The following is a 57,671-nucleotide window of genomic DNA, read 5'->3' on the forward strand; positions in this document are numbered from 1 at the left end:
TTGTGATGGATGTGGATTTCTGCGGCGCCGGCCTCGGCCTGAAGCTCGCCGCCGAAGCCCAGGAAGGCCTGGAGCAAAAGCTGCCACTGCTGTTTTTCAGCCTGCACGAAACCGACACCCCCACCCGCCTGGCCGCCGTGCGCGCCGGCGGCCAGGAGTTCCTCACCGGCACCCTGGAGGCGTCGAGCCTGCTGGAAAAAATCGAAGTGCTGACCTGCGTCGCCCAGTACGAACCTTATAAAGTGCTGATCATCGACGACTCGCGGGCCCAGGCCATGCACACCGAGCGCCTGCTCAACAGTGCCGGTATCGTTACCCGCACCCTGATCGAACCGATCCAGGCCATGGCCGAGCTGGCGGACTTCCAGCCCGACCTGATCATCCTCGACATGTATATGCCGGCCTGCACCGGTACCGAGCTGGCCAAGGTGATCCGTCACAATGACCGCTACGTCAGCGTGCCGATCATCTACCTCTCGGCCGAAGACGACCTGGACAAGCAACTGGACGCCATGAGCGAAGGCGGCGACGACTTCCTCACCAAGCCGATCAAGCCCCGGCACCTGATCACCACCGTACGCAACCGCGCCGCGCGGGCACGCAACCTCAAGGCGCGGATGGTGCGCGACAGCCTCACCGGGCTGTACAACCACACCCACATCCTGCAACTGCTCGAAGACTGCAGCTTCCGCGCGCGCCGCGAGGGCAAGCCGTTGAGTTTTGCGATGCTCGACATCGACCACTTCAAGCGGGTCAACGACAGCCACGGCCACCCCATGGGCGACCGGGTGATCAAGAGCCTCGCGCTGTTTCTCAAGCAGCGCCTGCGCAAGACCGACTATATAGGCCGTTACGGCGGCGAAGAATTTGCCATCGTGATGCCCGACACCGACCTCGACAGGGCTTGCCAAGTACTTGACGAGATTCGCGGGCGCTTCGCCGAGATTCACTATCCCGCCCAGCCCCAGGATTTGTGGTGCACGTTCAGTGCCGGCGTGGTGGAGCTCTGCGACGGCTCCGACAGCCTGATGATGGCGGCCCAGGCCGACGAGGCCCTGTACCGCGCCAAGGATGCCGGGCGTAACCGGGTGATGTCGGCGCGTGCATCAAAGCAAAGTGCCACCTTTTCACCGGAATCCACCGAATCCGTCATAACTCTGTAATGGAAACGCAATAACTTCAGGCACTTACTTCTGCTGTCGGTTGAAACCACGCATGCGCCTGAAGCTGCTGACGAATCTGAACACCCTCCTTCTGGTCGCCGTTTGCCTGGCCCTGGGCGCTACGCTCTGGTGGTCGCAACGTGCCCTGGAACGGCCTTACCTGCTGATGGAGCGCTACCTTGGCCTGTCGCAGACGTTCCAGAACCAGGCCGCGCGCAATATCGACGATTACCTCGCCAGCGGCGACGCCCTGCGCCTGAGCAGCGCCAGCCAGAGCCTGGAAAACCTGTTGCAGCAGCTGGATGAGTTACCCGCAGAGCTGGCGCAAAACCTGCGTCCCAGCCTTGCCGACCTGGACACCTTCGGCAAGACCGACCTGCTGGCCGCCGGTAAGCTGGCCGGCGACCCGCAAGCCCTGTTGCTGCAAGCCGAACGCGAACTCGGTGCCAACCTGGAGCAACTGAACCAGTACGCCAGCGGCGTCAGTACGCCCGAGGCGGCGCGCTATCTGCCGCCGTTGCTCGCTGCGTCCCAGCACCTGGCGAAACTCTCCCTCGCCCGGGACAAGCTGGTGAGCAGCGGGCGCAGCGAACTGGCCGACGATGTGGAGCGCGAAGTCAGTAATATCCGCAGCCAGGCTGACGTGCTGGGGCAGCTGCCATTACTGGGGGTGACCGCCAGCAGCGAGTCCAGTACCGACGATTTCTCGGCCATGATGGGCCTGGAAAACACTGAAAAAACCGTGGCCCAGGACACCGGCGTCGACCTCAAGCGCGAACTCAACAGCCTGCTGACCCGCTACCCCGCCGAGCTGAAACGCACCCGCGAACAAATCCAGCAACGCACCGAACTGGCCACCGCCACCCACTTGAAAATCAACGCCGTGCAGCAAGCCATCGCCGGGCTGGAGCCTGTGGTGCGCGCCCAGCACGCGCAGATCCAGGGCGAAGTGCGGCTGATGCAAGGCGTGATGATCGGCCTGATTCTGCTGATCGCCCTCTTGATCGACACCTTGCAGCGGCGCCTGGCGCGGGTGCTGACCAACCTGGCGCCGGCCTTGTCCACCTGGGCCGAAGGTGACTTCAGCCAACACATTGCCCTGGGCAAGACCAACCGCGAACTGCACGATATCGAAGAGTCCCTGAACCGCCTGCGCGCCTACCTGGTGGACCTGGTGGGCACCATCAGAGGCAACGCCGAGCAAGTGGCCGGCAGCAGCAGCGCCCTCGCCGAATTGAGCAGCGGCATGCACGACGGTGCCGAGCGCCAGGCCGGTGACACCGCGCAGATTCGCGATTCCCTGGGCGAACTGGAAGCGACTATCCAGCAGGTTGCCGGCGACGCCAGCCAGGCTGCCGAGGCCAGCCGCAGCGCGGGCCAGGCCGTCGAGCAGGGCCAACGGGTGATCGGCCTGAGCCTGACCGGGTTGCACGCATTGGTCGGCGAAGTGCAGATAAATGCGCAGATGATCGAGAAACTCGCCGAAGAGTCCGCGACCATCGGCGGCGTTCTCACGGTGATTCGCTCGATTGCCGACCAGACCAACCTGCTGGCGCTGAACGCCGCCATCGAAGCCGCCCGGGCCGGTGAAGCCGGGCGCGGGTTCGCCGTGGTGGCCGATGAGGTGCGCTCCCTGGCCCAGCGCACCGCCGGCGCCACCGCCGAAATCCAGCACCTGATCGCCGGCCTGCAAACCGCCGCCCGGCAATCGGTGGAAGGCATGCGTGCCCAGGTCGAACACGCCGAGGCCACTGCCGAACAAGCCCAGGCGGCTGACGGCGCGCTGGATGAAATCGTCGGGGCGATCCAGACCATTTCCGACACCGCCGTGCGGATCGCCGATGTGACGGCCCAGCAAAGTGGCGCCGTGAGTGAAATCCGCGATAACAGCGAGCGGATTCACCAGCTGGGCGAGGACAACTTGCTGCGAATTGGCCAGGGACGCCGCCAGGGCGAGCACTTATTGGTACTTGGCGGGCAACTCAACACCGCCGTGCAGGCATTCCGCGTCTGACCGGCTCTCCCGTCTTGTGAAGATCAAAATGTGGGAGCGGGCTTGCTCGCGAAGGCGGCGCACCCGTCAACGCATGTGGCGGCTGAACCACCGCCATCGCAGGCAAGCCAGCTCCCACACTGACCGGATTCAGCCTTGCGGTCACATATTTTGCGCAATCCTCGCTAATCGTGCTGCCTACTGCATAGAACTGGACAGTCACAAAGCCTTTGCGGCATAGTCGCCGGGTTCTACCGTGCCCACATCAATAACAAGGAACAGCCGATGGCGACCTTACTGGTTCTTCACGGACCCAACCTGAACCTGCTCGGCACCCGCGAACCGGGCGTCTACGGGGCAGTGACCCTCGAACAGATCAACCTCGATCTGGAACGACGGGCACGTGATGCCGGCCACCATCTGCTCTACCTGCAAAGCAATGCCGAGTACGAACTGATTGATCGCATCCATGCCGCGCGCAGCGAAGGCGTGGACTTTATCCTGATCAATCCCGCCGCTTTTACGCACACAAGCGTTGCATTACGTGACGCGCTGCTGGCGGTGAGCATCCCATTCATCGAAGTGCATTTATCGAACGTGCACAAACGCGAACCTTTCCGCCATCACTCTTACTTCTCCGACGTTGCGGTAGGAGTGATCTGCGGCCTTGGCGCCAGCGGTTACCGACTGGCCCTGGAGGCCGCCCTGGAACAGCTTGAAGACACGGCCAAGCGCCCCTGACCGACCCTTTGGGAGTTGATGATTCATGGATATCCGTAAAGTTAAGAAACTGATCGAACTGCTGGAAGAATCCGGTATCGACGAGCTGGAGATCAAGGAAGGCGAGGAATCCGTACGGATCAGCCGTCACAGCAAGACCCCGGCCCAACAGTTCTACGCACCACAGATGCAAGCGCCGGCTCCGGCCGCTGCACCCGTGGCTGCTGCTCCGGTCGCGGCGGCTGCCGAAGCCCCTGCGGCTCCAAAACTGAACGGTTTCGTGGTCAAGTCGCCAATGGTCGGTACCTTCTACCGCACCCCGGCACCGACCTCGCCAGCCTTCGTTGAAGTCGGCGCAACCGTGAAAGTGGGCGACACCATCTGCATCGTTGAAGCGATGAAGATGATGAACCACATCACGGCGGAAAAAGCCGGCGTCATCGAATCCATCCTGGTAGAAAACGGTCAGCCGGTTGAGTACGACCAGCCGCTGTTCACCATCGTTTGAACCGCGGAGCGCCTTCGATGTTGAAACCTGCGAAGAAACTGCAAAAAGTCCTGATCGCCAACCGCGGCGAGATCGCGCTGCGTATCCTGCGCGCCTGTAAGGAAGAGGGCATCAAGACCGTCGCTGTTTACTCGACGGCCGATACCGAATTGATGCACGTGAAACTGGCGGACGAAAGCATCTGCATCGGCCCGCCACTGGCCACGAACTCGTACCTGAAAGTCTCGAACATCATCGCCGCCGCTGAAGTGACCGGCGCTGATGGCATCCACCCCGGCTACGGCTTCCTCGCGGAAAACGCCGATTTCGCCGAACAGGTGGAGAAATCCGGGTTTGCCTTCATCGGCCCGAAAGCCGAAACCATTCGCCTGATGGGCGACAAGGTATCGGCCAAGGACGCCATGATCGCGGCCGGCGTACCTACCGTTCCAGGTTCCGACGGCCCGCTGCCTGAAGACGAGGCAACCGCCCTGCGCATTGGTCGCGAAGTCGGTTACCCGGTGATCATCAAGGCCGCCGGTGGCGGTGGTGGTCGCGGCATGCGCGTGGTGCACAAGGAAGAAGAACTGATCGAAGCCGCCAAGCAGACTCGCTCGGAAGCTGCCGCCTGGTTCGGCAACCCGATGGTCTACCTGGAAAAGTACCTGACCAACCCACGTCACGTGGAAGTGCAGGTACTGTCCGACGGCCAGGGCCACGCCATCCACCTGGGCGACCGCGATTGCTCGCTGCAACGTCGTCACCAGAAGGTGCTGGAAGAAGCGCCGGCACCGGGCCTGGACGAAACAGCTCGCCAGGAAGTACTGGCTCGCTGCGTCAAGGCGTGCATCGACATCAACTACCGTGGCGCGGGCACTTTCGAGTTCCTGTACGAGAACGGCCGTTTCTACTTCATCGAGATGAACACTCGTGTGCAGGTAGAGCATCCGGTTTCGGAGATGGTCACCGGTATCGACATCGTCAAGGAGATGCTGAGCATCGCCGCTGGCAACAAGCTGTCGTTTACCCAGGATGATGTGAAGATCCACGGCCACTCCCTGGAGTGCCGGATCAACGCCGAAGACCCGAAAACCTTTATCCCAAGCCCTGGCCTGGTCAAGCATTTCCACGCGCCCGGCGGCAACGGCGTACGTGTGGATTCGCACCTGTACAGCGGCTACAAGGTTCCGTCCAACTACGACTCGCTGATCGGCAAGCTGATCACCTGGGGCGCCACCCGCGACGAGGCCATGGCCCGTATGCGTAATGCCCTGGACGAAATCGTGGTAGACGGCATCAAGACCAACATCCCGCTGCATCGGGACCTGGTTCGCGATGAAGGCTTCTGCGAAGGTGGTGTGAACATTCACTACCTGGAACACAAGCTGGCTAATCAGTAAGCGAAGTGCTCCACCCAACAAAGCCGCCTTCGGGCGGTTTTGTTGTTTCTGCCCACCCGATTTTTCTGGATGGATACATTCCCCTTGTGGGAGCGGGCTTGCTCGCGAATGCGGTGTGCCAGTCAACACATCCATTACTGACACACCGCATTCGCGAGCAAGCCCGCTCCCACATTTTGTTCTGTGTACACCAGCAGTACAGTCGTCTTCTGCTGTTCGCTCGCGTAAACTTGCGCGTCTTTCGCAGCCCTACCCCGCTGCACACTCATTTTTTCAAAGGTGCCCGCCATGCCTTGGCTGCAAGTCCGTCTCGCCATCAGCCCAGAACAAGCCGAAACCTACGAAGACGCGTTCCTCGAAGTGGGCGCCGTGTCGGTGACCTTCATGGACGCCGAAGACCAGCCGATCTTCGAACCCGAGCTCAACACCACCCCGCTGTGGTCCCACACCCATCTGCTGGCCCTGTTCGAAGACGGCACCGATGCCACCAGCGTCCTGGCCCATATGGAACTGCTCACCGGCGGCCCGCTGCCGGAACACCACAGCGAAATCATCGAAGACCAGGACTGGGAACGCAGCTGGATGGACAACTTCCAGCCAATGCGTTTTGGCCAGCGCCTGTGGATCGTGCCGAGCTGGCACGCCGCCCCCGAGCCTGACGCCGTGAACCTGCTGCTGGACCCGGGCCTGGCGTTCGGCACCGGCACCCACCCCACCACCGCGCTGTGCCTGGAATGGCTCGATGGCCAGGACCTGAAAGACTGCAACGTGCTGGACTTCGGCTGTGGCTCGGGGATCCTGGCGATCGCTGCCCTGCTGCTGGGCGCCAAGGAAGCGGTCGGTACCGATATCGACGTGCAAGCCCTGGAAGCCTCCCGCGATAACGCCGGGCGCAATAACATCGCTGAAGAGAAATTCCCGCTGTACCTGCCGGAGCAATTGCCCCAGGTGCAAGCCGACGTGCTGGTGGCCAATATCCTTGCCGGGCCGCTGGTTTCCCTGGCGCCGCAGCTGTCGAGCCTGGTCAAGCCGGGCGGCCGCCTGGCGCTGTCGGGCATCCTCGCCGAACAGGGCGAAGACGTTGCCGCCGCCTACGCCCAGGATTTTGAGCTGGATCCGATCGCCAACCGCGATGGCTGGGTACGCATCAGTGGTCGTCGGCGCTAGAATGAGCGCCTGCATGAATCGGATGGCCGCATGACCGACAGTTTCGTCACCCAGTGCCCACACTGCCAAGCACGCTTTCGCGTCAACCACGCTCAATTGAGCGTGGCCCGTGGCGTGGTGCGCTGTGGGTCGTGCCTGCAGGTGTTCAATGCCGCTCGCCAACTGCTGGAGCAGCGCGCCAACGCGCCCGCGCCCCAGGCACCACCTGCGGCAGAGCCGCCGGCAGCCGTAGAACCGCCACCCCAAGCGCCGCGAGCCATCAGCCAGAAGCAATGGACCGCCGAAGAGCTGGACCTGGATAACCTGGACCTCGACGTAGAACTGGCCAAGCTGGAGCGTCGCGAGATCCAGCACACCCAACCCGTGGGTGCCGACCGTCGCCAGCCCGGCGCCGATCGTCGGCAAAAGGAAGATGCCCTCAGCGCCAGCCGTGACACGGCCAAGGCCGAGGAAGAGCGATGGGCCTCCAGCCTGTTCAGCGAACCCCGGGATGAACGGGCCCAAGCCCCGCAAACGGCCGACGACGAACCGCAACCGGCCAAGGCAAGCCCAGGCAAACCCAAGCGCACCGAACCGTCGATGTCGTTTGAAGCGGTCGAGCCGGACGACGAACCACCGCTGCACACAAGCACCACCGATGACGAACTCGACCCACCGGTAACCGCCGTAGCGGACGAGCCGGAACCCGAACAACCGGAACGCCCGCAGCCCAAACGCAAGCGCCCTCGCCCCGAGGCCGGCGCCCACGACGACCTGCTTTCGGACCTGGAAGACGACCCGCTGCACCTGTATTCCCGGAAGCGCTCCTCCGGCTGGGGCCGCCGTTTGTTCTGGGGCTTGCTGGTGCTGCTGGCCGCCGCCGGCCTGGCGGGACAATACGTCGCCTACCAATTCGACGACCTGGCACGCCAGGACGCCTACCGCCCATGGTTCCAGGAACTGTGCCCGAAACTGGGCTGCACCGTGCCATCCCGGGTCGATATCGCCCACATCAAGAGCAGCAACCTGGTGGTGCGCAGCCACCCGGAGTTTGCCGGTGCCCTGGTGGTGGACGCGATCATCTATAACCGCGCGACATTCTCCCAACCGTTCCCGCTGCTGGAGCTACGCTTTGCCGACATGAACGGGAATATGATCGCCAGTCGTCGCTTCAAACCCGCCGAATACCTCAGCGGCGAGTTGGCAGGCGTGACCGAGATGCCCTCCCAGACGCCGATCCACATTGCCCTGGACATCCTCGACCCGGGCAACAAAGCGGTGAATTACAGCCTGAGCTTCCACTCCCCCGAGTGAAACGGCTGCCTGGCCGGTGCTTGACGGCAGATTATTGACTGCATCGCCTTTGACCAAACCTGCGGCGATAAGAAAATAACTGCTCAGATTTTATCCAATTCAGCCTTTATCCAGTCATCGAGAGCGGGTATCATGCCAACCCTTTTTCGAACTCTAATGATCCGGCCCCACAACAGGGAAGTCCTATGTCGGCGGTACGCATCGGCCCATACACATTGCACAACGGCTTGATCCTCGCCCCGATGGCGGGCGTCACCGACCAGCCCTTTCGTCAGCTTTGCAAGCGTTTGGGCGCAGGGCTTGTAGTCTCGGAAATGGTCACCAGCGACATGAGCCTGTGGAACACCCGCAAATCGCGGATGCGCATGATCCACGAAGGTGATCCCGAGCCCCGCTCGGTACAGATCGCCGGCGGTGATGCGCAGATGCTGGCGGATGCGGCCCGGGCCAACGTGGAGTTGGGGGCGCAGATTATTGATATCAACATGGGTTGCCCGGCCAAGAAGGTCTGCAACAAGGCCGCAGGTTCTGCCCTGTTGAAGGATGAGCAGTTGGTGAGCGAGATCCTGCATGCCGTTGTCGCTGCAGTGGATGTGCCGGTCACCCTGAAGATCCGCACCGGTTGGGACCGGGACAACAAGAATGGCCTGACGGTGGCGAAGATCGCCGAGCAGGCGGGCATTACAGCGCTGGCGGTGCATGGCCGCACCCGCGCCGACCTTTACACCGGTGAAGCCGAGTACGACACCATTGCCGCGATCAAGCAGGCGGTGTCGATTCCCGTCTTTGCCAACGGCGACATCGACTCAGCCGAGAAAGCCCGGCGCGTGCTGCACGCGACCGGCGCCGATGGCCTGTTGATTGGCCGGGCTGCCCAGGGGCGGCCGTGGATTTTTCGTGAGATCGAGCATTTTCTGCGTACCGGCGAAACCTTGCCGGCACCGGAGCTGATCGAGGTGGAACGTATTCTGCTAGAGCATCTGGCCGCCCTGCACGCCTTCTACGGAGACGTGATGGGAGTACGCATTGCTCGCAAGCATGTGGGCTGGTATCTCGCAACCTTGCCGGGCGCCAGGGAGTTTCGCGCCCACTTCAATCGTTTGGATGATACGGAAGCACAGTGCGCCAACGTTCGTGAGTTCTTCTCCGAGCGTTACAAGAGCCTGGTGACAGGGGACGGAGAAGGGGTGGCCGCATGACGATGATGACCGAGACTTTAGTGAGTGGAACAACACCCGTGAGCGACAACGTCAATTTGAAACAGCACCTCAACACGCCGAGCGAAGAAGGCCAGACCCTTCGCGGGAGTGTCGAGAAGGCGCTGCACAATTATTTCGCCCACCTTGAGGGCGCTGCCGTCACGGACGTGTACAACCTGGTGCTCTCCGAAGTCGAAGCGCCGTTGCTCGAAAGCGTGATGAACTACGTCAAGGGCAACCAGACCAAGGCCAGTGAGCTGCTCGGTCTGAACCGTGGCACGCTGCGCAAGAAACTCAAGCAGTACGATTTGCTGTAAGCATTCAATCAAACCAGAAAGGCGCCCGCGTAAAAACGGACGCCTTTTTTGCTGACTCCTTTGCTTTTGATGGAAATTGAAATGACCGACCAGACTACCCGCCTGCCGATCCGCCGTGCCTTGATCAGTGTCTCCGACAAGACCGGGATCCTCGAATTTGCCCGGGAGCTGGAAGCCCTGGGCGTGGAGATTCTCTCCACCGGCGGGACCTTCAAACTGCTGCAGGACAACGGCGTGGCCGCAGTGGAAGTGGCGGACTACACCGGTTTCGCAGAAATGATGGACGGTCGGGTCAAGACCCTGCACCCGAAAATCCACGGCGGGATCCTCGGTCGTCGCGGTATCGACGACGCCATCATGAGCGAGCACGGCATCAAGCCGATCGACCTGGTGGCCGTTAACCTGTACCCGTTCGAAGCCACCATCAACAAGCCAGGCTGCGACCTGCCGACCGCCATCGAAAACATCGATATCGGCGGCCCGACCATGGTTCGCTCGGCAGCCAAGAACCACAAAGACGTGGCCATCGTGGTGAACGCCAGCGACTACGCCAACGTACTGGAAAGCCTGAAAGCCGGCGGCCTGACCTACGCCCAGCGCTTCGACCTGATGCTCAAGGCCTTCGAACACACCGCTGCCTACGACGGCATGATCGCCAACTACATGGGCACCGTGAACCAGGCCGCTGAAACCCTCAGCACAGAAGGTCGCAGCCAGTTCCCGCGCACCTTCAACAGCCAGTTCATCAAGGCCCAGGAAATGCGCTACGGCGAGAACCCGCACCAGAGCGCGGCGTTCTACGTCGAGGCCAAGCCTGCTGAAGTCGGCATCGCCACCGCGACCCAACTGCAAGGCAAAGAGCTGTCGTACAACAACGTGGCCGACACCGACGCCGCGCTGGAATGTGTGAAGAGCTTCGTCAAGCCAGCCTGCGTGATCGTCAAGCACGCCAACCCGTGCGGCGTGGCCGTGAGCCCGGACGCTGAAGGCGGTATCCGCCAGGCCTACGAACTGGCCTACGCCACCGACACCGAGTCGGCCTTCGGCGGCATCATCGCCTTCAACCGTGAGCTGGACGCCGAGACCGCCAAGGCGATCGTCGAGCGTCAGTTCGTTGAAGTGATCATCGCGCCATCCGTCAGTGAAGAGGCTCGCGCCATCGTTGCCGCCAAGGCCAATGTGCGCCTGCTGGCGTGCGGCGAGTGGTCGGCCGAGCGTGCCGCTGCCTGGGACTACAAGCGCGTCAACGGCGGCTTGCTGGTACAGAGCCGCGACATCGGCATGATCGGCAGCGCCGATCTGAAAGTGGTGACCAAGCGCGCCCCGACCGAACAGGAAATCAACGACCTGATCTTCGCCTGGAAAGTCGCCAAGTACGTTAAATCCAACGCCATCGTCTACGCCAAGAATCGCCAGACCATCGGTGTCGGCGCGGGCCAGATGAGCCGCGTGAATTCGGCACGCATCGCTGCGATCAAGGCGGAACATGCCGGCTTGCAGGTGCAGGGTTCGGTGATGGCGTCCGACGCATTCTTCCCGTTCCGTGATGGCCTGGACAACGCCGCGAAAGCCGGTGTTACCGCCGTGATCCAACCGGGCGGCTCGATGCGTGACGCAGAAGTGATTGCAGCGGCTGATGAAGCCGGCATTGCCATGGTCTTCACCGGCATGCGCCACTTCCGTCACTGATTGCTCGTTCCCACGCTCTGCGTGGGAATGCAGCCCGGGACGCTCCGCGTCCCAAAGCGTGACGCAGAGCGTCACAAGAGGCATTCCCACGCAGAGCGTGGGAACGGTCAGAATTCAGCGTCATCCGAGGTTTTTGAAATGAATGTTTTGATCATTGGCAGCGGTGGCCGTGAACACGCCCTGGCCTGGAAAGTTGCCCAGGACCCACGTGTCCAGAAAGTTTTCGTCGCCCCCGGCAACGCCGGTACCGCCATTGAAGCCAAGTGCGAAAACGTCGCCATCGACGTGTTGGCCCTTGAGCAACTGGCGGACTTTGCCGAGAAAAACGTTTCCCTGACCATCGTCGGCCCGGAAGTGCCCTTGGTAGCTGGCGTTGTGGACCTGTTCCGCAGCCGCGGCCTGGACTGCTTCGGCCCAACCGCCGGCGCTGCCCAGCTGGAAGGCTCGAAAGCCTTCACCAAGGATTTCCTGGCGCGCCACAAGATCCCGACCGCCGACTACCAGAACTTCACCGAGATCGAGCCGGCCCTGGCCTACCTGCGTGAAGTCGGTGCACCGATCGTGATCAAGGCCGACGGCCTGGCCGCCGGTAAAGGCGTGATCGTCGCAATGACCCTGGCTGAAGCCGAAGACGCCGTGCGCGACATGCTCGCCGGCAACGCTTTCGGTGAAGCCGGTTCGCGCGTGGTGATCGAAGAGTTCCTCGACGGCGAAGAAGCCAGCTTCATCGTGATGGTCGACGGCAAGAACGTACTGCCGATGGCCACCAGCCAGGACCACAAACGTGTGGGTGACGGCGACAGCGGCCCGAACACCGGAGGCATGGGTGCCTACTCTCCGGCGCCAGTGGTCACCGCCGAAGTCCACAAACGCGTGATGGACCTGGTCATCTGGCCAACCGTGCGCGGCATGGCCGACGAAGGCAATGTGTACACCGGTTTCCTGTACGCCGGTTTGATGATCGACAAGGCCGGCAATCCGAAAGTCATCGAGTTCAACTGCCGCTTCGGCGACCCGGAAACCCAACCGGTGATGCTGCGCCTGCAATCGAGCCTGGTGCTGTTGGTTGAAGCTGCGCTGGCCCAGGCCCTGGACAAGGTCGAAGCCCAGTGGGACCCGCGCCCGAGCGTCGGCATCGTGCTGGCCGCCGGCGGCTACCCGGCCGACTACGCCAAGGGCGATGTGATTGAAGGTCTGGACGCGGCTGCTACGCTGGAAGGCAAGGTGTTCCACGCGGGCACCGCGCTCAAGGATGGCAAGGTCGTCACCGCCGGTGGTCGCGTACTGTGCGCAACCGCCATGGGCAGCAGCGTAGATGCCGCCCAGCAACAGGCTTACAAGCTGGCGGCGAAGATCGACTGGAAAGGCTGCTTCTATCGCACCGACATTGGCTACCGCGCCATTGCCCGTGAGCGTGGCGAAAGTCAGTAAACAGCTATCCGTTCGGTTAGGCAGGGGCCTCCGGCCCTTGCCCTACGCTTGTGGCCCCGCGCATAGTTATACCCATGCATCAACCTACGAAGGGATTTCGCCGTGCGCTGGCTCAGGATCGCCATAGGTTTCACTGTCAGTCTGCTGACCTTGCTCTGCTTGCTCCCGGCCCAGGCCGCCGCACAAGGCAGTGGCTGGGCAGTATTGCTTGATGAACAGGCCGATCTGCAACTGAGCGACATCCGCTCGCCCCGCTACATCAATCAATTCAGCCCCATCGAACTGGACCGGATTACCGCCGCGCAACCGGACGGTGCGTTGTGGGTACGCTTCAGGCTGCAACCCGGCAAACACGAGCAAGTGCTGCGGGTATTCGCCCCTGACCTGTCACACCTGAACCTGTATGTACTCGACGGCGACACCCTGGTGGAGCAGGAAGCTACCGGCACCCGCCAGCCCCAGGCCGAGCGCCCGCTGCCCAGCAGCGACTTCATGCTGCCGATGCCGCAAAGCCAGAAGCCGCTGGACGTGTACCTGCGCATGGTCTCGGAACACGAGCTGCGCCCCTACATCACCCTTGAGCCGGCCGTGCTGGCTGCGGCCAACCAGAACCAGACGCTGATCTACGGGCTGCTGTTCGGTTGCCTGGTGATGCTGATCCTGCACAACCTCACCCGCTACGCCTACCATCGCTCCCGCAGCAGCCTGTGGCTCGCCGCCTGCGAATTGCTGTTGCTGCTCAGCCTTGCGCTGCTGCTCAACGTGCTGGGCCCGTGGCTGCCGAACTGGCACGCGGTACAAACCCCCGGCGCCTACCTCGCCCTGCTGCTGACCGCGCCGTGCGGGCTGATGTTTGCCTACCGCTTCTTTGCGCCACTGGGCCCGCATCCGCTGAACAAGCTGTTGATGGCCGACATCCTGCTGATCGTCCTGACCGGCCTGTTGCTGCTGTTCGTCAACACCTTGCCCCTGAACATCATCACCTACGCCCTGGTGGCGCTGGCCGGCCTGAGCATGTTGTTCGTCTCGGCCTATCACTGGCAAAAGGGCTACCGCCCGGCGCGCCTGTTCATGCTGGCGATGGTGATCTTCAACATCGGCACGCTGATTATTCTCCCGGCCTTGCTGGGCCTGACGCTGGTGCCGCCACAAGGCTTGATCATCACCCTGCTCGGCTTTATCTGCCTCAGTGGCCTGTTGATGAGCCTGGCCCTGGGCGAACGCCAGCGCGCCATCACCGAAGACAACTTCAGCCTCAGCCGCGACCTGGCGGCCAGCAACGCCGAAATCGCCGCCAAGGCCGAATTCCTGGCGAAGATCAGCCACGAAATTCGCACGCCCATGAACGGCGTGCTGGGCATGACCGAACTGCTGCTGGGCACCCCGCTTTCAGTCAAGCAACGCGACTACGTGCAAACCATCCACAGCGCCGGCAACGAACTGCTCACCCTGATCAACGAGATTCTCGACATCTCCAAGCTGGAATCCGGGCAGATCGAATTGGACGATGTGCAGTTCGACCTCAACGCGCTGATCGAAGACTGCCTGAGTATTTTCCGCGCCAAGGCCGAGCAGCAGAACGTCGAGCTGATCAGCTTTATCCAGCCCCAGGTACCCCGGGTGATCAGCGGCGACCCGACGCGGCTGCGCCAGGCACTGTTGAGCCTGCTGGAAAATGCCCTGCAAAAAACCGATGAAGGCGAAGTACTGATCGTCGTCGCACTGGACGAGCGCAGCAGCAAACCGCGCCTGCGCATTGCCGTGCAAGACAGCGGCCTGCCGATGGAACCCGCCGAGCGCGACGCCCTGCTGCACAGCGAGTTGCACAGCAAGAACTTCCTCTCTGCCACCCGCCTGAGCGGCCATCTGGGCCTGGTCATTGCCCGCCAGCTGATCCTGTTGATGAACGGCGAATTCGGCATCAAGAGTGGCAGCCAGCAAGGCAGCACCCTGTGGCTGACCTTGCCGCTGGATCCGGAACGCCTGGAGCACCCGACCTCCGACCTCGACGGCCCGCTCAAGGGCGCGCGCGTGCTGGTGGTGGACGACAACGACACTTGCCGCAAAGTGCTGGTGCAGCAATGCACGGCCTGGGGCCTGAACGTGAGTGCCGTGCCTTCGGGCAAGGAAGCCCTGGCGCTGCTGCGCACCAAGGCGCACCTGCGGGACTATTTCGACGTGGTGCTGCTGGACCAGAACATGCCCGGCATGACCGGCATGCAACTGGCGGCGAAGATCAAGGAAGACCCGAGCCTGAACCACGACATCCTGCTGATCATGCTCACCGGCATCAGCAATGCGCCGAGCAAGATCATCGCGCGCAACTGCGGGATCAAGCGCATCCTCGCCAAACCCGTGGCCGGCTATACCCTCAAGACCACCCTTGCCGATGAATTGACCCAGCGCAGCAAGGGCTCCGTGCAACCACGCCAGCCGGCGATCAGCGCGCCGGCCCCGGTGACCGTGCCAAGTGATTTCCGGATCCTGGTGGCGGAGGACAACAGCATCTCCACCAAGGTGATTCGCGGCATGCTCGGCAAGCTCAACCTGCTGCCGGACACCGCCAGCAACGGCGAAGAAGCCCTGCAGGCAATGAAGGCCCAGCGCTACGACCTGGTGTTGATGGACTGTGAAATGCCGATCCTCGACGGCTTCTCCGCGACCCAGCAACTGCGCGCGTGGGAAGTCAGCAACCAGCGGATTCGTACGCCAATCGTGGCACTCACCGCGCACATTCTTTCGGAACATAAAGAGCGTGCACGCCAGGCCGGGATGGACGGGCACATGGCCAAGCCGGTGGAGTTGTCGCAATTGCGCGAGCTGGTGGAGTACTGGGTGGCACAGCGCCAACAGCGCCCTGAGCACGCTCCCACCTGACCCATGCATGACGCAGATCAAAATGTGGGAGCGGCGGTGCGACGATTCGACTTGCTCGCGAAAGCGGTGTGTCAGTCAAACATGTATTGGCTGACACACCGCTTTCGCGAGCAAGCCCGCTCCCACACTGGATTGTTGTCGCTTCACAGATAGCGCTCAGCCACAGGCCTGATAAACTCCCGCTCGCCCTCCTTCGCTGCGAGCTCCCACCATGCTCCACGTGCTATTCAGCGTTTACCTGAAGATGCTGGTGCTCTACAGCCCCTTCTTCGTGCTCTCCTGCTTTATCAGCCTGACTCGCGGTTACTCCAGCAAGGAGCGGCGGCGCCTGGCCTGGAAAGTGGCCCTCGCCACCCTGGTATCGAGCGTGTTGCTCTACCTGTTCGGCCGGGTGATTTTCAGTGTGTTCGGCATCACCGTCGACGCCTTCCGCATCGGCGCAGGCAGTGTGCTGTTCATCTCGGCCCTGGGCATGGCCCAGGGCAAGTCAGCGGTGCAGACCGACAACGTGCAGCAGGACGTGACCATCGTGCCGCTGACCATTCCCCTGACCGTCGGCCCCGGCACCATCGGTGCGCTGCTGGTGATGGGCGTCAGCCAGCCGCACTGGGACGACAAGATCACCGCGATCCTCAGTATCGCCCTGGCCAGCCTGACGGTGGGCGTGGTGCTGTACCTGTCCAACCGTATCGAACGCATCCTCGGCGACCAGGGCTTGCAGATTGTCAGCCGGTTGATGGGGCTGTTCGTGTGCGCCCTGGCCGCACAAATCATCTTCACCGGTGTACGCGGTTACCTGGTGCCGTAGATCAAATCCTGTAGTTGGCGATAGCCAGGCGGACCTTGTCCCCTGCGCTGTCCCGCAGCAGTTGAATCGTGTCTTCGTTGACCACCGAGCTGTTCAGCACCAGGCACGTGCGGCCACTGAAGGCCTCGACGGATGCACTGTCCCACTCCAGAAACGGTATGCCCAGTTGCTTGCTGACGCCGTGGGAGCTGTACGTCACCAGCACCATCGAAACTTCCCCGGCGATTTCCGAGCAGGACGCCAAGCCGAAATCGCCACCGTCACGCGTGGTGGTATTTCGCTTGAATAACTCAAATGAGGCCGGGAGCTGCTTCAAGGCTTCAACCGCCTCCGCCACCCGTTTGGGCAATACACTGATCAGCGGCCCCGACAGAAACGTCGAGGCCACGGTGGCCGCCATCAGGTTCAGCGCCGCCAGCTGTACCGACAGCCCCTTGCGAGAGGTGTACACCCGCTCGAAACTGCTCCTGACCGGCATCCAGCCGAGGCTGCTCATGACCTTGATGAATTCGTTGTACCAGGCCTCTGTGCCCCGGGCGACCCGCAGCACATCGCTGACGTAGCTGCTCGCCAGCAAATAGCTTTTGCGGGTGTACTCCTTGTTGAGGCTGGTCATGCCTTGCACAAACGACATGACGCTGTTGTTCACCACCGCCGCGTCCAGCTCATCATCCGCCTCGGGCTTCACCGGCGCGCTCAACCCCGACGCCAGGCCGGGCGCGCCCGGAAGCCGGTAAGCGGCAATCAGCTTCCTCCTTTTTGCGCTGTTGATCCGTTTGTTGTTTCGCTCCATAGCCATTTCTCCATAACCCCCAACATGGGGCTCAACGCCAACACTAGTCGACTTGCCGGGGATTTTGAGCTGCTGGAAATTGACCACGGGACGCGCCGCGACCCGCAGGAAAAATCACTGCAGGCGGCGCAGCTGAGTAAACGCTGGGGATGAGGCGGCGGCACACAAAAGCGCCGTGCTTTTCTTCAAGCCGTAGAGAAAGGTATGACTTGAGCCGATGCAAAAAAACCTCGGCAAGCAGACCTTTCCGGCATCAATGACTGACGTTTCAAGGCGGCCCCATGGCGGGGCCGCCGTTGTTTTCAGGAGGCGGGTTTCTCGCCGTACCAACGTGGCGTGTAGACCCACTCGCCACCACCTGCCCGCGCAAAGACGCAGGTGGTGGACGAACCGATCAGCACCATGGTGCGCATGTCCACCTGCTCCGGCGTCAGTTGCCCCAGGGTGGTGACTCGCAGGGTCTGGCCCGGGCGACCGATGTCACGGCCCAATACCACCGGTGTTTCAGGCGTGCGGTGCTGCGCGACGATTTCCAGGGCGCGTCCCAACTGCCAGGGCCGCGCACGGGAGATCGGGTTATAGAACGCCAGCGCCAGGTCGGCCTGGGACGCCAGGTCCAGGCGCTTCTCGATGATCGACCAGGGTTTGAGGTTGTCCGACAGTGACATCACACAGAAGTCATGCCCCAGCGGGGCACCTGCCTGGGCCGCCGTGGCGAGGGATGCCGATACGCCCGGCAAAATCTCCAGGTCGACCTGATGCCAGGCCGGGTCGCTGGACTCGTGCAAGGCTTCGATCACCGCAGCGGCCATGGCAAATACACCGGGGTCACCCGAAGACACCACCACCACCGAACGCCCCTGCGCCGCCAGCTCAAAGGCATGACGCGCGCGCTGCATCTCTTCGCGATTGTCGGTGCAATGCTGGATCTGGTCCGCGCGGAACGGCCCGGCCATGCGCACATAGGTTTCGTAACCCAGCACGTCGGTGCAGCGGGCCAGCTCGGCTTTTACTGCCGGTACCATCAGTTCGGCAGCGCCGGGGCCCAGACCGATCACCGCGAGGCGGCCACGGGGACGACCGATCAGGGACAGGTCCAGAGGGGCCTCGGCCACCGTGATCGCGATGTCCGCCTGAGGCGCCAGATCGGCGAAGCGCAATGGCACGCCCAGCTCCAACGCCGCTTCGTGCAATGACGAATCGGCCATCTCCGTTTCAGCCGCCAGCAAGCAAGCCAGGGACTGCACGGCGAGCCCGGCATCCTGCAACGCCGCACGAATTCGCCCGGCCAGTTGCGGCCCCGGCTGGCAGGTAACCAACACCGTCTTCGGATAAATCAGCAACTCATTGGTCGCAGGTGTGCGCTCGGCACTGCCGACGTGAATCGCCAGGCGGGCCTGTTGATCCTGGGGCAAGTTGGCCTGATCCAGCCACGGCGCCGCGCCTTCAATGCGTACTGATTCGCCAGCCAGCAAGTCCGAGACAAAGCGTTTGCCCAGCTCCAGATCCCCCAGCTGATAACCATGGGGCGGGTTAAGCAGGCAGGTACCAAAACGCAGCTCGCCACTGGTGGTGATCGCGGCGGCAACGTCCAGGGCAGCGGCGATTTCCCGCGCCATCACGTTTACGCCACCGAGGCCACCGAGCAACGGCACCACCGCGCTGCCGTCTTCGGCGACGGCCAGCACAGCAGGCTCGACGCCCTTCTCCAGCAACAGCGGCGCCAGGGTGCGGATCACAATCCCGGCGGCGCACAGCGCGATGATCGGCGTGCCCTGTTGATACAACTGGCGCACTGTGGCGCCGAATTCGTTATAGGCCTGATCTGCGCCCTCGACCCGCCCGGCCAGGCCGTGGATCAGTGCGTCGGGATACACCTGCTGGATAGCGCGGGCCGTGGCGAGGCTGCCCTGCCCCAGGATGACAATCGCGGGAGCCGTCATCAGCCTTGCCACCTTTCACCGGGAACGATGATCAACGAGAAATACGGCGAGGACGTCGGATCGACCTGATCCAGGGCGACGATTTTCTGATTGGCCATGGTCGCGCGCTCGACGTACAACGCCCGGCTCGCCAATCCCAATTCTTCCAGTACCTGACGCACCTTGGTGAAGTTGCGCCCCAGCTTCATGATCACCGCCGCGTCGGCATCCGCCAGGCGACGCTTGAGTTCGTCATGGGGCAGCACGCCGGAAAGCACCGACAGGCTCTGGTTGCGATACACCAACGGTGCGCCCAGTACAGAGGCGCCACCGAGCATCGAGCACACACCCGGGATCACCTGGGCTTCGTAGCGCTCGGCCAGGCGGTCGTGCAAATACATGTAGGAGCCGTAGAAGAACGGGTCGCCTTCACAGATCACCGCCACATCGCGCCCCGCGTCCAGGTGTGCCGCAACGTCGACACTGGCGGTGTCGTAGAAATCGCTGATCACTTGCTCGTAGGACAGCGGCGCCGGCAACACTTCAGTGGTCACCGGGTACACCAGCGGCATCAGGGTTTGCTGGGGCACCAAATGGTCTTCGATGATGCCGAAGGCGTTGCCCTTCTTGCCCTTGGCCACGAAGTACGCCACCACCGGCGATTCGCGCAGCAGGCGCAGGGCTTTGAGGGTAATCAGTTCCGGATCGCCGGGGCCTACGCCCAGGCCGATCAAACGTCCGCGTGCCGGCATCATTCGACCTCCGTGGCCAAGGCGTTGACCGCGGCGGCGGCCATCGCACTGCCGCCGAGGCGGCCCTGCATGATCACGAACGGTACGCCGCGGCTGTCTGCCGCCAGCATCGCCTTGGATTCGGCGGCGCCGACAAAGCCCACCGGGAACCCGAGGATCAGTGCAGGTTTTGGCGCGCCGGCGTCGAGCATTTCCAGCAGGTAAAACAGCGCTGTCGGCGCATTGCCGATCACCACCACACTGCCTTCCAGGTGCGGGCGCCACAGCTCCAGGGCGGCGGCGGAACGGGTGTTGCCCAGCTCGCGGGCCAACGCCGGCACGCTATCGTCGCGCAGGGTGCAGATCACCTGATTGTTGGCCGGCAGGCGCGTACGGGTCACGCCTTCGGAGACCATCCGCGCATCACACAGGATCGGCGCGCCAGCGGCCAGGGCTTCGCGCCCGGCCTTGCCGGCACCTTCGGAAAATTGCAGACCGTCGATGGCGTCGACCATGCCGCAGGCATGAATCACCCGCACCGCGAGTTTTTCCAGGTCGGCAGGGATGCGATCAAGCCGGGCTTCTGCGCGAATGATCGCGAAGGAGTTGCGATAGATCTCCTGACCGTCGCGGATGTAATCAATCATCGGTGTTGCTCCGTGGGTGAGCGCGCAACAAGGCGCCCGCCGCTTCAATAGAAAGAGTGCGCGCGTGCAGGCGGCCGAAACCGGGCAGGCCTGCGTCGCGAAAATAGAGGTCGTAGTGGCCGGGACTTACCGCCAGCAGGGTGACCGGCGCGGTGTGTGCGGCCGCGCAGGAACGCGGGCAGCCGGACAGGTGCACGCTGTGGCCGGGCGCAAGCGCGGCCAGTTGCACGGCGTCGGCCTTGGTGTCGGACAGGCCTTTGGCGCAACCGCTGGAGCCGGTGCAGGCGATCATCCGTGCGAGGGGTTGGTCCACCGAACACAAAAAGCCAAGCTGTTCGAGGCGTTCGGTGACAGCCGCCGCATCCTGGATATTGGGCAGCAGCAGGCCTTGCCATGGCGTGACACGCAAGGTGGCGTCGCCATGGTCGACGGCCAACTGCGCTGCGCCCCTGAGCATCGCCGAATCCAGGCGGCCCAAGGGTGCGACGGCGGCGACGTAGACCTGGTTTTTTTGGCGCTGTGGATAACTTCCCAGGTGCAGCGGCGCGGAGTTGGAGTGCCTTGAAAAGCCATCAACCGGCTGCAATGGCATATTCAGCTGCCGCAAAAAGTTATCCACAGCGGTTTCAGCCAGCAGATGGCGCATACGGGTCTGATCAGGCCGGGCCAGTTCAAGGAACCGCTCCAGCACCGCCACCACCAGTGCATGCCCTTGTGCCAAAGGTACCGCCGCCAAGGGCGCATCCCGCGCCGGGCAGCCTGCCAGGCCGAATGCCAACAGCGTGTTGCCATTGGCATCGAAGGCTGACAGCCACAGGTCGTGATGATGCTCGAGCATGGCCAGGGCTTCACCGCCGTCCAGTTGCACGGCGAACTTGGCCGACAGCTCATGGAAACGCGGGTGGGTTTCCAGGGTGGTGAGGATCTGGTCGGCCAACGGTCGGGTATCGAACAGCATCTCGCGGTCAATGCCGGCACTGGGGCTGAGCATCAGGTTGCGCACATCATCACCGGCGGCACGCTTGGGGCCCAGGTCGGCGGCCAGCAAGGCGGCGATCAATGCATCCTGTTCGGCGCCGATCCCGCGAATCTGCAGGTTGGCGCGGTTGGTCGCCTCGATCACCCCGCCGGCATGGGCCTGGGCGGCGTCGGCCACGGCAAACGCCTGCTCGGCACGGATCGAACCGCCCGCCAGTTTGATCCGGCAAATCCCGCCATCCAACGCCTGGACAATACGCAGCAACCCCGGACAGGCCGAGGGGCGCAAGGTATTGGACGGTGGTATTGGTTTCACGGGGCTACCGGTTCACGGGTAAAGGCGCGGTATTATGCCTGCTTTGTCCGGCGGCATGAAAAGCCTGCCCGTCGGATGTCGTTCAAGGAATTCATATGTCGCCCTGGCTGACGGTAGTAGGCATCGGTGAAGACGGCTTCAAGGGCCTGGGCAGAAACGCCCGGCACGCCCTGTTGCGCGCCTCGCGCATTATTGGCGGGCAACGCCAGCTGGACTTGTTGCCGGTGTGCATCCGTGGCGAACGCCAGGTGTGGCCCAGCCCGTTTTCCCTGGAGCCGGTGCTGGCCAGGCGTGGTGAAGCGGTGTGCGTGCTGGCCAGCGGCGACCCGATGTTCTATGGCGTGGGTGCGAGCCTGGCGCGGCAGGTGCCGGCCGATGAGCTGCTGATTCTGCCGGCGCCCTCTTCCGTGTCCCTGGCGGCGGCGCGCCTGGGCTGGCCGTTGCAAGAGGTAGTGACGCTGTCGGTGGTTGCCCGGCCGATGGCGGCGCTGAATGCGCATCTGGCCAACGGCGTGCGTTTGCTGGTGCTGAGCAATGACGGCCAGAGCCCGGCGGCGATTGCCACACAATTGGCCGAGCGCGGGTTTGGCGCAAGTCGCCTGAGTGTGTTTGAACACCTCGGCGGGCCGGATGAGCGGCGCATCGACGGCATCGCCCGGGATTGGCCTGGCGAACCGATTGCCGCGTTGAATCTGCTGGCCATCGACTGCGTGGCCGACGCCAACACAGCGCGCCTGTCACGCCTGGCAGGGCTGCCGGACTCGGCCTTCAGGCACGACGGCCAACTGACCAAGCGCGACGTGCGCGCCATGACCCTCGCCCGCCTCGCGCCGATGCCCGGCGAACTGCTGTGGGACGTGGGCGCGGGCAGCGGCTCCATCGGGATCGAATGGATGCGCGCCCACCCCAGCTGCCGCGCCCTGGCCATCGAGGCCGATGAAGGCCGGCAACTGTTGATCGAACATAACCGTGATGCCCTTGGCGTCCCCGGCCTGCAACTGATTCGCGGCACCGCGCCCCACGCCCTGAACGGGCTGGAAGCGCCGGACGCCATCTTCATCGGCGGCGGCGTCACCCGCGACGGCGTGCTCGACACCTGCTGGCAACACCTGCGCCCCGGCGGCCGGCTGGTGGCCAACGCCGTGACCCTGCAAAGTGAAATGACCCTGATGGCCTGGCGCGAACAACACGGCGGCGAACTGACCCGCATTCATGTGGCCCAGGCCCAACCGCTGGGGGGCTTTGATACCTGGCGCCAGGCGCTGCCGATCACCCTGCTGGAAGTGATCAAGCCGCTATGAAACGCATCCTGCTGTTGGGCGGCGTGACGGAAGCCCTGGCCATCGCCCGCACACTGGGGCCCGAGCATATCTACAGCCTGGCGGGTGTTGGCCGCGTTCCCACCGACCTTACGTGCCAGGTGCGCGTCGGTGGCTATGGCGGCGCGGAAGGTTTGGCGCAGTTCATTCGCGATGAAGGTATCGAGCTGGTGCTGGACGCGACCCATCCGTATGCCGCACAGATCAGCGCCAACGCCGCCCGTGCCGCAGCTTTATGCGGAATTCCCTGCTGGGCTCTGCGCCGCCCGGCGTGGCAGCCACAGGCGGGTGATGATTGGCGCGAAGTCAGGGACTGGGCTGAGCTGATCGAAGCCCTGAAACCCTTCAAGCGACCACTGTTCACGCTGGGCCGTGAACCGTTACAACACCTCGACGAAATCCCCGCCGAGCAGTTCTGGACACTGCGCGCACTGGATGTGTACCCCGGCAATGAGCGCTGCGAAGTGATTGGCGCCCGTGGGCCGTTTTTGATCGAGGATGAACGGGCATTGTTTGAGCGACGGCAAATTGATGTGCTGATCAGCAAGAACAGCGGCAGCACGGCTACCGAGCCGAAGCTGGAAGTGGCACGGGAGCGGGGGGTGCCGGTGTTGGTGTTGAGGCGGCCGGTGTTGGTGGCGGTGGATCAGGAGCTTTTGTCGCCCGCAGAAACAATCGAGTTATTGGCAGATTTCATTCGATAGATCAGGATCATCGCCCACCTCTATCAACTCTATTTGTGACTAAAGGGACGGCGATGAATCCACAACATGAACTGCTACACTCCAGAAACAGTTCAAGCCAGACTCAATTCTATTCAGGAGCTGACATGATAGACGTCAAAGAAGCCGTGCAAGTTGCCAAGGCAGCAGCCAATGACTTTCTCGGCCAGGAAACAGTGCTTCAGGACTTGATGCTTGAGGAAGTCGAGTTAAACCCAGGCGACAAAACGTGGGCAATAACATTTGGCTTCAATGTTCCAGCCCCTGATAAATATCAACGATTAGGCGCATCTTTAGCGGGACAAATGTACGCAAGAAAATATAAAATATTCTTCATTGACTCGGAGACTGGCGAGTTCCGCTCCATGAAGATCCGCGAAGTATGATCGAAACATATATCCGGCAATATCGAAGAAAAGGAATCATAGTCGACACCAACCTTCTGCTCTTGGTACTGATCGGAGGCACACCCAGTATTGCAGGCTTCAAAAGAACAAGCGGGTACACTGCCAAAGATTACAAACTTCTGCTTAACGTGATTGATCAATTCGAAAAGCTTATTTCAACTCCTCATATACTTGCGGAAGTCAGCAACCTTACAAACGGGCTTTATGGGAGCAAGCTACACGACTTCTACGCAACATTAAAAAAATCATTATCGACAGTCATTGAGATTCACTGCCCTGCTCTTGATATAAGTTGCGATTATGAGCTGTCGCCCTACGGACTTACCGACGTCGGTATTATCTGTGCAGCCAAAGATAATTATCTAGTTTTGACAGATGACCTAAGAGTCGCTGGATTTGCTCATCAGCACAGCGTAGATGTCGTGAACTTCAATCACATACGGGAAGCAAGCTGGGACGTTTAAAGGCGTCTCACGGGATCATTCCCACACATCAGCGCAGGAACGATCGATCATCGAAGTGTTAAATGCGTTTTCCGCCACCTTCGTGCACCCGATCAGCCAGTAACTCCGCCAGATCGATCAACTGAGCGACGCCCAACAACTCCTCTCGCTTCGATCCTTCCAGGCTAAACGCCAAGTCGCAACTCAGCGCGTTGGCCGAGGCGAGTGTTTCAATGAGGTTGACCAACAGGTCTTCGGTGCTGATTCCGTCGGCTACGGTGAACAGCCGAAAAGGGGGATTGGGGGTAGGTTTAATCATTGTGAAGCTCCGGAGAAGTACAAAGGAGCTACCACTGATCGCCGCGATGCGATGGGGGTGGTAGCTGAACGCGGGTTCGCGGACCGGCTCTCCAGAACACCGGCATACCCGAAGGTATCCCGCGCACAGCCACCATAGCGCCGCACAGTAGACGATAAAAAAGCGCCAACTGAAAGGACACGATGACGCTTTTGCGTCTGAAGAAATCCGGGCCGCGACGCCCGACCACTGAGTTTGCAGTGGTGTTCGGAGACTAGAGATTGAGTTTCCTAGAGACAACCGCCAATCACTGTCGGAAATTTCTGTGGAGGGCCTCCACATTCGAATCGAACACAATCCAAACTGTGGGAGCTGGCTTGCCTGCGATAGCATCACCTCGTTCCAGCAGGAAGACCGAGTCGCCTGTATCGCAAGGTGCAATGACCTCGTAGGAAAGCGCCTCAATCATCGACATCCTTTTGACAACCTCGCTTTAAAAACTGATTCGCCTTACACCCCCCTCCGAACCAGCCGGCTGGTTCAGCCAAAAGCCCTCGCCCTAAGCTCCCCTCCCGCAGTTTTGCACCAGAGTCTGCGATGGGGATGCACTGCTTTTGCGGAGCATCGTGACTTGTCATTCTGTATCCCAAGGAATACGATCCAAGATGATTCACTTCAAGAAATCCAAGCATTTCCTGGAGTGGCTTGATTCGTTAAACAATAAACCGGCCCGTGCACGCGTACTGGCAAGGTTGAATAACGCACAATCAGGCAACTTCGGAGACTGTGAGACAGTAGGAAATGGCGTTTCGGAAATGCGCATCCACTACGGCCCTGGATACCGGGTTTATTTCACTCGTAGAGAGGAGGTGGTTTACCTGTTGTTGATAGGCGGCGATAAATCAACGCAGAAACGCGATATCCAGCGCGCTAAGCAAATTGCAGCAGACTTTGAAAAAAAAGGAGTAAGCCATGACTGAATTTACAGACTTCGACATAGCGGAACACCTCAAGACTCCTGAAGATATGGCTGAGTATCTTGAAGCGTGCTTCGAGGAGGATGCCGGTGACGGACTGCTTATTCGTTCAGCCCTCAACAACATCGCCCGCGCCCAAGGCATGACTCAAGTAGCCCGCGACGCAGGCCTCGGACGCGAAAGTTTATATAAAGCCCTCTCCAGCACTGGCAATCCCGAGTTCGCGACTATCATGAAGGTCATGAAAGCGCTCGGCCTGAAGCTGCACGCCACAGCTGGTTGATAGCACTGCGACACCAAACCACACCGCCCCTTTTTACTTATCCTCCCCGATCAGGCTAAATACCCACCTGATCGCTTAACCCTACGGATTGTCCGCCATGGCCCGTCAACGCTTTGCAATTGCCTGGATCGCCTGCTTTGCAGTGCTGTTCAATGCGTTTGCCATGCCGATGGCCGGAGCGATGCAGCGCTCGAACAATTCCCTCGACCAACTGCTCTGGGGCAGTTTCTGCTCCTCCAATGCCAACAAGCTGACGGCCATTGCCCTGGGCAAGCTGGAGATTCCGGCGCCGCAGCAAGACGATCACTCCACCATGCAGCATTGCTGGTGCTGCTCGGGCTCGGCGCCATTAGTGGCGTTGCCGGGGCATTCACCAACACTGTATTTCGCAAGATTCGACGCGGTGCAAGACCTGCCGCCGCCGTCATTGCAATCCCCCACCCCGCGCCAGCAATGGCCGAGCCTTAACCCCCGCGCCTCTCCAACGGTCTGATTTCTTCGCAAGTGAACTGCGTTTAGAACCGTTCTGGAGAACTGCCATGCTCAAATCTTCCCTGCTTCTGGCTGCGTTGTTGCTGCCGGTGTGTGCTGCTGCCAATGCCGAAGACTTCAAGGTCGGCGAACTGGTGGTGAGCGAACCCTGGTCCCAGGAACTGCCGCCCAATGCGCCGACCGTCGCGGCGTATTTCGTGATTCATAACCAGGGCGAGCATGCGGATCGCTTGCTCAGCGTCGACACGCCCGTGGCCGCCAAGGCCGAACTGCATGAGCATGTGATGCAGGGCGATCTGATGAAGATGCAGCAGGTGACCAGCGTCGCGGTGCCGGCCAAAGGTGACCTGACGTTCGCGCCCATGGCCTACCACGTGATGCTGCTGGACCTGAAGGACCGCAGCGTTTTGCGCGACGGCCAGCATTTTCCGCTGACCCTGAACTTTGAAAAGGCCGGGCCAGTGAAGGTGGAAGTGTCAGTGCAGAAGCAGCCGCCCATGGCCGGCCACGAACACATGCACGCCCAATAGATAAACCTTGATGGGCGCCCCACGCGCCAGGTTGTCCCCGCACCGCCGTAAGCCTGTAGGCCTTATGCGCGGCAGCTGGATCAGCCTGTTCGCCATGCTGATGATCTTTATCGGTCCGCTGATTTCCCAAGCGATGCCGATGGATCATCACGCCGGCATGTCGATGGAAATGTCCATGGACGCGCCAAGCTGCCATGGCGCCGCCAAGCCTGCGACCGATCACCACAAAGCACCCGACGAACACCACGTGCTCTGGGAAAAGTGCGGCTATTGCAGCCTGCTCTTCAGTTGCCCGGCGCTGCCTGGCAGCGTGTCGTTTGTCACCCTCGGCAGCCCGCCGCCCGCCAACGCCCTGACCCCCGCCCCACGCCTGGGCCATGCCCGGCAAACCGTGTTCCCCGGTGCCCGCAGCCGTGCCCCGCCCATCATCACGTAAGCACTTCACACCGTTACTTCACCCCGGCCGACTTTAGACAGACAGCCGCAGGCTGCTGGCCGTGTTGTTTACGAATGAATGATGGAATTTTTCATGTCCAGGTTTTCTGCTGACACCCGTTTGGGATGTACTCCCGTTTTCGCCGTTCTGTGTGGCGCGCTGCTGGTTCCACAGGCCCACGCCGACGAACATGCCGACCACAATGAACTGAGCCCGACGGTGATCACCGCCATTGCCCCCAGCTCACCACTGACCGTCGTCACCAACCCGAAAGACCCGCGCCAACCGGTGCCCGCCAGCGATGGCGGCGACTACCTCAAGACCATCCCCGGCTTCGCCCTGGTGCGCAACGGCGGCACCAACGGCGACCCGGTGCTGCGGGGCATGTTCGGCTCACGCCTGAACATCCTCACCAACGGCAGCATGATGCTCGGCGCCTGCCCCGGCCGGATGGACGCGCCCACCTCCTATATCTCTCCGGAAACCTACGACAAGCTCACCGTGATCAAAGGCCCGCAAACCGTGCTCTGGGGCCCGGGCGCTTCAGCCGGCACGGTCCTGTTCGAGCGCGAGCCAGAGCAGTTCGGCGAGCTGGGCACGCGGGTCAACGCCAGCATCCTGGCGGGCTCCAACGGGCGTTTCGACAAAGTCGTCGACGCAGCAGCCGGCGGGCCGCTGGGTTATGTGCGGGTGATCGGCAACCAGGCCCACGCCGATGACTACAAGGACGGCAACAACGACACCGTCGCCTCGCGCTACGACAAGTGGAACGGCGACGTGGCCGTGGGCTGGACCCCGGACGCCGACACCCTGCTGGAACTCACCGCCGGCCGTGGAGATGGCGAAGCCCGCTACGCCGGGCGTGGCATGGACGGTTCGCAGTTTTTGCGCGAGAGCCTCGGACTGCGCTTGGAGAAATCGAACATCGGCGAGGTGCTGGATAAGGTCGAAGCACAGGTCTACTACAACTACGCCGACCACGTGATGGACAACTACACCCTGCGCGTCCCGTCGGGCACCGGGATGATGGCCGGGCCCATGGCGGCCAACGTCGACCGCCGCACCCTCGGCGCCCGTATCAAGGCCACCTGGCGCTGGGCCGATGTGCAGTTGATCAGCGGCATTGATGCACAAACCAACGAACACCGCGAACGCAGCGCCATGGGCGTCGACACCTACAAGGACCTGCCCCGCAGCAAGGACGCCAACTTCCACAACTACGGGGTGTTCGGCGAACTGACCTGGTACGCCGCCGACCGCGACCGCCTGATCACCGGCGCCCGCGTCGACCGCGCCTCGGCCAAGGATTTCCGGCAAACCATCAGCTCCGGGATGATGAGCAGCCCCAACCCCACCACCGGTAAAACCCGCGCCGATACGCTGCCGTCGGGCTTTGTGCGCTACGAGCACGATCTGGCGGACAGCCCTGCCACCCTGTACGCAGGGCTTGGGCATTCGGAGCGTTTCCCTGATTACTGGGAGCTGTTTTCTCCCGACACCGGGTCGGTCGGTTCCGTGAATGCCTTCGACGGTGTGAAGCCTGAAAAAACCACCCAGCTGGATTTCGGCCTGCAATACAAATCCGCCGATCTCGATGCCTGGGCCTCGGGCTACGTCGGCCAGGTGCGTGATTTCATCCTGTTCGACTACCAGCCGGGAATGATGGGCACCACCTCCCAGGCGCGCAATGTGGACGCGCGAATCATGGGCGGTGAATTGGGCGCAGCCTACAAGCTGACCGCCAATTGGAAGGCCGATGCCACCTTCGCCTACGCCTGGGGCAAGAACACCAGCGACGGCAAACCGCTGCCGCAGATCCCGCCGCTGGATGCGCGCTTCGGGCTCACCTACAGCCAGGACGACTGGAGCGCCGGCGCCTTGTGGCGGGTGGTCGCGGCGCAAAACCGCATCGACCAGAACAAGGGCAACGTGGTGGGCAAGGACTTCGACAAAAGCTCGGGGTTTGGCGTGTTCTCGCTGAACGCGGCGTATCGCATCAACAAGAATTTCAAGGTCAGCACCGGCGTCGACAACCTGTTCGGCAAGGCGTACGCCGAACACCTGAACCTGGCCGGCAACGCCGGGTTCGGCTACCCGGCCAATGACCCGCAAGCCATCAAGGAACCGGGGCGCACGCTCTGGACCAAGGTGGACATGAGCTTCTAAGCGCATCGCAGGCAAGCCGGCTCCCACAGTTGCAATGCATTCCACTGTGGGAGCGGGCTTGCCCGCGATGGCGTCCTCGATAACACAAAAAATCCAAGCCTTTGCGGAGCACCCTGATGAACCCACCGAAGATTTCCTTCTACAACCTGGCCTGGCGCTGGCATTTCTACGCCGGGCTGTTTGTCGCGCCGTTCATGGTGCTGCTGGCCCTGACCGGCATCATCTACCTGTTCAAACCCCAACTCGACCCGCTGATGTACGGCAACCTGCTGACCGTGCAAAGCGCCGAACACGCGCTGAGTGCCGACGAGCAACTGCAACGTGCCCAGGCTGCCTATCCACAAGGCAAGATCAGCAAGTACCTGCCACCTGCCGACGCCACCAGCAGCGCGCAATTCGTGATGCACAACGACGGGCGCGAAGTGACTGTATTCGTCGACCCGTATCGCGGCACCGTGCTCGGCGAACAGGACGCCAAGTACAACCTGCAAGCCATCGCCCGTGCGCTGCATGGTGAGTTGATGATCGGCACCGTCGGCGATCGCCTGGTGGAACTGGCCGCCGGCTGGGGTGTGATGCTGGTGATTTCGGGCGTGTATCTGTGGTGGCCGCGAGGCAAGTCGGCGGCGGGCATTCTGTGGCCACGGCTGGGCAGTCGCGGCCGCTTGTTCTGGCGCGATTTGCACGCGGTCGCCGGTTTCTGGGGCGCGGCGTTCCTGCTGGTGATGCTGCTCAGCGGCATGACCTGGACCGGCTTCTGGGGCAAGCAATACGCCGAGCTGTGGAATAAATTCCCGGCGGCCATGTGGAACAACGTGCCGCAGTCCGACCAGCAGGCCCGCAGCCTCAACACCGCGAGCCAACAAACCGTGCCGTGGGCCATGGAAAACACGCCGATGCCGATGTCTGGCGAGCATGCCGAGCACATGAAGCACGCCGGCATGAGCCAGGGCCCGGCAGCCCCGAGTATCCGCCTGCAACAGGTGGTCGACCTCGCCAACTCACGCAAGGTCGAGCCCGGCTACAGCATCACCTTCCCCACCACTGCCGAAGGCGTGTTCACCCTCGCGGTGTTCGCCAACGACCCGCGCAATGACGCCACCCTGCATGTGGACCAATACTCCGGCAAGGTCCTGGCCGATGTGCGCTGGGAGCACTACAACAGCGTGGCGCGGGTTACCGAATCGGGCGTGATGCTGCACGAAGGCAAGATGTTTGGCGTGGTCAATCAGATCATCGTGCTGCTGATTTGCCTGATGATCCTGCTCAGCGCCGTCAGCGGTGTGGTGATCTGGTGGAAGCGTCGGCCACAGGGCAGCCTGGGGGTTCCACCGTTGCGCCATGACCTGCCGAAATGGAAAACCGCGATGGTAATCATGCTCGGGCTGGCGATTGTCTTTCCGCTGGTGGGCGCCTCGCTGATCGTGGTCTGGGCACTGGATCGCCTGGTGCTTTCACGGTGGTTTGGCCAACGTGAATCTGCCTCAGGTTCAGCGTGAAACAGACGAGATGCCCTACCTAGAGGCGTTATGTAGTCTTACGCGGGCTTTCGCCCACGCCGCACAAAGTGTTATGTTGTAACACTTAATGCGTTCCCCCACTCGCCGCGCCCTGCGGCGAGTACCGTCTCGAAGAAGCGATTTATCGTCCGATGAACAAGTACCTTGCGTCCGGCCTGTGCCTGCTCGCCCTTCAAAACACTGCCCAGGCCCTGACGCTTCCCGCCAGTGCCGTCTCAGCCCCCGCCGTCGACGACGAGCGCGTCGACCTGAACACCCCGACCACGGCAGGTTCACGCCTGAACCTCACGGCCCTGCAAACCCCGGGCAGCGTTGAAAGCCAGACCGGCGAGCAGATTCGCGCACGGGGCGATGCCACGGTGCAGGACGCGATTTCCCGGGCCACCGGCATCAGCCGCACCGGCACGCCGGGCGACGGCGGTACCTCGTTGTCGGCACGCGGGTTCACCGGCCAGAGCTCGGTGCTGCAGTTGTACGACGGCGCGCGCATGTTCGATGGCGCGGGCACTTCCACCTTCCCGGTGGACACCTGGTCCGTTGAGCGGGTGGACGTACTGCGCGGCCCGGCCTCGGTGATGTACGGCCAGGGCGCCACCGGCGCGGTGATCAACACCATCGCGAAGAAACCCTTCGAGGGCGAGATCGAAAACCATATCCGCCTGGGCTACGGTTCTTATGACCGCCAGCAGCAAGCCCTCGACAGCGGCGGCTCGCTGACCGACACCCTGAGCTATCGCCTGAACATCAACCGCCTGCGCAGCAACGGTTTCATCGACCGCGGCGAGTCCGGCAGCGACTTCGTCAGCGGTGCCCTGCGCTGGCAGGCGGCGGATAACCTGAGCTTCACCCTGGCCTCCGACTACGGCGACCAGACCCCGCAAAACGACTACGGCACACCGCTGATCAACGGCCAGTTGCACAAGGGCCTGCGGGACAAGAACTACAACGTCAGCAACGATATCCAGCACTACAACGACCAGTGGACGCGCCTGACCAGCGAGTGGCAGATCAACGACAACGTCACCGCCACCAACGAACTGTCCTACCTGAAAAACCAGCGGCGCTGGCAGAACGCCGAGAGCTACAACTACGTCGACGGCGGCCTGGTGCGCCAGAGCTACCTGGGCATCAAGCACAACCAGGAACAGGTGGGCGACCGCCAGACCTTCACTTTCAAGCACACGCTGTTCGGCCTCGACAGCCAGACGGTGACGGGGGTGGAGTACAACCGCATTCGCTTCCGCCTGGCCAGCAACTCGCCGTTCGATGACCTGACGAACGCCGGCCAACCGGTGGACATCAACCACCCGGTACCGCAGCCGTTTGAAAGCGCCAGCCCCTTCATTCCGCAGTCCGTCAGCACCACCAAACAGCTGGCTGCGTTCGCCGAAAACCGCCTGCAACTGACCGATAAACTGTCGCTGATCACCGGCGTGCGCCGCGATTACCTGCACATCGACAGTGACTCCCTGGTGGATGGCAGCGACTCCAACAAGACCTTTACCGGCAACAACTGGAAAGCCGGCCTGGTCTACGCGATCACCCCGGACACCTCGGTCTACGGCCAATACGCCACCAGCACTGACGGCGTTGGCAGCCTGATCACCCTGAGCCCGAGCCAGCAGCAGTTCGGCCTGTCCACCGCCAAGCAAACCGAGATCGGCCTCAAGCAGGCGTTCTGGGATTCCCGTGGTGAATGGACCCTGGCGGCCTACCACATCGTCAAAAAGAAACTGTTGGTGAGCGTTCCAGGCACCACCCTCAAGGAACAAGTCGGCCAGCAATCCTCCAACGGCCTGGAAGCCAGCCTCGACCTGCAACTGCCCAATGCCTGGCAACTGCAAGCCAACGCTGCGATCGTGCGGGCGCAGTACGACGACTTCTCCGAAGTGGTCAACGGCCAGTCCGTGTCCCGCGACGGCAACCGCCCCACCGACGTGCCGCGTCGCACCGCCAACCTGTGGCTGAGCAAGGCCATCACTGACGACGTGCGTGCCGGTGCGGGCGTGCGTTATGTAGACTCGCGTTTCGCCAACACCGCCAACACCAGCGAAGTGCCGAGCTACACCGTGGTCGACGCCAGCGTTTCATGGAAAGCCATGCGCAACACGACATTGGGCCTGCAATTGAATAACCTGTTCGACCGCACTTACGCCGTCAGCCAATACAACGACGGCCAGCAATGGATCCTGGGCGAGCCGCGCTCGTTCTTCGTGACGGCGGACTACACCTTCTAACTGAACGCAACACTGTCCAAATGTAGGAGCGGGCTTGCTCGCGAATGCGGTGTGTCAGGCACTGTATCTGTTACTGATCCACCGCTTTCGCGAGCAAGCCCGCTCCCACATTTGTCCTGTGTTGGACCTGAGAGTAAAGATGACCTCACTCAACCTCACCGCCCTCGCCTGGACCCCACCAGGCCACGAGCACTGTCATCACCAGTTCCAACTGCGTGACGCCAGCCTGCGGGTGAGTGCCGGTGAGTTCGTCGGGCTGATCGGGCCCAACGGCAGCGGCAAGACCAGCCTGCTGCGCTGCGCCTATCGGTTCAGCAAACCGGCTGACGGTGAGGTGCTGCTGGAACACCAGAACGTCTGGAAGCAATCCTCGAAGTGGTGCGCGCAACGCATTGCCGTGGTGCTCCAGGAGTTTCCCGACGCCTTCGGCCTGCGGGTGGATGAAGTGGTCGCCATGGGCCGCACACCGCACAAGGGCCTGTTCGACAGCGATACGCTTGAAGACCAGAACCTGATCCGCCAGGCCCTCGATAACGTCGGCCTGCTGGGCTTTGAAGACCACGCCTTCGCCACCCTCTCGGGCGGTGAAAAGCAGCGGGTTATCCTCGCCCGCGCCCTGGCCCAGCAACCGCAACTGCTGATCCTCGACGAACCGACCAACCACCTCGACCCGCGCTACCAGTTGCAATTGCTGCAACTGGTCAAGCGCCTGAACATCGGCACCCTCGCCAGCATTCATGACCTGAACCTGGCCGCGGCGTTCTGCGATCGGCTGTACGTGATCAACCACGGGCGCATCGTCGCCAGCGGCACACCTCACGAAGTGCTGACCGCCGAATTGCTGCGCGAAGTGTTCGGCGTTGAAGCATTGATCGACACTCACCCCTTGTCCGGCTACCCCCGAATTACCTGGATAACCCAACCATGATCCTGCGCTCCCTGCTGTCTCTCGCGTTGCTGCTCGGCACTTCCCAGGCGTTCGCCGAAGCGACCCATTACCCGCTGAAAATCCAGAGCTGCAACCGCGAAGTGACCTTCGCCGAGGCACCAAAACACGCGGTCAGCCACGACATCAACATGACCCAGATGATGCTCGCCCTGGGCCTCAAGTCGCACATGGCCGGCTACAGCGGCGTGACCGGCTGGAAGTCGGTCACCCCGGAAATGGCGCAGATTCTCGACGGCCTGCCGGAACTGGCGAGCAAATACCCGTCGGTGGAAACCCTGCTCAACGCCAACGTCGACTTCTTCTTCGCCGGCTGGGACTACGGCATGCGCGTCGGTGGCGACCTCACCCCGCAAACCCTGCAACCGTTGGGCATCAACGTCTACGAGCTGACCGAGTCCTGCGCCTTCGTGATGAAGCGCCCGGCGGCCACCCTGGAAGACACCTATAACGACCTGCGCAACCTGGGCAAGATCTTCGATGTGCAGGACCGCGCGAATGCCTTGATCGCACAGATGCAGGCACAGGTCGCCCAAGTGCAGGAAAACCTGCCGGCCGACAAGCCCCGCGTGTTCCTCTACGACAGCGGCGAAGACCGCGCCATGACCTCCGGCCGCCTGGGCATGCCCCAGGCGCTGATCGACGCCGCCGGCGGGCGCAACATTCTCGATGACGTGGACGCCAGCTGGACCCGGGTCAACTGGGAAACCGTGGTGGAGCGCAACCCGCAGGTCATCGTGATCGTCGACTACAGCGAAATCACCGCCGAGCAAAAAGAGCAGTTCCTGCTGAACAACCCGGCGCTGCAATCGGTGGACGCGATCAAGAACCAGCGCTTTATCGTGATCCCCTACGTGCAGGCCACGCCGGGCATCGACAACGTACTGGCGGTTGAAACCCTGGCCAAGGGGTTTCACGGCGAATGATTACCCGTCGCTATGCCCTGCTGCTGAGTGCCCTTGGCGCGTTGTTGCTGATCTCATGCGTGGTCTCGCTGGGGTTCGGCTCGGCGCGGGTACCGGTGGACGTGGTGTGGCGGATCCTGCTGCATAAAGCCTTCGGCGTTGGCGAGGTGGACTGGAGCGCGGGGCAGGAACATATCGTGTGGCTGATCCGCGTGCCGCGCATGCTGCTCGGTGCCCTGGTGGGCGCCGGGCTGGCGTTGATCGGTGCGGTGTTGCAGGCGGTAACGCGCAACCCGCTGGCGGATCCGCACCTGCTGGGCGTGACTTCCGGCGCCACCCTCGGTGCGGTGATCGTGGTGCTGCATGTGGGTGAAGTGATCGGCCTGCTGACCCTGCCCATCGCGGCGTTCATCGGTGCGTTGCTGAGCATGATCGTGGTGCTGGCGGTGGCCAGTCGCAACGGTCGGCTGGAGAGTGACCGCCTGCTGCTGTGCGGGGTGGCGGTATCGTTCGTGATGATGGCGGTGGCCAATTTGCTGCTGTTCATGGGCGACCATCGCGCGGCCTCGGCGGTGATGTTCTGGATGCTCGGCGGCCTCGGGTTGGCGCGCTGGGAACTGCTGGCCATTCCCTTCGCCACGGTGTTGCTGGGGCTGGTGTTGCTGCTGGGGATGGCTCGCCCGTTGAACGCGCTGATGGCCGGCGAACAGACCGCCGTGACCCTGGGCCTGAACGCGCGCAATGTGCGGCTCAAGGTGTTCCTGATCGCCTCGCTGATGACCGGCGTGCTGGTGTCCATCAGCGGCTCCATCGGCTTTGTCGGGCTGATGGTGCCGCACATTGCCCGGCGCCTTGTAGGTGCCGAACACCGGCGTTTGCTGCCGGTGTGCGTGCTGTTGGGCAGTGTGTTCCTGGTGTGGGTGGATGTGGCGGCCCGCACAATGATTGCCCCCGAAGACCTGCCCATCGGCGTGGCCACGGCGGCCATTGGCGGGTTGTTTTTTATCGGGCTGATGCGGCGGCGTTAAACCCCCTGGTCGGCCTGCTTGAATGCATGCAACAAGCGCCGCGCCACCTGGCTGCGGGGTTGCCAGAAGCGATCGGTTTCCAGGATGGTCAGCTTGCCCGAGGTCGCCAACCGGCGGATCACCTCGCTGGGCTTGACCTTCACCACACCCGTGTCTTCGTCGATCCAGTCATCGCGCAGCAACTGGCTTTCGTCCGCGTGATAGCTGGGCTCATACACAATCAACGCGCCGTGCACCGGGGTGAAGTAGTAACGCGCCCCCGCGATCTTGTCCTGGCGCAGCATCTCGATGAACCCGCGGATTTCCTTCTGGGCAATGAAGTTGTGGGCCAGGCCTTCTTCGTAGCGATCCGCCAGATGCTGGCGCTCGGTGTCGAGCTTGAACAACTGCTGGACGCCCATCACCTTGTAGCCCGCCGGGTAGCGGGTCGATGTGCTGGGGTAGCCGAGGTTCATGATGCCTTCGAACAATGCCTTGTAGGCCGGTGTGTCCGGCCGCAGTCCCACGGCCACCGAGGGGCCCGGGTCTGCCACCGGTTGCACGGCGATGAAGGTGTCGCTGTCGCCGTTGCCCAGCACCGCTCCCAGCCGCGCCTGGTGCTCCAGCGGCACAACCTGTTGCCATACCTGGCGCGCGGCATCGTCCGGGTGGGCGCACAACGGGCCCAGGGCCATGCGGGTATCGCGCACTGCCAGTGTCGTGGCCAGGCGCTTTATCCGGGGCAACAAGGCATCCCAGAACGGGCTGCTGTCGAGTACCCGCAGCTCGCCGGACTCCACCAGTTTCAACACATGGCTGTCGATGCTGCCACGACTGTTGAGGTGTTTCAGATACGCCGCCTGCCGGCGGCTGGAATCCCAGTCCGGGTCGATCCTCACCGCCTGGTACCGAAACAGTGAGCCGTCGGCACATGACACATGCAACGCCAGGAACCGCTCACTCTGTGCCACCCGCAAAAAGCTCAGCGCCGCCAGCACCACGGCCGGAGCCATCAGTTGCGCGTAGCCTTCGGCCTGGGGCAACTCGGGCGCAGCACGCTGCGGCAGCCTCAGATACAGGCCTTGCAGGCTGTACCCGCTCGGCAACTGCCCGCGCAGGAACGCCCGGTCGAGGGCAAAGCCCAGGTCGTCGCCCTTGACCGGCGCACAGGCGACAAAATGCCCATTGTCGGAGGACTTGAGAATCACGCCAAAACTCAAATCGGCGCGCCCCTGGGCGTATTGATGACCATAGCGTGCCGCGTCGTCGGCATGCTTGAACACCGGGCCCAGCTGCCGATCCGCCACGGCATGGACCGCCGCCTGCGGCGCAACGTAGGCCAGGCCGGGCATCCAGCCCGGCAGCACACGCTGGGCAGAGCCCCACAACGGGCCGCCCTCCAGTACCTGCAAAGTCCCCACCCGCGCCAGCTGATTGACCAGCTCGGTGGGGCTCTTGCGGCCGCTGCGCATCTGCTGCTCGACGGCATTGCTGTAAGGGTCGTGCAGCGCAAGGCTGTTGGGGGCCAGGGAGGTTTCCAGGTGGCTGAGCAACTGCGTCGCTTCGTTGCGCCGGGCCGAATCCAGCAAGCTGCGCTCGGCGTCCTGGGTACTGAAACCGATGAGTGAGCCGTCGGGCGTCAGCAGGTATTCGTGGGTCCACAGGTGACCCGACTTCAGGGCGGTCTCCAGTACTTTGGTCGAGAACAGGTTTTGATACACCGCGTTTTCTTCAGAGGGTAACCAGAACTCCAGCACCCGGGCGACACGTGACCGGTAGCGCGCGACCATTTTCCAACCAGGGGCCAGCAGCGCCTGGCTGACGTCCAGGCCCGGCAGGATGACGTTCGGGTCGAAGTCTTCACTCAACACCGGCACCGCCAGGGTCGCGACAAACTTGCCGTTGCGCTGCAACACCAGCCCGCCTTGCAGCGTGTCGCGCTGTGTGCCCAACTGTTGCTGGACGTAACGCACCGCATCGGCCTGGTTGCTGAACAGCGGGCTCAATGGGCGACGCATAAAGTTGGCGAAGGCGGTCCATGGGGCCTGGCTGACATCCAGCTTACCCGCCAACGCCCAGCATTCGCTCGGCACCAAAACGCTCAACCAGCTCAACTTCGCCACTTCGTTGACAAACCCGACCGCCGAGAGCTGCCCGCTGGCCATCAAGGTCTGCACGTCTTCATAGACCCCCGACGGCTGGCGGACCGGGTTGAACAGCGTCGATGCCACCGGCGTTTGTACCTGCAGCAGCGCCTGGTCCAGTGTCGAGATAAACACCGGCAAGCCCGTCAGTGCGCCTGTCTCCCGTTGGCGCTTGGCCTCGACGGTGGCACTGGCCAGATCCCCGGCCGAAATAAAATGCTGCGCCAGCCAGTGTTCGGCGGTGGTCAGCCCCTGTGGCATCCAGTTGCGCCGGTAAACCAAGGCGTGCAGTTGATAACCCGTGGGGTAAATGAACTCGCCTTCGTCATCCACGGCAAACACGGCGCTCAAGGCGAACAGCCCGGCCCTATTCCAGGCGGGTACAAGCTCGGAGCAGACAAAGGCGTCCTGATCGCGATGCTTGAGCATGAAACCGAAACCGGTTTGCGTCGGTGCTTGATGGTCCAGGCGCGTGTGCAGTGCCCGAGCCGCGTCAGCGGCACTGGCGCAGACCGGGCCATAGGCAATCTGCTCCGGACGTTCGCGCCGGGGTATCGGCAGGCGTGGCCGCCAGTGTTCGGCGATCAGCCCCGGCGTGCCCCACAACGGGTTGGCCTGCACCACCCGCACGCTGCCGGCCGCCGCCACCTGGCTGATCCACTCCCGCGCCGTCAGCGTGCCGCTGGCCAGGTTGAGGGCCGTTGGGCTGCGATGGGGCAAGGGGTCGAGCGCCTTGAACAGGTTCGCCTGGGCGGCAGAGTCGATCAGGTCATACGCCAGCAAACAATCTTCGGCGCCCGACAGGTAGGCCACGGACACCTGTTGGCGATTGCGGATCAGCGTGTGCACGTCCAGGGCGCTGAACATCTGCGCCTCCAGGCAGGCATCGTCCCGCGACCAGCCCGGGCGCTGCAGGCGCTCGGGTTCCAGCAACGAAACCCCGCGGCTGGAACCGTACACGGCCTTCAGCATGTGACCGGGCGGGAGCAGCGAGCGGCCCTTGACGTCCTGAGGGTAGACAACGCCCAGGGCAAAGCGCCCGGCGTCGCTGGCCGGCAATGGCTCGGTGGCCACGTAGAGACCGTCCGGGCGCTGCAGGATATAGCCGCAGTATTCGCCCTCACGCCAGCTGCCGATTTGCCCGTGGGCGTAGCGTGCCGCGTCTTCTACCTGGAGAAACCCGCGGCTCAGTTGCGGGCGGGGTGCCAGGGCGTAAGGTCGCCAGGTGTCGGCGACCAGCCCCGCCACATCCCACAACGTGCCCGGTTGCAACACCGACAGCGCCCCGGCGGCGGCAACCTTCTGGATCACGTCGTGGGGCGTCACGGTGGCGGCCCGCAGTTCATCCCCCAGCCCGTTGTCCGTCACCCGGCCATCGGGCAGCACCTGGTAGAGCTGGCTTTCTTCGGCCGAGCCGGAAGCGTCATAGGCCAGCTGAGCGCCGTCCGCCGTGCAGAGGTAGAAGGCCAGATTGCTCTCGGGGTGGATGCGCAGCGCGGCAATCCCCTGGGCAAAATCCGTGGTGTCGATAAAGCCCTCGTACAACCAGGGTTCGGCGCCGATGCCGGTGGCGTCCGGTGCGCTGCGGCAGTACCAGCCACGCAGGGCGAAGCCTGGCGGCAGGCTGGCATTGCCAAAAACATTCGCCAACACGAAAAGGGTTTCGCCGGCGGGTATCGGTGCGCAAGGCTCGCTGACCACATACTGCTCTGCACTCGAGTGCTTGAGGATGCAACCGACTCGCCGGCCATCCGCCGTTGCCTGCATACGGTCATGGGCATAACGGGCGGCGGTTGCCAGGTCAGTGAAAACCCAGCTCAGGGGCGTATCAATGGGGGCTGCGGCGGCGAAAGGCGTTTCGGGCTCCCAGGTGGCCGGGACCCGGCCCTGGACGTTGTACCAGGTCTCATCCGCCAGCAGCACCGTCAACTCACCGAGTTTTACCAGCTCTTTGATCAGCCCTTCACGCGTGCCGTCAAAACCTTGTACGCGGGCCACACCTTGGCCATCGCGTTCAACTTGTGCCAGGTACTCGCCGAATTCACGCTCGGCCCGAGAGCCGCTGACAGCGTATTTGATCAACGTACCGTTCGTTCCGCTGGTGTAAAGCACCTTGATCTGATCGGAAAAAACCAGCGTCATGTCGATCGCTTGAGTCGACGGTGTACTGATCAGGAACGCCAGCTGTCGCGAGGTTTTTTGAGGATAGTTGGCACGCACCTCGGCCAGGTCGTAGACAGGTCGATTGAACTCGCCAACCATTTGGTGCCCTTCAAGCTCGACCCGCGTCAGAACGTTGTCGGTGGGCAATGCCCCGCCCCACAACGACAGCCACCTGTCAGGGTCTGACAGCCTGGACGCCACAAACAGCCCATCGCTGCGCTTGAAGATGTAAGCCTGGAGAAAAGAGCCGTGGGGTGAACCCACCTTGTAATGCAGGTAGCGTGCGACATCATCGGCAGTGACGAAGGCAGGGCTCAGCGACGCATGGACTTTCGCGAAGGCCCTCCATTGCGGTCCTACCACCCCGGCCTTGTCCCATACCCGTCCGGGCTCAACCACCGTCAGCGTGCCGACGGCAGCCACTTGCCGGACAAACTCGGAAGGGCTCAAGGTAGCGTCCTTCAAGCGTCCGTCGAGATCCGCGCCGCGATTGGCGAACAGCTGGGACTGCGCCTGCGAGCCGGTGCAGTGGTACATCAGCAGCGCGCCGTCGTTGGCGCGCAAGTAAAAGTGCAAGCCCAGGTCGTCGGTCCCCGCCATCATCACCACGGCAGCCAACGCAGAAGCCGTGAAGAAGTTTTCCGCCAGCCACGACTCTTTCGCCACGGTCGGTTTCGCTTGCGGTGACAGGGAGCAGTAAATACCGAAGGTCAAAAACTCACTGTCCGCCTTGTGCACTTTTGGCAGTGACAACTTGCCACTGGTCAGCGCAAACGCCGCCTTGAGTTCATCCGACGGAAATTCGGCCACGTACTGGTTCGACGCGCTTTTGTACAGGTAGCCAAAGAGACTCTCCTGCCGTGCAAACCCCAGCGGCGGCAAGACTGATCGCACCGCGTCCTGCCACCGGCGGCTGACTTGGCTGGCGAGAGGCGCCAGTGCGTCCTGCCCGATTTGCGACAGGGTTTGATTGAGGGTCCACGGCGCCAACAGTTGGCCAGGCTTTCCACCCAGCTCGGCGTTGGCAACGATGACCCGCAGGTAGCCGGCCCTGGCCGTCTGATTGATAAAGGCGATGTAGTCGTCGAAATCGGCCGCAGGCTTGGCCGCCATCAACGTGTTCAAGAAGCTGGCCTCAGTCGCAGAGCCGCTGCTTTCATACTGGATGAGCGAGCCATAGAACCCGGACAAGTAATAACGGGTGCACAGCATGCGCACCTGGATGATGATGCGCAGGATATTGATGGGGAAAAAGCTGCGATCCAGGCGGCGCTGCGCGCCTGTCCAGTGCTGTATCTGCGCGGAGCGTCGGGTGCCATCCTCGCCGCGCGAACTGTACAGGGCGTGAACGCTGTGGCCCTCGTACGCCAGGAAATTCCTGTTGGCATCGACCTTGAGCAGGTCGCTTTGGAAATCGAATGCAGTGGCGGTGCCGGCCACCGGCACGCTTGGCAGGTACATCCCGTCATCACGCTTGAAAACCAGCCCGCCAAATACCGTCTCGCGCCGGTTGCCGATCTGTTGATGCGCCCAATGGGCGGCATCGTGATCGGTAACGAACGCCGGCCCCAGATGGGGAACCGGCCTGCGCGTGCTCGCCGCTTGATCGTCTTGAATGTGAGTACTGTCCATGTTCATCGTCACTTGAGTGAAGTTAAGAAAACTGGCGCTGCCCCTGGGTTGCCGGGGGCACCAGGCAGGCTTCACTTTCAAGGGTTTGGCCGGACGCAGGCATTAGATAGTTAAGGCTCGGGGCGCCAGGCACCATCAGGGTGCGCCTGCACGCACAGCCCGCGCTGATTGGCGCCGCATTGGTGCATCGCCCACCCCCACAGCCCGGTCACGGCTCGCGCGCACCACGATTGCGCGCCCCGGCACAGCCTTTGCAATCACTCCCTCATCACATCATTGAGTCATGGAGATTGCACAATGAAGCGTCGCAGCTTGATCAAGGCTTTCACACTGTCGGCATCCATCGCCGCGATGGGCATGACCTGGACGGTACAGGCCGCCGAGACCATCAAGGTCGGCATCCTGCACTCGCTGTCCGGGACCATGGCGATCTCCGAGACCTCGCTCAAAGACATGGCGCTGATGACCATCGACGAGATCAACGCCAAGGGCGGCGTGAACGGCAAGATGCTCGAACCGGTAGTGGTGGACCCGGCTTCCAACTGGCCGCTGTTCGCTGAAAAGGGCCGCCAGTTGCTGACCCAGGACAAGGTCGCCGTGGTGTTCGGTTGCTGGACCTCGGTGTCGCGCAAATCGGTATTGCCGGTGTTCGAAGAACTCAACGGCCTACTGTTCTACCCGGTGCAATACGAAGGCGAAGAGATGTCGCCGAACGTGTTCTATACCGGTGCGGCGCCGAACCAGCAGGCGATCCCGGCGGTGGAATACCTGATGAGCGAAGAAGGCGGCGGCGCCAAGCGCTTCTTCCTGCTGGGCACCGACTACGTGTACCCGCGCACCACCAACAAGATCCTGCGTTCGTTCCTGCACTCCAAAGGCGTAGCGGATAAAGACATCGAAGAGGTCTACACCCCGTTCGGCCACAGCGATTACCAGACCATCGTGGCCAACATCAAAAAATTCTCCGCCGGTGGCAAGACCGCAGTGATCTCCACCGTGAACGGCGACTCCAACGTGCCGTTCTACAAAGAGCTGGCCAACCAGGGCCTGAAGGCTACCGACGTACCGGTCGTCGCCTTCTCCGTGGGTGAAGAAGAGCTGCGCGGCATCGACACCAAGCCGCTGGTGGGCAACCTCGCCGCCTGGAACTACTTCCAGTCGGTGGAGAACCCGGTGAACAAGAAATTCGTCGCAGACTGGAAAGCCTACGCCAAGGCCCACAACCTGCCGGGCGCGGACAAAGCCGTGACCAACGACCCGATGGAAGCCACCTACGTGGGCATCCACATGTGGGCGCAGGCGGTGGAGAAAGCCAAGTCCACCGACGTCGACAAAGTGCGTGAAGCCATGGCCGGGCAGACCTTTGCCGCGCCGTCCGGCTTCACCCTGACCATGGACAAGACCAACCACCACCTGCACAAGCCGGTGATGATCGGCGAGATCCAGTCTGACGGGCAGTTCTCGGTGGTGTGGCAGACCCAGGAGCCGATTCGTGCCCAGCCGTGGAGCCCGTACATTCCGGGGAATGACAAGAAGCCGGATTACGCCGTCAAGAGCAACTAAGACCGCCGCACTGATCGTTCCCACGCTCCGCGTGGGAATGCATCCCGTGACGCTCTGCGTCACACAGCGGACGCAGAGCGTCCAAGGCGGCATTCCCACGCAGAGCGTGGGAACGATCTATAGGAAACTGCCATGCCCACTGCCCTATACCGCTTCATCCTCGCCGCCCTGCTGTTGCTGCCCCTCGCCGCACACGCCAGCGACGCCGAAGACTTCATCAACGCCAACCCGATGCAACAAGCCAAGCTGCTCCAGGACTGGGCCGCCCAGCCCGACCCGGCGCGCATCGAGCTGGTGGACGCCCTGCAACAAGGCCAGATCAGCGTCAACGGCGAAACCAAGACCGTACGCCTGAACAACCGCCTGCGCGGCCTGATCGACAACGTGCAAGCCAGCCAGGAATTGCTCGCTGCCGACCCCAAGGTGCGCCTTGCCGCCGCCCAGACTCTGCAAAAAAGTGCACAACCTGCGCAGCTGAAATTCCTCGACCAGCAACTCGCCGGCGAAACCAATGATGACGTACACACAGCCCTCAGTCTCGCCCTGGCCAACCTGCAACTGGTAGACCCCGACCCGGCCGTGCGCCTGGCCGCCGTGCGCTTGCTCGGCGGCACCGGCGACCCGCTGGCCCGCACTCGCCTGGAAGCCCTGCTCGCTCCCGGCGTCGAAGCCGACGCCACGGTGCACACCGCCGCCGAGACCAGCCTGGCCCAGGTCAAACGCAAACTGATGGTGGGCGAGATTCTCGGCCAGGCCTTCAGCGGCATGTCCCTGGGCTCGATCCTGCTGCTGGCGGCGCTCGGCCTGGCGATCACCTTCGGCCTGCTCGGGGTGATCAACATGGCCCACGGCGAGATGCTGATGCTCGGCGCCTACTCCACCTATGTGGTGCAGTTGCTGATGCAGCGCTACGTGCCCCAGGCCATCGAGTTCTACCCGCTGATCGCGCTGCCGGTGGCGTTTTTTGTCACCGCCGCCATCGGCATGGCCCTGGAGCGCACGGTGATTCGTCACCTCTACGGCCGCCCGCTGGAAACCCTGCTCGCCACCTGGGGCATCAGCCTGATGCTGATCCAACTGGTGCGCCTGGTGTTCGGTGCGCAGAACGTTGAAGTGGCCAACCCCGAGTGGCTGTCCGGGGGAATCCAGGTGCTGCCCAACCTGGTGCTGCCGTACAACCGCATCGTGATCATCGCCTTCGCGCTGTTCGTGGTGGTGCTGACCTGGCTGCTGCTGAACAAGACGCGCCTGGGCCTCAACGTGCGGGCCGTGACCCAGAACCGCAACATGGCCGCCTGCTGCGGCGTGCCCACCGGACGCGTGGACATGCTCGCCTTTGGCCTCGGCTCCGGCATAGCGGGCCTCGGTGGCGTGGCCCTGAGCCAGATCGGCAACGTCGGCCCGGACCTCGGCCAGAGCTACATCATCGACTCGTTCCTGGTGGTGGTACTCGGCGGTGTCGGCCAGTTGGCCGGTAGCGTCATGGCCGCCTTCGGCCTGGGGATAGCCAACAAGATTCTTGAGCCGCAGATCGGTGCCGTACTCGGCAAGATCCTGATCCTCGCGCTGATCATTCTGTTCATCCAGAAACGCCCGCAAGGACTCTTCGCACTGAAAGGACGGGTGATCGACTGATGAACCAGCCATTGATGCTTACGGCCGCGCAAAAGGCCGGCCCCAAGGTGACCGTCGCGGTCGGTGCAGTGGTGCTGATCCTGCTGCTGGCGCTGCCGTTGTTCTCGCTGTTGTCACCGGAAAATCCGCTGCACGTTTCCGCCTATACCCTGACGTTGGTGGGCAAGATTCTGTGCTACGCCATCGTCGCCCTGGCGCTGGACCTGGTGTGGGGTTATGCCGGGATGTTGTCCCTCGGGCACGGCCTGTTCTTTGCGCTGGGCGGTTATGCCATGGGCATGTACCTGATGCGCCAGGCGTCCGGCGATGAGCTGCCGGCGTTCATGACCTTTTTGTCGTGGACCGAGTTGCCGTGGTACTGGACCGGCACCAGCCACTTCCTCTGGGCGATGTGCCTGGTGGTGTTGGCACCGGGATTGCTGGCACTGGTGTTCGGGTTCTTCGCCTTCCGCTCACGGATCAAGGGCGTGTACTTCTCGATCATGACCCAGGCCCTGACCTTCGCCGGGATGCTGTTGTTCTTCCGCAACGAGACCGGGTTTGGCGGCAATAACGGCTTTACCAATTTCCGCAGCATCCTCGGGTTTGGCATCACCGAGCCGGGCACGCGAGCGGCGCTGTTTGTGGCCACCGTGGTGTTGTTGGTGGCGAGCCTGTTCATCGGCTGGCGCCTGGCCCAGAGCAAGTTCGGCCGGGTACTGACAGCGCTGCGGGATGCGGAAAATCGCCTGATGTTCTGCGGCTACGACCCGCGTGGCTTCAAGCTGTTCGTGTGGGTGTTGAGCGCGGTGCTGTGTGGTTTGGCGGGCGCGTTGTATGTGCCGCAAGTGGGCATCATCAACCCCAGCGAAATGTCGCCGACCAACTCCATCGAGGCCGCTGTGTGGGTGGCCCTCGGCGGGCGTGGAACCTTGATCGGCCCGCTGCTGGGCGCCGGTGTGGTCAACGGCATGAAGAGCTGGTTCACCGTGGCGTTTCCAGAGTATTGGCTGTTCTTCCTCGGTGCGCTGTTCATCATCGTCACCCTGTACTTGCCCAAGGGTGTGATTGGCCTGCTGAAGAAAAGGGGCGACCAATGAGAATTACAGCGACGGCGGAATTCATGCTCGAGCCCATTCTTGAACCGAACAAAGACCAGGGCAGCGCCCGCGATGCCATCGGCCTCGGCCAGGCTGCCGGCAAAGGCCTGAACACCCGCCACGGCACGATCCTGACCCTGGAAGACATCAGCGTCAGCTTCGACGGCTTCAAGGCGTTGAACGACTTGAACCTGTACATCGGCGTCGGCGAATTGCGCTGCATCATCGGCCCCAACGGCGCGGGCAAGACCACGCTGATGGACGTGATCACCGGCAAGACCCGGCCCAGCCACGGCAAGGCCTGGTTCGGCGAAACCCTCGACCTGACGAGCATGAGCGAAGTGCAGATCGCCCAGGCCGGCATCGGTCGCAAGTTCCAGAAGCCCACGGTATTCGAAGCCCTCAGCGTGTTTGAAAACCTGGAGCTGGCGCAGAAGACCGACAAATCGGTGTGGGCCAGCCTGCGGGCACGCTTGAGTGGTGAGCAGAAAGATCGCATCAGCGAAGTGCTCGACACCATCCGCCTCACCGCTTCAGTCAATCGCCCGGCCGGCTTGCTGTCCCACGGCCAGAAACAGTTCCTGGAAATCGGCATGTTGCTGATGCAGGACCCGCAACTGTTGCTGCTGGATGAACCGGTGGCGGGCATGACCGATGCCGAAACCGAGTTCACCGCCGAGCTGTTCAAGCGCCTGGCGGGCAAGCATTCGCTGATGGTGGTGGAACACGACATGGGCTTTGTCGGCTCGATTGCCGACCACGTGACGGTGTTGCACCAGGGCAGCGTGCTGGCCGAAGGGTCGCTGGAACAGGTGCAGGAAAATGAGCGGGTGATCGAGGTTTACCTCGGTCGCTGAACCTGATCGTTCCCACGCTCCGCGTGGGAATGCATCCGGTGACGCTCTGCGTCACACGGCGGACGCGGAGCGTCCATTGCGGCATTCCCACGCAGAGCGTGGGAACGATCATTAAGGGGAACTGAACATGCTGCAAGTCGACAAGCTGCACCAGTACTACGGCGGTAGCCACATCCTGCGCGGGCTTTCCTTTGAGGTAAAAGTCGGCGAAGTCACCTGCCTGCTGGGCCGCAACGGCGTGGGCAAGACTACCCTGCTCAAGTGCCTGATGGGTTTGCTGCCGGCCAAGGAAGGTGCGGTGAACTGGGAAGGCCGCGCCATTACCGGCTTCAAGCCGCACCAGCGGGTGCACGCTGGTATCGCTTACGTGCCCCAGGGCCGGGAGATTTTTGGCCGCCTGACAGTGGAAGAAAACCTGCTGATGGGCCTGTCACGCTTCCCCGGCTCCGAAGCCAAGGAAGTGCCCGCCTTCATCTACGAGCTGTTCCCGGTGCTGCTGCAAATGAAGCAACGCCGGGGTGGTGACTTGTCCGGCGGCCAGCAACAGCAGCTGGCTATCGGCCGGGCCCTGGCCAGCCGCCCGCGCCTGTTGATCCTCGATGAACCCACCGAAGGCATCCAGCCGTCGGTGATCAAGGAGATCGGCGCGGTGATCAAGAAGCTCGCGGTACGCGGCGACATGGCGATTCTGCTGGTGGAGCAGTTCTATGATTTTGCCGCGGAACTGGCCGACCAGTACCTGGTGATGTCCCGGGGCGAAATCGTCCAGCAGGGGCGTGGAGAAAATATGGAAAGCGAGGGTGTGCGCGGGCTCGTTACGATCTAATCTGTAGCGTCCTAACGATAAGCACTGACCATGACCCTACCTGCCCCCACCGCGCTGTTCACCCCCAGCTGGCACGCCGAGCTGGAACTCGGCTACGCGCGTTTCGGCGACACCACGCGCCCGGTGATGCGCCGCCACCTCGGCCCGCTGCGGGTGCAAAAGCATCTGTACGCCGAAGGCCCCGAGGTGTGCCAGCACATCATCGTGCACCCGCCGGGCGGGATTGCCGGCGGTGATCGTCTCGATATCAGCGCCCATGTCGCCGAAGGTGCGTGGGCGCAACTGACCAGCCCCGGCGCGGCCAAGTGGTACCGAGCCGGCGGGCCGGCGTATCAGAAACTGGAGCTGACGGTAGAGGCGGGCGCGACGCTGGAATGGCTGCCGCAGGAGACCATCGTGTTCAGCGCCGCCCAGGCCGAACTCACCACCCGCATCGACCTGCAAGGCGATGCCCGGCTGTTTTACTGGGACGTGGTCGCCCTCGGGCGCCCCGCCAGCGGCGAGCGTTTCGACCTCGGGCACTTCCAGTCGCACCTGGATATCCGCCGCGACGGCCAGTTGATTTGGCATGAGCGCCAGCGCATTGTGGGCGCCGACGGTTTGCTCGACTCACCCATCGGGCTGGACGGGCAACCGGTGTTTGCGACCTTGCTGGTGACCGGCGAAATCGACCCTGAACTGCTCGAACAATGTCGCTCCCTGCCCCACCCGGTACGCGGCGACCTGACCCAATTGCCCGGCCTGCTGGTGGCCCGCTGCCTGGCCAGTGAAGCGCTGCTGGCGCGAGCCTGGCTGATCGCACTGTGGCGCCTGCTGCGCCCGGCCGTGCTGGGCCGAGAAGCGGTATCACCGAGAATCTGGAGCACATGAAGATCAAAAGTCGACCCTGTTCCCTGTGGGAGCCGGGCTTGCCCGCGATGGCATCACCTCGGTACATCAGACATACCGAGTCGTCAGCATCGCAGGCAAGCCAGCTCCCACATAAAGCAGCTTTCACATCGGATCTTCAGTGTTTTTATGAATATTGTTTGAAGGACCTTGAACGATGGACCTGACCCCACGGGAAAAAGACAAACTGCTGATCTTCACCGCCGGCCTGGTGGCCGAGCGGCGGTTGGCGCGCGGTGTGAAGCTCAACTACCCGGAAACCATCGCCTACATCTCCGCCGCGTTGATGGAAGGCGCCCGCGATGGCCGCACCGTGGCCGAGCTGATGCACTTCGGCACCACCCTGCTCACCCGCGAACAGGTGATGGAAGGCATCCCGGAAATGATCCCGGACATCCAGGTGGAGGCCACCTTCCCCGACGGCACCAAGCTGGTCACCGTCCACCAACCCATCGCCTGAGGCCCGACCATGTCCTTTTTGATTCGTGATGCGGTGCACGCCGATCTGCCAGGGATTCGCGATATCTACAACGACGCGGTGCTCAACACCACGGCGATCTGGAACGAACAACCGGTAGACCTGGGCAACCGCCAGGCCTGGTTCAGCGCTCGTCAGTCACAGTTTTATCCGGTCCTGGTGGCCGTCGAAGACGAGCAGGTCATCGGCTATGCCTCGTTCGGTGACTGGCGGCCCTTCGAAGGCTTTCGCCACACCGTCGAACACTCGGTGTACGTGCGCAACGACCAGCGCGGCAAAGGCCTCGGCCCCCAGCTGATGCAGGCGCTGATCGAGCGGGCGAAAACCTGCGACAAACACGTGATGGTCGCCGCCATCGAAAGCGGCAACCAGGCCTCGATCCGCCTGCATGAGCGCCTGGGTTTCATCACCACCGGGCAGATGCCCCAGGTCGGCACCAAGTTCGGACGCTGGCTGGACCTGACCTTCATGCAACTGACGCTCAACCCAGGCGCTGTGCCGCCCAAGGAGTGACACCGATGAACGCCCAACTGCGTCGAGTCAATGCCGAAAGTTTTGCCCATTACCGCCCGGGTTTGATTGAGCTGTTGCTGGACGCCGTGAAGCACGGCGCATCGGTGGGTTTCATGGCCGACTTCGATGAAACCCAGGCCAGCGCTTATCTCAACGGCGTGCAGGCCAGCCTCACCGATGGCAGCCTGCTGCTGTGGGTGGTGGTGCGTGATGAACACGTCATCGCCAGCGTGCAATTGGCGCTGTGCATGAAAGCCAATGGCCTGAACCGCGCCGAAGTGCAGAAGCTGCTGGTGCACAGCGAGGCCCGGCGCCGTGGCCTTGGCCAGCAACTGATGAGCGCCCTGGAACTGAGCGCCCGCCAGTACAAACGCGGGCTGCTGTACCTGGACACCGAAGCCGGCTCCGGCGCCGAAGCCTTCTACCAGTCGCTGCGTTATACCAAGATCGGTGAATTGCCCGACTACTGCCAAAGCCCGGACGGGCGCTACACCCCGACCGCCATCTACTTCAAGACCCTGGGGCAACCTGCATGATTCCTGGCGAATTTCAGATCCAGCCTGGCGACATCGAACTCAACGTGGGCCGGCGCACCGCCACCCTGAGCGTAGCCAACAGCGGCGACCGGCCGATCCAGGTTGGTTCCCACTATCACTTTTTCGAAACCAACGACGCACTGACGTTCGACCGTGCCGCCAGCCGTGGCATGCGCCTGAACATCCCGGCCGGCACCGCCGTGCGCTTTGAGCCGGGGCAGAGTCGTGAAGTGGAACTGGTTGAGCTGAGTGGCAAACGCCGGGTGTTCGGGTTTGCCGGGCGCATCATGGGCGACCTGGATTAATGATCGTTCCCACGCTCTGCGTGGGCATGCATCCTGTGACGCTCCGCGTCACGACCTTCAAGAGCGGACGCAGAGCGTCCAGGGCGACATTCCCACGCAGAGCGTGGGAACGATCAGGAACTAAACACATGAAGATTTCCAGACAAGCCTACGCCGACATGTACGGCCCCACCGTTGGTGACAAGGTCCGCCTGGCCGACACCGAGCTGTTCGTCGAAGTCGAACAGGACTTCACCGTCTACGGCGAAGAAGTGAAGTTCGGCGGCGGCAAGGTGATCCGTGATGGCCAGGGCCAGAGCCAACTGCTTGCCCATGAGGTGGTCGACACCCTGATCACCAACGCGCTGATCATCGACCACTGGGGCATCGTCAAGGCTGACGTCGGCCTGAAAAACGGCCGCATCGCCGCCATCGGCAAGGCCGGCAACCCGGACATCCAGCCCGGCGTGACCATCTGTGTCGGCGCCAGCACCGAAGTGATTGCCGGTGAGGGCATGATCCTCACCGCCGGCGGCATCGATACCCACATCCACTTCATTTGCCCGCAGCAAATCGAAGAAGCACTGACCAGCGGCGTCACCACCATGATCGGCGGCGGCACCGGGCCGGCCACCGGCACCAACGCCACCACCTGCACCTCCGGCCCATGGCACCTGGCGCGCATGCTCCAGGCCTCCGACTCGTTCCCGATGAACATCGGCTTCACCGGCAAGGGCAACGCCAGCCTGCCGGAGCCGTTGATCGAACAAGTGAAGGCCGGTGCCATTGGCTTGAAGCTGCACGAGGACTGGGGCACCACGCCGGCGAGCATCGACAACTGCCTGAGCGTCGCCGACGAGTACGACGTGCAGGTGGCGATCCACAGCGACACCCTCAACGAATCCGGCTTTGTCGAAACCACCCTCGCCGCCTTCAAGGGCCGCACCATCCACACCTACCACACCGAAGGTGCCGGTGGCGGTCACGCGCCAGACATCATCAAGGCCTGTGGCTTCCCCAACGTGCTGCCCAGCTCCACCAACCCAACCCGGCCGTTCACCCGCAACACCATCGACGAACACCTGGACATGTTGATGGTGTGCCATCACCTGGACCCGAGCATTGCCGAAGACGTGGCCTTTGCCGAAAGCCGCATCCGCCGCGAGACGATTGCCGCCGAAGACATCCTTCACGACCTCGGCGCCTTCTCGATGATCAGCTCCGACAGCCAGGCCATGGGGCGGGTCGGCGAAGTGATCACGCGTACCTGGCAGACCGCCGACAAGATGAAAAAACAGCGCGGCCCGTTGCCTGGCGACGGCGAAGGCAATGACAACTTCCGCGCCAAACGCTACATCGCCAAGTACACCATCAACCCGGCGATTACCCACGGCATCAGCCACGAAGTGGGCTCGATTGAAGTGGGCAAGTGGGCCGACCTGGTGCTGTGGCGCCCGGCGTTTTTCGGGATCAAGCCAACCCTGATTCTCAAGGGCGGCGCGATTGCCTCAAGCCTGATGGGCGACGCCAATGCCTCGATCCCGACGCCGCAACCGGTGCACTACCGCCCGATGTTCGCCAGCTTCGGCAGCTCGCTGCACGCCACCAGCCTGACCTTTATCAGCCAGGCGGCGTTGGCGGCAGGCCTGCCGGAGCAGTTGGGGTTGAAGAAGCAGATCGCCGTGGTCAAGGGTTGCCGCGCGGTGCAGAAAACCGACTTGATCCACAACGATTACCTGCCGGATATCGAGGTTGACCCGCAGACCTACCAGGTCAAGGCCGATGGAGTATTGCTGTGGTGTGAGCCTGCGGATGTGTTGCCGATGGCGCAGCGTTACTTTCTGTTCTGAAGCGCGATTTCCAGAGCCTCGTCAGTGAGCCTCTGGAGAATCGCCTTGCGCTCCTCGTGCAGTTTCACCGCAAGCGCATCATAGACGTCCTGGTGCATGGGCGTGCCGGGAGGAAAATCCTCAACCGACTTGTCCAGCATCAGGGCCGAATTGCGCAGGGTATTGCGCAGGGCCATCTTCTGCGACTCAAGCAATCGACCATTGGCCGCCAGATCATTCAGGGCACTCGTCAAGTCTTCCAGCGCCGCCCTTTTGCGCGTCAGCCAGACAAAGGCCGCGGGCGTCGAACGCTCAAGGTACTCACCCCAGAAGTCCAGCTCGACGAGCGCATCCCTGAGCAGGTCGCCCTCCTCCAATGCCATGACCCGATCAAAAGCATCGTCCAGCATCTGCGGGGTGACGTCGGGTTCCGGGTACATCACATCCGCTGATTGCCAGGGCAGCTCAAGCCGTTGGGCCAACCCGGTGGAAAACGCCAGATGGACCCCCACTTCGTCGATAGCCCGTTCGGGGTTTCCAGCAGAGTCGGTTCCCCGGTCTCGATCATTGGGGAACTTGCGGCCTTGCTCACCCAATGCCGCCACCCGGGCGCGAGCAATTTCTCCCAGCTTGTTGAGCCGGGTCCTGCCTTTGGCCACCGTCAACATCAGTTGCTCGACCACGTCGGGGTGAGGGTTGGTCCAAGCCTCATACACCATCACTTCCATCCCCATGGCATTGAACAATTGGGCACCCGCATCAACGCAGCTGGTAGGCGCCCTCGCCATGTCGAAAAGCTTCTCACGCAGCCGGGTGTCGTCGTACATGGCGCGCAACATTCGCCAGACCTTGGCCGTAAGGTCTTGCGCGAAGTCTTCCGACATTGCATCGGCAGACTCGCTCAACTTGCGGATTTCGTTAAAAAACGGTTCGGCGCCCCTGGACTCTTCCAAGGCATTCCATAGGGGCTGCAAGTCCCTCCACTGCATGTCGGTGAGGCCGGACTTCCATTGGATGCTGTCCTGCATCCCTCGGGGTGGAAACTGCCGCTCCGGGTCCATACCTACAGATGCAATGTACTGCTTGAGCTGGCGAAGGCCTTCGGGCGTCAGCAAGGAGCGAGTAACACGGGTGCGCGCAAGAATCGCAGCCTGCGCTGAACCTGGCTCGACTATCGGCACCTCGAGCGCATTACCTTCCAGGTCCAGGTTGAACTCGCGAGGCCGGGGCCTGGCGAAGATCCCAATGGGCCAACCACGTTGCCCGGTATCGCCCAATGAAACGTGATACAGCCGGCGCATCCGGCTGATGTCCGGCGCCATGCCCAGCGGGTTGGACTCCAGCTCGAGTGTCTGGAGCCGGGTGAGGTTCTTCAATCGGTTGACGGCCGCGACGTCCAGCACAATCTCGTTATCCGCCAGTATCAACGTCTCAAGCCTGGGCAGATGCTCAAGCAACAGGGGCAGGCGGGTGAGCTGGTTGTCTTCCAGGTTGAGGGTGCGCAAGCTGCGAAAGGGAGCCAGGAAAGGCTCGACGGCATTGGTCAGTTCCGCACTGGATATTTCCAGGTAAGTGACATGATCAAAGTTGGCGCTCAGCGCCGGAAGCGACGCCAACTGAGGTTGTATGTCAATCTCGCTCACTTCGATCTTCTGGCCCAGGGGATTGCCGGAACTGTCCACATCAACCTCACCGTTACGCCTCCAGGCGCGAATCAACACCTTGCGCAGTTCTTTACGGATGGCACGCTGCTCTCGGTATTCAGCGCTATTGGCCTCACCAAAGCCCTGGATCGGTGATGCTTCCCAGGTCTCCAAGGTGGAACGGAGCATTTCGTACTCCTGCTCCAGAGAGATGAGCCAGGTGTCGTCGGCCGGCGTGTAAGGTGCACGCAGTTGGGCAATCTGCACTTCGTCAAAAGTGGGGTAGAGGGCTTTGATACGCTGGCGAACGTTGTGCTCCCAGGAGCCCGCACCACGACCACTCCAGGCATAACCGATCCGCCCGCGAGAAGAGCGCTGCGGCGAAATGAAAAAGGGTGAGCCCAACGGTTGCATGCCCAGCACCTTGCGCAGGCCGGCACGGGACAGGGCGTGCTGTTGAATCAACCTTCCAAGTTGCGGCCCCTGCCCGACCTCTGGCAACCCCACGGACTGGCGATGGGCCTCCGGCAGTGCGTGCTGCAAGGAATCGTACAAGCTATCGACCCCATGTAACTCGTTGCCCTGGGTGTCAAACACCTGATACTGACCATCGCCCACTCGCACCAGCAGTTTGAGGTTGCTGGACCCAGGCAGGCCATAGTTGGCACGCAGGCGCCCGCTCACCGAGCCTTCGTGCACTTCAATGCGCAGGCTGTCCCGCCAACCGGGAAGGTGCTCAAGGGTATTGAGCACCAGGGCTTCAGTGTCAGCATTGGCCAACGCATCCAGGTACAGCCCTTCATACGCCCGGGCCAGGCGCAATTCCCCAAGTTTCTGGCGCGCTTGCTGCGCCAGCTCCAGGGGAATCTTGCGATTGTTGACCAGGCTCGCCCGCTGCGAGGGGCTGGCACCTTCCAGCAGTTCCTCGACCATGACCGCGGGCAGGCTTTTGAAGTCGCGCGCGAACAGTTGCAGTTCGGCGCTGCCAGGCGATGACCGCCCGAGGTAAAGGCTGTCGAACACCCGCCGCAGGGACTGTTTTGCATAGATTCCCAGCCGTTCCTGCAACGCCTGGCTACGCAGCGCGGCCCCGTAAGGCATGTGTTGGCCGAGCAGGTTTTTAAGCTGCTCCTCGGGCAAACTCTCGACGATCAACGCAGGCAGCTTGCCGCCGAACAGGTCGATGCGGCTGATGCTGATCAGTTCCGTCCCGGGCGCATGAGGTTGGCCATACAACGCAGCTGTCCTGCTGGTGCCCTGGCCGTCAAATACTTCGATGGTCCTGCCGGGCGGCCAGCCGGTCATTTCCACCATCAACGACGCGGCGTAGCTGCCCAGGTCCATCGACATCGACCCCGCAAGGATCTGCCCACTCAAGCTTTCGGCGCGCCCGTAAGCCCGCATGCGCACCGCCGTGTCGAGTGTGATTGCCGGCGTCGGCTCGCTTTCCACGTACAGCCGGCGCAGCACGCTTTCATCGGTGTCACTGATCTTGCGCACCTGCTCCAACTGCGTATCGCTCAGGCCTTCCATTACATGGCTCAGTCGCCGCATCAGCGGAGCACCTTGCCACGTCAGGGGCTCATCGGCCTCATGGGTCCAGGCGCCAGAACCGTTGTTGACGATCTGAGGCTCATACGCCTCGGGCCTGCCGGGGTGCTGGACCCGGTACACGCCCGGTTCGTCTTGCGCGGTCACGGCGTAGCGATTGCCGTCCACCGACACCACCTGGCGCCCATTGACGGTATGTAGTCCCGCCTGGTCGGGAACCGAGCCTGCCGGCAGTCGGATGTCCTGCGCATAGGGCGCAAGGTCCGGCTTCCACAAGCGGGCCTTGCCCGACGGCAGCCTGACCGCCTTGAGTCCTTCGATAAACGGCGACAGGCTGATATGCAACGCAGCGCCGCCCACCGCCAGTTGCGCGAGATTTTCCAGCACGTCAGCGATATGCGCCCAGCCGGCCTCGCGGTCACCCTGGCCGAGTTCAACCACGCCCTCCAGCACTTCGTACAGCAGTTGCCCGGCCGTGACCACCGCCATCAGTGCACCCAAGGGCGGAATGAACATCGACACCAGGTTCAAGGTGAACAGGCCGATGTTCATCAGATGCGCCATCCGCCGGTCGTGGCCAGCCGCGTCGGTGTGAGCGGTGGGTATCGCCATGCTCAACCCATCGTCGAGTGCGCGCTTGCGCATGTCGGCGTACAGCTCGTCCCAAGGGTCGACGTCGATCCACAGCCCCTTGATCGGGTGGGCGTTGAGGTTCAGGTTTGGCTGGTCCTGCGGCGTGCGGCTGATATGTCGCGGGGACTTTATGACGGCGTTGATCGCCTGGAGTTCGGTAAGGGATTTTCTAGCGTAGTACTGTCGCCACGCTGGATCAGGGCCCAGGGCCACGCGCCCTTGCGGTTCATCGACGCGTTTCTCGGTGAACCGCCCGTAGTAGTAAGCCAGGTATTTTTTCCCGATGAACCGTGAGAAAAACTGTTGGTGGGCCGTGACCTGAACCCCCCTGCTGTCCCAATAGTCCTCTGGCCTGTAAGCGGTCAGCTCACGGGTCGTTTCCTCTGCATAGTCGGCAAAGGTTTCGTAGCGCTTGACGGGGTGCTCGGGGTGGTCGGGGATGTAGACGATAAGCCAGGTGCCATACCCATGCTCCACGCTCGGGTCGATCATGAGGCAGCCGTGCATTTGCAGTTCCATGATACTGGGCCAGCGGTGCCAGACCTGCTTGCCTTCGTGCTTGATGCGTCGCTCGCCATTGGCGATGCGCAGCAGTAGCGCGTAGTCGTCGCTGCGAATATCACCTTTGAGCAACGCCACGTAGGCGGCGGCTCTGAAGGCGTCCTTTTGCCGGGTGATAAAGCGTTCACGCAGCAGGTTCCTGGACACGGTTTGCACGGGCAGCAGGTAGGTGGTGAGGTGTTCCTGGTACAGCCTGCCCAGGTCCAGGTCGCGGCATAACCGGGCGAAGGTCTCGAT

Annotated in this window: 46 protein-coding genes and 1 pseudogene (2 of these 47 cut by a window edge); 39 read left to right on the forward strand and 8 right to left on the reverse strand. The window is 62.4% G+C overall.

The window, feature by feature from the left end:
* The 13 genes and pseudogenes from HX839_RS02120 to HX839_RS02180 form a co-directional block, all read left to right on the forward strand.
* A protein-coding gene (locus HX839_RS02120) for a PleD family two-component system response regulator (RefSeq protein ID WP_177066681.1) crosses the window boundary here: on the forward strand, window positions 1-1,163 show its 3' portion. Its footprint begins 508 nt before the window's first position; 1,163 of the gene's 1,671 nt are visible here — the last part of the coding sequence; the start codon falls outside the window, past its left edge; the stop codon is at window positions 1,161-1,163.
* Window positions 1,164-2,682: 1,519 nt separating this feature from the next.
* Window positions 2,683-3,177: pseudogene (locus HX839_RS31785) on the forward strand (methyl-accepting chemotaxis protein); the annotation flags it as partial.
* Between the two features lie 264 nt (window positions 3,178-3,441).
* The gene (gene aroQ / locus HX839_RS02130; protein ID WP_003217307.1) at window positions 3,442-3,897 is read left to right on the forward strand and encodes a type II 3-dehydroquinate dehydratase; all 456 of its coding nucleotides are present in this window, start codon (window positions 3,442-3,444) and stop codon (window positions 3,895-3,897) included.
* A 25-nt stretch (window positions 3,898-3,922) separates the two neighbouring features.
* Window positions 3,923-4,384 (forward strand): acetyl-CoA carboxylase biotin carboxyl carrier protein, encoded by a 462-nt coding sequence (gene accB, locus HX839_RS02135; RefSeq protein WP_003217309.1) that lies wholly within the window; start codon window positions 3,923-3,925, stop codon window positions 4,382-4,384.
* A gap of 17 nt (window positions 4,385-4,401) precedes the next feature.
* Window positions 4,402-5,763 (forward strand): acetyl-CoA carboxylase biotin carboxylase subunit, encoded by a 1,362-nt coding sequence (gene accC / locus HX839_RS02140; RefSeq protein WP_003217312.1) that lies wholly within the window; start codon window positions 4,402-4,404, stop codon window positions 5,761-5,763.
* A gap of 288 nt (window positions 5,764-6,051) precedes the next feature.
* Complete coding sequence (prmA, locus tag HX839_RS02145) at window positions 6,052-6,930, forward strand: 50S ribosomal protein L11 methyltransferase (protein ID WP_177066682.1); 879 nt, start codon at window positions 6,052-6,054, stop codon at window positions 6,928-6,930.
* Window positions 6,931-6,960: 30 nt separating this feature from the next.
* Window positions 6,961-8,223 carry a DUF3426 domain-containing protein gene (locus HX839_RS02150; protein ID WP_177066683.1) on the forward strand — a complete coding sequence of 421 codons (1,263 nt, stop codon included), beginning with the start codon at window positions 6,961-6,963 and terminating at the stop codon, window positions 8,221-8,223.
* A 185-nt stretch (window positions 8,224-8,408) separates the two neighbouring features.
* On the forward strand, window positions 8,409-9,422 hold the full coding sequence (gene dusB, locus HX839_RS02155; protein WP_003217321.1) for a tRNA dihydrouridine synthase DusB: 1,014 nt from the start codon (window positions 8,409-8,411) through the stop codon (window positions 9,420-9,422).
* The gene (fis, locus tag HX839_RS02160; protein WP_003186237.1) at window positions 9,419-9,739 is read left to right on the forward strand and encodes a DNA-binding transcriptional regulator Fis; all 321 of its coding nucleotides are present in this window, start codon (window positions 9,419-9,421) and stop codon (window positions 9,737-9,739) included. The genes dusB and fis overlap by 4 nt, the downstream gene beginning before the upstream one ends.
* Window positions 9,740-9,820: 81 nt before the next feature.
* Complete coding sequence (gene purH / locus HX839_RS02165; protein WP_003217323.1) at window positions 9,821-11,428, forward strand: bifunctional phosphoribosylaminoimidazolecarboxamide formyltransferase/IMP cyclohydrolase; 1,608 nt, start codon at window positions 9,821-9,823, stop codon at window positions 11,426-11,428.
* A 138-nt stretch (window positions 11,429-11,566) separates the two neighbouring features.
* Window positions 11,567-12,859: a phosphoribosylamine--glycine ligase gene (purD, locus tag HX839_RS02170; RefSeq protein WP_003217326.1), complete on the forward strand. Its 1,293-nt coding sequence runs from the start codon at window positions 11,567-11,569 to the stop codon at window positions 12,857-12,859.
* 102 nt (window positions 12,860-12,961) lie between these two features.
* Window positions 12,962-15,736, forward strand: coding sequence for a hybrid sensor histidine kinase/response regulator (locus tag HX839_RS02175; RefSeq protein WP_177028629.1), 2,775 nt, complete (start codon window positions 12,962-12,964; stop codon window positions 15,734-15,736).
* Between the two features lie 211 nt (window positions 15,737-15,947).
* A complete protein-coding gene (locus HX839_RS02180) occupies window positions 15,948-16,544 on the forward strand; it encodes a MarC family protein (protein ID WP_003217330.1) in 597 nt (198 codons plus the stop codon).
* A 1-nt stretch (window position 16,545) separates the two neighbouring features.
* Here the strand turns inward: HX839_RS02180 and HX839_RS02185 are convergent, their stop codons facing one another.
* The 5 genes from HX839_RS02185 to cobG form a co-directional block, all read right to left on the reverse strand.
* Window positions 16,546-17,337, reverse strand: a complete 792-nt coding sequence (locus HX839_RS02185; RefSeq protein ID WP_102606174.1) for a hypothetical protein — start codon at window positions 17,335-17,337, stop codon at window positions 16,546-16,548.
* A gap of 302 nt (window positions 17,338-17,639) precedes the next feature.
* Window positions 17,640-19,280, reverse strand: coding sequence for a precorrin-3B C(17)-methyltransferase (gene cobJ, locus HX839_RS02190; protein WP_177066684.1), 1,641 nt, complete (start codon window positions 19,278-19,280; stop codon window positions 17,640-17,642).
* Entirely contained in the window at window positions 19,280-20,011 is a 732-nt protein-coding gene (locus HX839_RS02195) for a precorrin-2 C(20)-methyltransferase (RefSeq protein ID WP_003217336.1), read from the reverse strand. Before HX839_RS02195 ends, cobJ begins: the two co-directional genes overlap by 1 nt.
* Window positions 20,011-20,637 carry a precorrin-8X methylmutase gene (locus HX839_RS02200; RefSeq protein WP_177020785.1) on the reverse strand — a complete coding sequence of 209 codons (627 nt, stop codon included), beginning with the start codon at window positions 20,635-20,637 and terminating at the stop codon, window positions 20,011-20,013. The genes HX839_RS02195 and HX839_RS02200 overlap by 1 nt, the downstream gene beginning before the upstream one ends.
* The gene (cobG, locus tag HX839_RS02205) at window positions 20,630-21,931 is read right to left on the reverse strand and encodes a precorrin-3B synthase (RefSeq protein WP_371315619.1); all 1,302 of its coding nucleotides are present in this window, start codon (window positions 21,929-21,931) and stop codon (window positions 20,630-20,632) included. The genes HX839_RS02200 and cobG overlap by 8 nt, the downstream gene beginning before the upstream one ends.
* Window positions 21,932-22,026: 95 nt before the next feature.
* Between cobG and HX839_RS02210 the strand changes: the two genes are divergently transcribed.
* From HX839_RS02210 to HX839_RS02225, 4 genes are all read left to right on the forward strand, one after another.
* Entirely contained in the window at window positions 22,027-23,232 is a 1,206-nt protein-coding gene (locus tag HX839_RS02210) for a bifunctional cobalt-precorrin-7 (C(5))-methyltransferase/cobalt-precorrin-6B (C(15))-methyltransferase (RefSeq protein WP_008439029.1), read from the forward strand.
* Window positions 23,229-23,954 (forward strand): cobalt-precorrin-6A reductase, encoded by a 726-nt coding sequence (locus HX839_RS02215; protein WP_177066685.1) that lies wholly within the window; start codon window positions 23,229-23,231, stop codon window positions 23,952-23,954. The genes HX839_RS02210 and HX839_RS02215 overlap by 4 nt, the downstream gene beginning before the upstream one ends.
* A gap of 125 nt (window positions 23,955-24,079) precedes the next feature.
* The gene (locus HX839_RS02220; protein ID WP_177066686.1) at window positions 24,080-24,358 is read left to right on the forward strand and encodes a hypothetical protein; all 279 of its coding nucleotides are present in this window, start codon (window positions 24,080-24,082) and stop codon (window positions 24,356-24,358) included.
* The gene (locus HX839_RS02225) at window positions 24,355-24,843 is read left to right on the forward strand and encodes a PIN domain-containing protein (RefSeq protein ID WP_102606171.1); all 489 of its coding nucleotides are present in this window, start codon (window positions 24,355-24,357) and stop codon (window positions 24,841-24,843) included. Before HX839_RS02220 ends, HX839_RS02225 begins: the two co-directional genes overlap by 4 nt.
* A 58-nt stretch (window positions 24,844-24,901) precedes the next feature.
* On the opposite strand, the gene HX839_RS02230 is transcribed toward HX839_RS02225, so the two are convergent.
* Window positions 24,902-25,141 (reverse strand): DUF6124 family protein, encoded by a 240-nt coding sequence (locus tag HX839_RS02230; protein ID WP_177020781.1) that lies wholly within the window; start codon window positions 25,139-25,141, stop codon window positions 24,902-24,904.
* Window positions 25,142-25,785: 644 nt separating this feature from the next.
* Here HX839_RS02230 and HX839_RS02240 point away from each other — a divergent pair.
* From HX839_RS02240 to HX839_RS02290, 11 genes are all read left to right on the forward strand, one after another.
* A complete protein-coding gene (locus HX839_RS02240; RefSeq protein ID WP_102368006.1) occupies window positions 25,786-26,100 on the forward strand; it encodes a type II toxin-antitoxin system RelE/ParE family toxin in 315 nt (104 codons plus the stop codon).
* The gene (locus HX839_RS02245) at window positions 26,093-26,380 is read left to right on the forward strand and encodes an addiction module antidote protein (RefSeq protein WP_008439033.1); all 288 of its coding nucleotides are present in this window, start codon (window positions 26,093-26,095) and stop codon (window positions 26,378-26,380) included. Before HX839_RS02240 ends, HX839_RS02245 begins: the two co-directional genes overlap by 8 nt.
* 97 nt (window positions 26,381-26,477) lie before the next feature.
* Entirely contained in the window at window positions 26,478-26,873 is a 396-nt protein-coding gene (locus HX839_RS02250; RefSeq protein WP_102368005.1) for a DUF2946 domain-containing protein, read from the forward strand.
* Between the two features lie 46 nt (window positions 26,874-26,919).
* Window positions 26,920-27,402, forward strand: coding sequence for a copper chaperone PCu(A)C (locus tag HX839_RS02255; protein ID WP_076017993.1), 483 nt, complete (start codon window positions 26,920-26,922; stop codon window positions 27,400-27,402).
* A 64-nt stretch (window positions 27,403-27,466) separates the two neighbouring features.
* Window positions 27,467-27,838 carry a DUF2946 domain-containing protein gene (locus tag HX839_RS02260; protein WP_087693135.1) on the forward strand — a complete coding sequence of 124 codons (372 nt, stop codon included), beginning with the start codon at window positions 27,467-27,469 and terminating at the stop codon, window positions 27,836-27,838.
* 93 nt (window positions 27,839-27,931) lie between these two features.
* Window positions 27,932-30,004, forward strand: a complete 2,073-nt coding sequence (locus HX839_RS02265; protein ID WP_177066687.1) for a TonB-dependent copper receptor — start codon at window positions 27,932-27,934, stop codon at window positions 30,002-30,004.
* Between the two features lie 116 nt (window positions 30,005-30,120).
* A complete protein-coding gene (locus HX839_RS02270; RefSeq protein ID WP_177039721.1) occupies window positions 30,121-31,503 on the forward strand; it encodes a PepSY domain-containing protein in 1,383 nt (460 codons plus the stop codon).
* A 152-nt stretch (window positions 31,504-31,655) separates the two neighbouring features.
* Complete coding sequence (locus HX839_RS02275; protein WP_177049150.1) at window positions 31,656-33,761, forward strand: TonB-dependent siderophore receptor; 2,106 nt, start codon at window positions 31,656-31,658, stop codon at window positions 33,759-33,761.
* A 139-nt stretch (window positions 33,762-33,900) separates the two neighbouring features.
* Entirely contained in the window at window positions 33,901-34,689 is a 789-nt protein-coding gene (locus tag HX839_RS02280; protein WP_177066688.1) for an ABC transporter ATP-binding protein, read from the forward strand.
* The gene (locus HX839_RS02285) at window positions 34,686-35,633 is read left to right on the forward strand and encodes an ABC transporter substrate-binding protein (RefSeq protein ID WP_008439045.1); all 948 of its coding nucleotides are present in this window, start codon (window positions 34,686-34,688) and stop codon (window positions 35,631-35,633) included. Before HX839_RS02280 ends, HX839_RS02285 begins: the two co-directional genes overlap by 4 nt.
* A complete protein-coding gene (locus HX839_RS02290) occupies window positions 35,630-36,640 on the forward strand; it encodes an iron ABC transporter permease (RefSeq protein WP_003217368.1) in 1,011 nt (336 codons plus the stop codon). The genes HX839_RS02285 and HX839_RS02290 overlap by 4 nt, the downstream gene beginning before the upstream one ends.
* Here HX839_RS02290 and HX839_RS02295 read toward each other — a convergent pair.
* On the reverse strand, window positions 36,637-42,558 hold the full coding sequence (locus HX839_RS02295; protein WP_177066689.1) for a hypothetical protein: 5,922 nt from the start codon (window positions 42,556-42,558) through the stop codon (window positions 36,637-36,639). The two genes, HX839_RS02290 and HX839_RS02295, sit on opposite strands and share 4 nt — an antisense overlap.
* 297 nt (window positions 42,559-42,855) lie before the next feature.
* On the opposite strand from HX839_RS02295, the gene urtA reads away from it, so the two are divergent.
* The 11 genes from urtA to ureC all read left to right on the forward strand — a co-directional run bounded on the left by urtA (window position 42,856) and on the right by ureC (window position 53,067).
* Window positions 42,856-44,121 carry an urea ABC transporter substrate-binding protein gene (gene urtA / locus HX839_RS02300; RefSeq protein WP_003217372.1) on the forward strand — a complete coding sequence of 422 codons (1,266 nt, stop codon included), beginning with the start codon at window positions 42,856-42,858 and terminating at the stop codon, window positions 44,119-44,121.
* A 132-nt stretch (window positions 44,122-44,253) separates the two neighbouring features.
* Entirely contained in the window at window positions 44,254-45,756 is a 1,503-nt protein-coding gene (gene urtB / locus HX839_RS02305; RefSeq protein WP_003217374.1) for an urea ABC transporter permease subunit UrtB, read from the forward strand.
* The gene (urtC, locus tag HX839_RS02310) at window positions 45,756-46,835 is read left to right on the forward strand and encodes an urea ABC transporter permease subunit UrtC (protein ID WP_008439056.1); all 1,080 of its coding nucleotides are present in this window, start codon (window positions 45,756-45,758) and stop codon (window positions 46,833-46,835) included. Before urtB ends, urtC begins: the two co-directional genes overlap by 1 nt.
* A complete protein-coding gene (gene urtD, locus HX839_RS02315) occupies window positions 46,832-47,692 on the forward strand; it encodes an urea ABC transporter ATP-binding protein UrtD (RefSeq protein WP_003217378.1) in 861 nt (286 codons plus the stop codon). The genes urtC and urtD overlap by 4 nt, the downstream gene beginning before the upstream one ends.
* A gap of 127 nt (window positions 47,693-47,819) precedes the next feature.
* Window positions 47,820-48,518, forward strand: a complete 699-nt coding sequence (gene urtE / locus HX839_RS02320; protein ID WP_177066690.1) for an urea ABC transporter ATP-binding subunit UrtE — start codon at window positions 47,820-47,822, stop codon at window positions 48,516-48,518.
* Window positions 48,519-48,548: 30 nt separating this feature from the next.
* Window positions 48,549-49,388, forward strand: coding sequence for an urease accessory protein UreD (locus tag HX839_RS02325; protein ID WP_003217381.1), 840 nt, complete (start codon window positions 48,549-48,551; stop codon window positions 49,386-49,388).
* Between the two features lie 175 nt (window positions 49,389-49,563).
* A complete protein-coding gene (ureA, locus tag HX839_RS02330; protein ID WP_003217383.1) occupies window positions 49,564-49,866 on the forward strand; it encodes an urease subunit gamma in 303 nt (100 codons plus the stop codon).
* A 9-nt stretch (window positions 49,867-49,875) separates the two neighbouring features.
* Window positions 49,876-50,397, forward strand: coding sequence for a GNAT family N-acetyltransferase (locus tag HX839_RS02335; protein ID WP_102605723.1), 522 nt, complete (start codon window positions 49,876-49,878; stop codon window positions 50,395-50,397).
* Window positions 50,398-50,402: 5 nt separating this feature from the next.
* Window positions 50,403-50,933, forward strand: a complete 531-nt coding sequence (locus HX839_RS02340) for an N-acetyltransferase (protein WP_008439064.1) — start codon at window positions 50,403-50,405, stop codon at window positions 50,931-50,933.
* Window positions 50,930-51,238 (forward strand): urease subunit beta, encoded by a 309-nt coding sequence (locus HX839_RS02345; RefSeq protein ID WP_003217389.1) that lies wholly within the window; start codon window positions 50,930-50,932, stop codon window positions 51,236-51,238. The genes HX839_RS02340 and HX839_RS02345 overlap by 4 nt, the downstream gene beginning before the upstream one ends.
* A 128-nt stretch (window positions 51,239-51,366) precedes the next feature.
* On the forward strand, window positions 51,367-53,067 hold the full coding sequence (ureC, locus tag HX839_RS02350; protein WP_087693127.1) for an urease subunit alpha: 1,701 nt from the start codon (window positions 51,367-51,369) through the stop codon (window positions 53,065-53,067).
* Here ureC and HX839_RS02355 read toward each other — a convergent pair.
* Window positions 53,052-57,671, reverse strand: partial view of a dermonecrotic toxin domain-containing protein gene (locus HX839_RS02355; protein ID WP_177066691.1) — the 3' portion only. Its footprint extends 525 nt past the window's final position; the window shows 4,620 of its 5,145 coding nt (coding positions 526-5,145); its start codon lies beyond the right edge, outside the window — the gene reads right to left on this strand; the stop codon is at window positions 53,052-53,054. The two genes, ureC and HX839_RS02355, sit on opposite strands and share 16 nt — an antisense overlap.

The sequence above is a fragment of the Pseudomonas sp. I8001 genome (assembly GCF_013385345.1).
In the GTDB taxonomy this organism is placed as follows: domain Bacteria; phylum Pseudomonadota; class Gammaproteobacteria; order Pseudomonadales; family Pseudomonadaceae; genus Aquipseudomonas.

Bases quoted from the DNA above. Each gene is read 5' to 3' on its own strand.
- HX839_RS02270 (WP_177039721.1), top strand. From the start codon at position 30,121: ATGAACCCACCGAAGATTTCCTTCTACAACCTGGCCTGGCGCTGGCAT.
- urtE (WP_177066690.1), top strand. From the start codon at position 47,820: ATGCTGCAAGTCGACAAGCTGCACCAGTACTACGGCGGTAGCCACATC.
- accC (WP_003217312.1), top strand. From the start codon at position 4,402: ATGTTGAAACCTGCGAAGAAACTGCAAAAAGTCCTGATCGCCAACCGC.
- HX839_RS02220 (WP_177066686.1), top strand. From the start codon at position 24,080: ATGATAGACGTCAAAGAAGCCGTGCAAGTTGCCAAGGCAGCAGCCAAT.
- HX839_RS02275 (WP_177049150.1), top strand. From the start codon at position 31,656: ATGAACAAGTACCTTGCGTCCGGCCTGTGCCTGCTCGCCCTTCAAAAC.
- cobJ (WP_177066684.1), bottom strand. From the start codon at position 19,280: ATGACGGCTCCCGCGATTGTCATCCTGGGGCAGGGCAGCCTCGCCACG.
- HX839_RS02215 (WP_177066685.1), top strand. From the start codon at position 23,229: ATGAAACGCATCCTGCTGTTGGGCGGCGTGACGGAAGCCCTGGCCATC.
- fis (WP_003186237.1), top strand. From the start codon at position 9,419: ATGACGATGATGACCGAGACTTTAGTGAGTGGAACAACACCCGTGAGC.
- accB (WP_003217309.1), top strand. From the start codon at position 3,923: ATGGATATCCGTAAAGTTAAGAAACTGATCGAACTGCTGGAAGAATCC.
- HX839_RS02195 (WP_003217336.1), bottom strand. From the start codon at position 20,011: ATGCCGGCACGCGGACGTTTGATCGGCCTGGGCGTAGGCCCCGGCGAT.
- HX839_RS02255 (WP_076017993.1), top strand. From the start codon at position 26,920: ATGCTCAAATCTTCCCTGCTTCTGGCTGCGTTGTTGCTGCCGGTGTGT.
- purH (WP_003217323.1), top strand. From the start codon at position 9,821: ATGACCGACCAGACTACCCGCCTGCCGATCCGCCGTGCCTTGATCAGT.
- HX839_RS02185 (WP_102606174.1), bottom strand. From the start codon at position 17,337: ATGGAGCGAAACAACAAACGGATCAACAGCGCAAAAAGGAGGAAGCTG.
- HX839_RS02260 (WP_087693135.1), top strand. From the start codon at position 27,467: ATGCGCGGCAGCTGGATCAGCCTGTTCGCCATGCTGATGATCTTTATC.
- HX839_RS02245 (WP_008439033.1), top strand. From the start codon at position 26,093: ATGACTGAATTTACAGACTTCGACATAGCGGAACACCTCAAGACTCCT.
- HX839_RS02180 (WP_003217330.1), top strand. From the start codon at position 15,948: ATGCTCCACGTGCTATTCAGCGTTTACCTGAAGATGCTGGTGCTCTAC.
- purD (WP_003217326.1), top strand. From the start codon at position 11,567: ATGAATGTTTTGATCATTGGCAGCGGTGGCCGTGAACACGCCCTGGCC.
- urtB (WP_003217374.1), top strand. From the start codon at position 44,254: ATGCCCACTGCCCTATACCGCTTCATCCTCGCCGCCCTGCTGTTGCTG.
- HX839_RS02335 (WP_102605723.1), top strand. From the start codon at position 49,876: ATGTCCTTTTTGATTCGTGATGCGGTGCACGCCGATCTGCCAGGGATT.
- HX839_RS02345 (WP_003217389.1), top strand. From the start codon at position 50,930: ATGATTCCTGGCGAATTTCAGATCCAGCCTGGCGACATCGAACTCAAC.
- HX839_RS02290 (WP_003217368.1), top strand. From the start codon at position 35,630: ATGATTACCCGTCGCTATGCCCTGCTGCTGAGTGCCCTTGGCGCGTTG.
- HX839_RS02150 (WP_177066683.1), top strand. From the start codon at position 6,961: ATGACCGACAGTTTCGTCACCCAGTGCCCACACTGCCAAGCACGCTTT.
- dusB (WP_003217321.1), top strand. From the start codon at position 8,409: ATGTCGGCGGTACGCATCGGCCCATACACATTGCACAACGGCTTGATC.
- HX839_RS02230 (WP_177020781.1), bottom strand. From the start codon at position 25,141: ATGATTAAACCTACCCCCAATCCCCCTTTTCGGCTGTTCACCGTAGCC.
- ureA (WP_003217383.1), top strand. From the start codon at position 49,564: ATGGACCTGACCCCACGGGAAAAAGACAAACTGCTGATCTTCACCGCC.
- HX839_RS02285 (WP_008439045.1), top strand. From the start codon at position 34,686: ATGATCCTGCGCTCCCTGCTGTCTCTCGCGTTGCTGCTCGGCACTTCC.
- prmA (WP_177066682.1), top strand. From the start codon at position 6,052: ATGCCTTGGCTGCAAGTCCGTCTCGCCATCAGCCCAGAACAAGCCGAA.
- HX839_RS02340 (WP_008439064.1), top strand. From the start codon at position 50,403: ATGAACGCCCAACTGCGTCGAGTCAATGCCGAAAGTTTTGCCCATTAC.
- HX839_RS02265 (WP_177066687.1), top strand. From the start codon at position 27,932: ATGTCCAGGTTTTCTGCTGACACCCGTTTGGGATGTACTCCCGTTTTC.
- aroQ (WP_003217307.1), top strand. From the start codon at position 3,442: ATGGCGACCTTACTGGTTCTTCACGGACCCAACCTGAACCTGCTCGGC.
- HX839_RS02250 (WP_102368005.1), top strand. From the start codon at position 26,478: ATGGCCCGTCAACGCTTTGCAATTGCCTGGATCGCCTGCTTTGCAGTG.
- HX839_RS02325 (WP_003217381.1), top strand. From the start codon at position 48,549: ATGACCCTACCTGCCCCCACCGCGCTGTTCACCCCCAGCTGGCACGCC.
- HX839_RS02280 (WP_177066688.1), top strand. From the start codon at position 33,901: ATGACCTCACTCAACCTCACCGCCCTCGCCTGGACCCCACCAGGCCAC.
- HX839_RS02210 (WP_008439029.1), top strand. From the start codon at position 22,027: ATGTCGCCCTGGCTGACGGTAGTAGGCATCGGTGAAGACGGCTTCAAG.
- HX839_RS02240 (WP_102368006.1), top strand. From the start codon at position 25,786: ATGATTCACTTCAAGAAATCCAAGCATTTCCTGGAGTGGCTTGATTCG.
- HX839_RS02225 (WP_102606171.1), top strand. From the start codon at position 24,355: ATGATCGAAACATATATCCGGCAATATCGAAGAAAAGGAATCATAGTC.
- urtC (WP_008439056.1), top strand. From the start codon at position 45,756: ATGAACCAGCCATTGATGCTTACGGCCGCGCAAAAGGCCGGCCCCAAG.
- urtA (WP_003217372.1), top strand. From the start codon at position 42,856: ATGAAGCGTCGCAGCTTGATCAAGGCTTTCACACTGTCGGCATCCATC.
- ureC (WP_087693127.1), top strand. From the start codon at position 51,367: ATGAAGATTTCCAGACAAGCCTACGCCGACATGTACGGCCCCACCGTT.
- HX839_RS02200 (WP_177020785.1), bottom strand. From the start codon at position 20,637: ATGATTGATTACATCCGCGACGGTCAGGAGATCTATCGCAACTCCTTC.
- urtD (WP_003217378.1), top strand. From the start codon at position 46,832: ATGAGAATTACAGCGACGGCGGAATTCATGCTCGAGCCCATTCTTGAA.
- HX839_RS02295 (WP_177066689.1), bottom strand. From the start codon at position 42,558: ATGGACAGTACTCACATTCAAGACGATCAAGCGGCGAGCACGCGCAGG.